We start from the raw sequence: 56791 nt of genomic DNA, 5'->3' as shown, positions 1-56791 counted from the left end.
TGAGGTCGGCCGGGGCGGTGGTGTGCAGGTCGAGGGAGGAGAGGTGGGGGTGGCCCGCGAGCGGCGTGAGGTCGCCTCCGTGGAGAGTTACGCGCAGTGACTCGACCGGCAGGTCCCGCGCAGGCGTCAGATCGGCCGTCGCGGAGCGGTTGAGGTGCAGGCGGCGCAGGCGGGGTGCGGCGGTGAGCGGTGCCAGGTCGACCGGTGCGGTGGCGTCGTTGATGTGGATGGCCTGAAGGCTCGCCGGGACCTTGTCAGGTATCCGGCCGATGATCTGCCGGCCGCCCGAGTCCTCGCCGTCCCGGATGAGGGAGATGTGGTCGTCGTACGTCTCGTAGCTGCCCTGCTCCAGCAGTTCCAGTTGCTTCTGGAGCAGGGAGGTGAGGGAGTCCGCGACGTGGGCGGGGCCTTCGTCGTAGTCGCGGCCCGTGGCGATGACCTGGCCGGGGCGCCCGTCCCGGGCGGGATCCATGTCCACGGCGAGGTAGTTGCCGTCCTCGGAGGTGGCGAAACGGATCCAGTCGGGGTGGCCTCCGCAGCGGCGGACGGTGTCGGGAGGGGTCGCGTCGAAGACGACCGCGTTCCATTCGTTGTCCCAGCCGTACCAGGGGCGGTTCTGCCACTCCTGTTCTTCGGTGTACTCGGCGACCAGGCTCTCCAGTGACAGCCAGGCGTTGTTCTCGATCAGCCCGCAGTGCCGGTATCCGATACCGTCCCCGTCCGCCGTCAGATACAGCGCCCGCAGATCGGCGGGGAGCGGACGGCCGATGCGGCGCTCGGCGTCGTCGAGTTGGGCGACGGTGACGGGCGGCGGCAGTTCCTCCTGGTGCCCGAGGACGGTGGCCCGCCGCTCCAGGTACGTACGGAGCGTTGCGACGGCCAGGTCCGGGTCGCCGGCCGGGGGCGCCGTGCCCGGCTCCTGGTTCATGCCGGCCTGGGGCAGCCGGTAACCGGGGTCCAGTTCGATCTGGTAACCGCCGGCGGGCTCGAAGATGCGGCCGACCCTCTCCGTGAAGGTCACGAGGGTGTAGGTGCCGGTGTTCCGGCAGTCCATCTCCCATCTGATCCGATCCCAGCCGCGCTCGCCGCGTACGGCTTCCGCAAGTCGCGTCAGCACGGGGTGCAGAGCGGGAAGTCCTGGTGAGCAGCGCTTGCCGGGGACCGTGTAGCCGCCGGTCATTCCGCTGCCGCCACCGCCCGCGTGACCCGAGAGCAACGCCCTGGTCCAGCCGTCCGGCGCATGCGCCGTGATCTCCTCGGCCATGTGGCGGGCTGCCTGCTCAACCATGTCCTGGTGCTCCCTCGGTGTCGGCGACGAGGGTCATCCTGGCAGCAGCCACTGACACGGACGCGAACACCCGCGCCCCGGGGAGGAGCCGGCGTCACCGATCAGTAGAACTGGGTGATGCAGAATTCGTTCTCCTCGGGGTCGGCCATCACCAGGACAACTCCCTCGTCGTACTCGTGGCGTTCGCCGGTGAACCGGCCGCCGAGGGCGATGACTTGAGCCGTTCCCTGCTCGGCGTCGTCGACCACGACGTCCAGGTGCAGCCGCACCTTGCCCTGCTTCGCTTCGGGCACGGGCTGGAAGACCAGACGAGGCTGCGGGTCGCCCAGCTCGCCGAGATACACCCAGCCCGGCATCGACGGGCCCTTCGGCCGGTCCAGCAGCGCGCTCCAGAAGCGCGACACGCGTTCCACGTCGATGCAGTCGACCGTCACTCCGGCCCAGCGGTTCGCCACGATGCCCCCTCGTCCTGTGGGCAGGCGGCGGGACCGACGCCGCCCGTCATTCATGAGCCCGGCCGTCCCGGGCCGTGCCGCCCCGAAATTACTCACGGAAACAGCACCGCGCTACCCCCAGCCCGGAGAGATAAGTTAGGTTAGGCATACCTAAGCAATCGCCATGAGGTCTCCCCACCCCGCTCCCCTGGAGAACTTGGATGCGTCCTTTCAACTCCCGCGCCACGCTGCCGACTCCGGCCGAACGAGTGCTGTCCGTCCTGATGGCGGCCCACTCCATGACGGTCGTCAGTGACGGGCTCGACCCCATCGAGATCCACCGCCTCGACGGCACCGGCGCGATGGGCCACATCCACCTGCACGAACCCCAGGAGTCCGGCCAAACCCACGCCGGCCCCCGCATCCCGGTCCGGCTGGAGTTCACCGACATCGCCCCCACGCCCGTGCGGGACCGCATGCGCGCCCGTGTCACCGTCACCGGGCTGCTCGCGACCTGGTACAGCACGGAGACGACCCAGAGCACCTGCATGGAGTTCGGCCAGGCCGTTCTCGAGGACCACACGGGACGGACGTTCGTCACGCTGGACGGGTTGCAGGAGACCGAGCCGGACCCGATCGCCACCAGCGAGGCGGGGATGCTGACCCATCTCGTGGACGAGCACGGCGAACTCGTCCCGCTGCTTCTCCGCCTCGTGCAGCCGCTGCCGGAGAAAGGCGTCGTGCGCGTCGTGCGCGTCCTGCCGCTGGCCATGGACCGCTACGGAGTGACGCTGCGCCTCGAATACCCCGGCACCCACCGCGACGCACGCCTGCCATTCGCGAAGGCCGTGTCCCGCATCGACCAGGCAGGGCCCCAGATCCACGCCTTGCTGGCGGCCGCACGTCGCGCCTCCCACCGCAATCAGCTGCTGGCCTGATCGTCCGCCCGGCGGACCGGGAAGCGGCCGTCCGCACATGGCGGTGACTTCAGACCATCAGCCGCGAAGACGATCGGCTCCGGGGCCCGGCCGCTCAGTGGCGGTTGCACCCCGGCCCGGACTTCTTCATGTGGCTCTGAGCGTTCGACGACGAGTACTGCGACGAAGGGCCGGTCGCGACGTCCGCGCGTTGGTCGAGTTCTTCGCCTCGGTCATCGACCGGTGCAACGACCTGGTCTCGTGCCACAAGGGGCACCTGCGCAGTCATGAGGTTCGCCCGGTGGTGGACCCGGGTGAAGGACGGGGATGTGCCGGACCGACCGTGGCCGTTCTCAGGGCAGGAAGTCGTAGTACGGTCCGTCCGGCGCGAAGTTCCGGGAACACAACGTCACGTCGTTGCCCGCGAGATAGGCCAGCAGCCACTGGCCGAACGTCATCTCGTGGCAGGTCCAGGCCGGACTGTCGAACTCCTGGACCACGACCCGCCAGGGCGACGAGTCGGTCTCGGGAACGCGGAGGAAGACCGCCTCACCCGTCGTGGCTGTCGCCACCGGTATCAGTTCCCCGGGGTTCGACCCCACCGGACTCGGCAGGAACTCCGCCATGTCCTCCTCGCGCCACAGTTCGAGATTCTCCCTGATGAATCTCCCCAGGTCGTGCAGCAGGTGACTGGCGGGATGCTTCAGATACAGCTGCTTGTTGATCTCGATCGAGCCGTAGGCGTCGACGATCTCACGGAAGTCCGCCGGGAACTCCACACCGAACTCCCGCTGGAGTTCGGTCCACGGAGCCGGGTCCGGCCAGTTGAACCGAGGCTCGCCCAGCAGGGCCTGCACCTCCGGAAGCGTTGCCATCACGTGTTCCTTCCATGACGTCGAGCCGATGCCTGGCCGGGCCGGCCGCGGCACCTGAGTCAGTCTGCTCGGTGCACGGTTCCGCACGTGACCGACGCACACGGCCGGGCGCCTCCGCCGGACCGCGAGAGCTTCCTCGTCAGGGTCCGAGGAACGCGTCCGGGGGGCGGCGCATGCCACCCCCCGATGCGTCGGCGTGTCCTCAGGACTGCGGACGGCTGCCGTGGTTCGCGCCGTTCTTGCGGCGGGCCCTCTTCTTACGACGTCGCTTCGAGGACATCGATCCCTCCTCATCTGTTGCATTTTACGATCTATACACCGGATTGTCGGCTCCGGCGGCCACCGTGCCCCTTACCCATCAGCGGGGCGGCAAACACCCGGCGCCGACCCGTATGGGTGGTACACATCACAGTGCGTGACCACCCACGCGCGGATCGCGCGGGAGGACCATGCCGCACACGGTGCCTGCTGAAGCCACGCAGCGGTGCCTACGCGCCTGTCCGCAGCCTTGACCGAGTCGGTTCGCAACTGCCACCCGTTCGCAGGTACGGGCCGGGGCCGCTTGTCACCGTCCCCGGCCTGGCACTAGTGTCACCACGCCTTGGTGAACGGGAAATCGGTGTGATGCCGGTGCGGCCCTCGCCACTGTGATCGGGAAGTCCGGCTCCAGCCCTCACGGGCAGCCACTGGGTCCTCGGACCCGGGAAGGCGGAGCACGGGCGGTGTCACCCGTAAGCCAGGAGACCGGCCAAGGCATTTCAACCATCCACGAGGTGCTGGAGAGGGTCTGCTGAGCCATGCACATAGCCGAGGGTTTCCTCCCCCCGGCGCACGCGATCGCCTGGGGTGTCGCGTCCGCGCCGTTCGTCGTCCACGGAGTCCGCTCACTCACGCGTGAAGTCCGGGAACACCCCGAGAGCACGCTGCTCCTCGGCGCCGCCGGGGCCTTCACGTTCGTCCTGTCCGCCCTGAAACTGCCTTCGGTGACGGGCAGTTGCTCGCATCCCACCGGCACGGGGCTGGGTGCCATCCTGTTCCGCCCACCGATCATGGCGGTGCTCGGCACCATCACCCTGCTGTTCCAGGCCCTGTTGCTGGCCCACGGCGGCCTGACCACGCTCGGCGCCAACGTCTTCTCGATGGCGGTCGTCGGCCCCTGGGCCGGGTACGCGCTCTACAGGCTGCTGCGCCGCTTCGGCGTCCAGCTGATGGTCGCGGTGTTCTTCGCCGCGTTCGTCGCGGACCTGTCCACCTACTGCGTCACCAGCGTGCAGCTGGCGCTCGCCTTCCCCGACCCGGGCAGCGGATTCGTGGGCGCGCTCGGCAAGTTCGGTTCCATCTTCGCGATCACCCAGCTGCCGCTGGCGGTCAGCGAGGGGCTGCTCACCGTGCTGGTGATGCGTCTTCTGGTGCAGTCCAGCAAGGGCGAGCTGACCAGGCTCGGCATCTTCCTCACCGGCAAGGGTGACAAGGCCCGCAGGACCGAGACCGAGGCGGTGGCGTGATGACCAGGAACACGAAGATCAACGCTCTGCTGCTGCTCGTCGTGGCCGCGCTGGCGGTCCTGCCTCTGGCCCTCGGCCTCGGCGACGACGAGAAGGAGCCGTTCACGGGTGCCGACGCCCAGGCCGAGACGGCGATCACCGAGATCGACCCCGGCTACGAACCCTGGTTCTCCCCGCTCTACGAACCGCCGTCCGGTGAGATCGAGTCCGCGCTGTTCGCCCTCCAGGCCGCTCTGGGGGCCGGAGTCCTCGCCTACTACTTCGGTCTGCGGCGCGGCCGAAGGCAGGGCGAACTGCGCACCAGGGCAGAGCTCGACACGGCCCACGGCGCGAGCGGTGCCGGAGAGTCCACGGCCCGGGGGGCCTGAGGACACGTGCTGCCGATCGACGCGGCGGCGCACAGCAGTCGCTGGCGCCGCCGCCATCCCCTGGACAAGGCCGTGCTCGGTCTCGGACTCACCGTGCTGGCCGTATCGCTGCCGCCCTGGCCCGGCGCCGCGCTCGTCCTCGTGACCGCGCTCACCGCGCTCCTGGGCCCGGCAGGGGTGCCCGCCCGCCGGCTGTGGCGGGCGTACCGGGTGCCCCTGGGCTTCTGTGTCACCGGGGCGGCCACGCTCCTCGTGCAGGTCGGGGGCCCCGAGGGGTTCGTCTCACCGGCCGCCGGAGGGCCTGCCCGCGCCGGGGAGTTGCTGCTGCGGACCTCGGCCGCCTCTCTCGGCGTCCTGCTGTTCGCCTTCACCACACCGATGTCCGACCTGTTGCCCCGCCTCGTCCGGGCGGGCGTGCCCGCGCCCGTGGTGGACGTCGCCCTGGTGACGTACCGCATGAGTTTCCTGCTCCTCGACGCGGTGCGCCGGATACGGGAGGCCCAGGCGGCGCGGCTCGGGCACACCACCAGGGCCGCGGCCTGGCGGTCCCTGGCGGGGCTCGGGGCGACCGCGTTCGTCCGGGCCTTCGACCGCGCGGCGAAACTCCAGGCAGGGCTGGCCGGACGCGGATACGACGGCACCCTGCGTGTCCTGGTGCCCGAGGCTCGCGTCTCCCCCCGCTTCGTGGCCGTGAGTGTCGCCGTCCTCGCGGCGCTCTCCGTCCTGACCCTCGCACTGGAAAGGCCACTCTCATGAGCGATTCGGCACTGCTCGCCCTGAGGGGTGCGTCCTTCGCGTACGAGGACGGCCCGCCCGTGCTCAGCGGCCTCGACTTCGAGGCGCGCGAAGGCCGTGCGCTCGCCCTGCTCGGCCGCAACGGCAGCGGCAAGACCACCCTGATGCGGCTCCTCAGCGGCGGACTGCGCCCGCGCGAGGGCGGGTTGACGGTCGAGGGCCACCCGGTGACGTACGACCGCAAAGGGCTGACCCGGCTGCGCACGACGGTGCAGCTGGTGGTGCAGGACCCGGACGACCAGTTGTTCGCCGCTTCCGTGTCCCAGGACGTGTCGTTCGGGCCGCTGAACCTGGGCCTGCCGGACAGGCAGGTGCGGGACAGGGTGGCCGAGGCGCTCGCCGCCCTCGACATCACCGCCCTGGCCGACCGGCCCACCCATCTCCTCTCCTACGGACAGCGCAAGAGGACCGCCATCGCGGGGGCGGTGGCGATGCGGCCCCGCGTGCTGATCCTCGACGAGCCGACCGCCGGGCTCGACCCCGACGGCCAGGAACGGCTGCTCGCCACGCTCGGCACCCTCCGCGAGAGCGGCACCACCGTGGTGATGGCGACCCACGACGTCGATCTCGCACTGCGCTGGGCCGACGACTGCGCGGTCCTCACCTCGGCCGGTGTCCGCTCCGGGCCCGCGCCCACGGTGCTGGGTCGCGCGGATCTGCTGCGGGAGGCGGGCCTGCGGCTGCCATGGGGCATCGCCACCGCTCAGCTGCTGCGCTCCCACGGGCTGCTGGACGCCACGGCGCCCGGCCCCCGGACCCCGGAGGAGCTCGCCGCGGCCTACGTCTCCCCCGCCGCCGTCGAGCGGACGCCGGCTGACGGGTGACGGGTGACCGCTGTCGGGTGGCGGGCGGTGGCTGGCAGGCGGCGGGTGGCGGGCGGCGGGTGACCGCCACGTCGGCCGCTCGCGAGCGACGGCTGATGTCTGACCCTCACCGGTGACGGCTGACGGCTGACGGCTGACGGCTGACGGCTGACGGCTGACGGGCGAGGCATGACAGACGTCGTCGCCGGATCACGCGCGCGGCTTGTGCCGGGCGGCGCGACCGCCCGATACGGGTTGTAATTGCGGGTGGGGAAGCCGGCCCTCCGGCAGCGCAGCACACGGAAGAACCTCCGGCAGACGACGTGAGGAGAACCCATGGCCGCCCGTCACCACCTCGTCCCGCCGTGCGGGCGCCGTCCCACCGGCCGAGGGGAGGCGCCGTGCCCGACGCCGTGGTGATCGGAAGCGGCCCCAACGGTCTGGTCGCGGCCAATGTGCTCGCCGATGCCGGATGGACCGTGGAGGTCCTGGAAGCACAGGACGAACCGGGCGGCGCGGTGCGCAGCGACCGCGGGGTCCATCCCGAGTACGTCAACGACCTGTTCAGCTCGTTCTATCCGCTGGCCGCGGCGTCTCCGGTGCTGTCCGGGCTGGATCTGCACCGGGAGGGGCTCCGCTGGAGCCACGCTCCCCATGTGCTCGCGCACCCGTTGCCCGACGGCCGCTGTGCCGTGCTGGACCGTGCCCGGGGGGTGACCGCCGAAGGACTCGACGGCTTCGCGCCCGGCGACGGGGAGAACTGGCTCGAGCTCTGCCGCATCTGGGACAGGCTGGGGGACGACATCGTCCGCGCCCTGTTCTCGCCTTTTCCGCCGGTCCTCGCGGGAGGCAAGCTGGCGGCGCGGCTGAGGGCGGCGGGCGGACTGAGGCTCGCCCGCAGTCTGATCCTCCCGGTGCGCAGGTTCGGCGAGGAGGAGTTCACCGGGGAGGGAGGGCGGCTGCTGCTGGCCGGCAACGCCCTGCACGCCGACCTGGCTCCCGAGGCCGCCGGCAGCGGTGGCTACGGCTGGCTGATGTCCATGCTCGGCCAGGCTCACGGTTTTCCCGTACCGGCCGGCGGGGCAGGGGCCCTCACCTCGGCTCTCGTACGGCGGCTGCGGGGACGCGGGGGGACCGTACGGTGCGGGCAGCCGGTGACGGAGGTCGTCGTACGGCGGGGCCGTGCCGTGGGTGTCCGCACGGGGCCCGGGGACGCGGTGCCCGCGCGCAGAGCGGTGCTGGCCGACGTGTCGGCCCCCTGCCTGTACGGGTCGCTGGTCGCGCCCGAACATCTGCCGCCCGGGCTCATCGACGACATGCGGCGTTTCCAGTGGGACTTCGCCACGTTCAAGGTCGACTGGGCGCTGAACGGGCCGGTCCCGTGGAACGCGCGGGCGGCCGCCTCCGCCGGCACCGTTCATCTGGCCGACGGGGTGGACGACCTGACACGTTTCGCCGCGCAGATCGCCCGGGGACTGATCCCCGACCGGCCGTTCCTCCTGGTGGGGCAGATGACCACCTCGGACCCGACGCGCTCACCGCTGGGCACGGAGTCGGCGTGGGCCTACACGCACGTGCCGCACCGGGTGAAGGGCGATGCAGGTCCGGACGGTCTGTCGGGCGGGTGGGACGCCGGGGAGTGCGAGACGATGGCGGACCGGGTGGAAGAGCTGGTGGAGCGTTACGCACCGGGCTTCCGCAGCCGTGTCCGCGCCCGGCGCATCCTGGCGCCGCCCGCGCTGGAGGCGGCGGACGGCAACCTTCGTAACGGTGCGATCAACGGGGGCACTGCCTCGCTGCACCAGCAGCTGGTGTTCCGGCCGGTGCCCGGCACGGGCCGTCCCGAGACCCCGCTGAAAGGGCTGTATCTGGCCTCCGCCTCGGCGCATCCGGGCGGTGGCGTGCACGGTGCGCCCGGCGCCAACGCGGCCCGTGCGGCGATCCGGTCCACGCGCGGCACCACTGCGGCGCTGACCGGCGCCCAGCGGCTGCTCAACCGTCGGGGCCGCGGCGGTTCGAGCGCCTCGGGCACATGAGGTCCGCCCGGGACGCACCGGGCGCCGGTCACCCGAGCGCCCCGCCCCGCAGGCGCAGGACCCGACGGGCCGGAAACATGTGCGCCGACGGGGGTCCGGCACGGGTTCCGGTCGTTCCTGCCTCTGACCGATCCGACGACTTCCCAGGGAGTTCCGGTGGGCGCTGACAAGCACGTTCTGCGAGACCGCACCGTCGTGGTGACCGGCGCCGCCCGAGGGGTGGGGGCAGCGGTCGCCGGACGGCTGGCCGAGCGTGGTGCCCGCGTCGCACTGCTCGGGCTGGAGGAGGAGGCGCTCGCCGAGGTGGCCGCCGGCCTTCCGACCGAGGCGCATTACTGGCACGTGGACGTGACGGACGACGCGGCGATGCGGGACGTCGCGTCGGCGGTACGCCGCCGGCTCGGCCCCGCCTCGGTCGTGGTGGCCAACGCGGGGGTGGCCGACGGCGGTCCCTTCGCCGACTCCGACCCGGCCATCTGGCGCCGCGTGATCGAGGTCAACCTGATCGGCAGCGCCGTGACCGCGCGGACGTTCCTTCCCCATCTGCTCGACACCCATGGCTACTACCTGCAGATCGCTTCTCTGGCCTCGATCGGTGCGGCGCCGATGATGAGTGCGTACTGCGCGTCCAAGGCCGGGGTGGAGTTCTTCGCGCACTCCCTGCGCGCCGAGCTGGCCCCCAGTGGGGTGGGTGTGGGAACGGCGTACCTGAACTGGACCGACACGGACATGATCCGCGACGCCGATCGCTACGCGGTACTGCGTGAGCTGCGGGCCCACATGCCCCCGCCGGCACGGAAGGTGTATCCCGTGGGGCAGGTGGCCGACGTGCTGGTCGGCGCTGTCGAGCGACGCGCGCCCACCGTGTACGTCCCCGGATGGCTGCGCGGGGTGCAGGCCGTACGGGCTCTCCTGCCGGGCCTGGTCGCCCGGGTGTCCCGGCAGGAGCTGATGCGCTCGGAGTTCACCTCGACCGGCCTCCTGGGCGCGGGCGGTCGGGCGGCCGCGGCCTCGGGCCGGGACACCTGAGCGGGCGACGCCGCCGCGCCGGGCGTCCGGGCGGCCCGTCGGCCCGCCCTGCCCGTCGCCCCGCCCGGTCCGTGCCGGGCGGGGCGACGGGAGCCGTCGGGTTCCCGGAGGTCGGAGCGACGTCCCCGGAGGTCAGAGCGACGTCATGACGTGCTTGATCCGGGTGTAGTCCTCGAAGCCGTACGCGGAGAGGTCCTTGCCGTAGCCGGACTTCTTGAACCCGCCGTGCGGCATCTCGGCGACCAGGGCCATGTGGGTGTTGATCCACACACAGCCGAAGTCCAGGTCCCTGGACATCCGCATCGCGCGTGCGTGGTCCTTGGTCCACACCGAGGAGGCCAGGGCGTACTCCACGCCGTTGGCGTACTCCACGGCCTGGGCCTCGTCGGTGAACGACTGGACGGTCATGACCGGTCCGAAGACCTCGTTCTGGACGATCTCGTCGTCCTGGCGCAGGCCGGAGACGACGGTCGGGGCGTAGAAGTAGCCCTCCTCGCCGACCCGGTGGCCGCCCGCCTCGATTCTGGCGTGCTCCGGCAGACGCTCGACGAAGCCGCTGACCTGCGCGAGCTGGCCGGCGTTGTTGAGCGGGCCGTACAGCGCGTCCTCGTCGTCCGGCAGGCCGGTCTTCGTGTCCGCCGCCGCCTTCGCGAGCGCGGCGACGAACTCGTCGTGGACCGACTCCTGGACGAGGACGCGGGTCGCGGCCGTGCAGTCCTGACCGGCGTTGAAGAAGCCGCCGACCACCAGGTCCTCGACCGCCTTCGTGAGGTCGGCGTCCTCGAAGATCACCGCGGGCGCCTTGCCGCCGAGTTCCAGGTGGACCCGCTTGACGTCCTTGGAGGCGCTCTGGGCGACCTGGATGCCGGCGCGTACGGAGCCGGTGATGGAGGCCATGGCCGGGGTCGGGTGCTCGACCATCAGGCGGCCGGTGTCACGGTCGCCGCAGACCACGTTGAAGATGCCCCGGGGCAGCTCCAGCTCCGCGAGGACACCGCCGATGATCTCCGCGATCAGCACGGTGGAGGCCGGGGTGGTGTCCGAGGGCTTGAGGACGACCGCGTTGCCCGCCGCGAGCGCCGGAGCGAACTTCCACACCGCCATCAGCAGGGGGTAGTTCCAGGGCGCGACCTGGGCACACACGCCGACCGGCTCGCGCCGGACGATCGACGTGAGGCCCTCCGTGTACTCGCCGGCCGAGCGGCCTTCGAGCATCCTGGCCGCGCCCGCGAAGAAGCGCACCTGGTCGACGGCCGGGGTGAGTTCCTCGCTGAGGGTGAGGTGGAGCGGCTTGCCGGTGTCCCGGCTCTCCGCGGCGACCAGCTCGTCCGCGCGGGCCTCCATCGCGTCGGCGATCTTCAGCAGCGCGCGCTGGCGGACGGACGGCGTGGTGTCGCGCCAGACCGGGAAGGCGGCAGCGGCGGCGGCCATGGCCGCGTCGACGTCCGCCGCGCCCGAGAGCGGGGAAGTCGCGTAGACGGCACCGGTGGTGGGGTCCACCACGTCGAGGGTGCGGCCGTCCGAGGCGTCGACGAACGCACCGTCGATGTAGTTGCGGAACGTGGTGCTCATGGAACGTCTCTCCAGGTCAGGCGGTGGTGCGGGCGGAAAGGTGCTCGTGGACGGCGGTCCAGCCGCCGTCCTCGGCGCGGGCGAAGACGATGGTCTCCCGCTCGTGGACCGTCTCCTCGCCCGCGTTCGTCGCGACCCGTGTCTCCACGTCGTGACTGAAGACGGCCGTGTCGCCGTAGGGCTGGATCAGCTGCGCGGACGAGGTGCAGCCGAGGACGCGGAAGCCGTCCTGGTCCACCCACCGCTGCCAGAGGGCGCGGTACTCCTGCGTGGAGCCGAGGCGCTCGGGGGTGGTGTGGAAGACGAAGGTGGCGTCCGGGGCGAAGGCGCCGAAGTAGTCGTCGAGGCGGCCTTCGGAGAAGGCGGCGACGAGGGCGCCCGCGGCGGCCCGGACCTCCTGGACGGTGGTGGTGCTCATGATCAGCTCCTGGACAGGGACGGTCCGGCGTCCGGCGCCGGGCCGCCCCGTGTCGCGGTCGGGGGTGGGCGCGGCTCAGTGGGCCGCGGCGGGCTCGGTGGCGCTTTCCTCGGTGCCGCCGGTGATCGGAGGCACCGGCGAGTCCGAGGCCCGGACGAAGCGGGGTCCGTCCGGGCCGTAGACGGCGCGCGGCTCGGGGAACACGGCGAGCAGGGTCAGGTAGAGGACGGCCGCGAGGGCGAGGCCGACGGGCAGCGAGATGTCCGCACCGTCGGCGAGGTCACCGAGCGGGCCGACGAACTGGCCCGGCAGGTTGGTGAAGAGGAGTGCCACGGAGGCCGAGACGAGCCAGGTGGTCATGCCACGCCAGTTCCAGCCGTGCGTGAACCAGTAGCGGCCACCGCGCTGGCGCCGGTTGAAGACCTGGAGCGCCTCGGCGTCGTACCAGCCGCGCCGAGTGACGTAGCCCAGGGCCATCACGATCATCCACGGCGCGGTGCAGGTGATGATCAGCGTCGCGAAGGTGGAGATGGACTGCGCGAGGTTGAGCGCGAAGCGGCCGACGAAGATGAACGCGATGGAGAGTACGCCGATGAAGAAGGTGGCCTGGACCCGGCTGAAGCGGGTGAAGACGCTGGAGAAGTCGAGGCCCGTGCCGTACAGCGCCGTGGTGCCGGTGGAGAGGCCCCCGATCAGGGCGATCAGGCAGAGCGGCAGGAAGTACCAGCCGGGCGAGATGGCCAGCAGCCCGCCCACGTAGTTCGGGGCGGCCGGGTCGACGTACTTCGCGGCCTGGGACGCGATGACCGACGCGGTGCAGAGGCCGAAGAGGAACGGCAGCAGGGTGGCGATCTGGGCGAGGAAGGCTGCCCCCATCACCCTGCGGCGCGGGGACCCGGCGGGGATGTAGCGGGACCAGTCGCCGAGGAAGGCCCCGAAGGAGACCGGGTTGGAGAGCACGATCAGTGCCGCGCCGATGAACGAGGGCCAGAACAGCGGATCGTCCGTCGAGGCGAAGGCTCCCGCGTATCCCGGGTCGAAGTCGCCGGCGAAGGCGAACGCGCCGAGCACGAAGAGGGCGGACGCCGCGAGCACCGCGATCTTGTTGACCAGCAGCATGAAGCGGAAACCGTAGATGCAGACGATCAGTACGAGGACGGCGAAGACCGCGTACGCGATGCCGTAGCTGAGATCCGACTCCGGAACGTCCACGAGCCGGTGCGCGCCGCCTACGAGGGCGTCGCCCGAGGACCACACCGAGATCGAGAAGAACGCGATGGCGGTGAGCAGGGAGAGGAAGGAACCGACCACCCGGCCGTGCACACCCAGGTGCGCGGAGGAGGAGACGGCGTTGTTGGTGCCGTTGGCCGGTCCGAACAGCGCCATCGGCGCCAGCAGCAGCGCACCCGCCACGAGCCCGAGGAGGGTGGCCGCGAGGCCCTGCCAGAAGGAGAGCCCGAAGAGGATCGGGAACGCGCCCAGCACACAGGTCGCGAAGGTGTTGGCACCGCCGAAGGCGAGCCGGAACAGATCGATCGGGCGGGCCGTGCGGTCCTCGTCCGGGATCCGCTCGACACCATGTGTCTCGATTTCGGTGATCGAGGTCGTCACGGACGCTCCACCTTCCGTTCATGCGTTGGGGCGTTCCAGCAGTCTGTGGCCCCCGGATGATCAGCGACAACTGTGTCCACCACAAAGATGTAGGCTCCGCCATGTGGCTGGAAACAAACTGACCGTCGAGGATCTCCTCTCCTTCCCGGCCCTCCAGCTCTCGGTGAAGGCCGGCAGCCGCGGCCTGGGCCGGTCCGTGTCCTGGGCGCACGCCAGCGAACTGGCCGATCCCACACCCTGGCTGCTGGGTGCCGAGGTGATCATGACGACGGGTCTGGCGGTGCCTCGTGGTGCTGCCGGACAGCGCTCCTACCTGGAGCGGCTGGACGACGCGGGCGTCTCCGCTCTCGCACTGTCGGCTCAGCTGCACATGCCGCCGCTGCACGACGCGTTCTTCGAGGCCGCCGAGGAACGGGGCTTCCCGGTCCTCGAGGTACCGCTCGCCGTGCCGTTCATCGCGGTCTCGCAGGAGGTGGCCGCCTCCGTCCAGGAGGACGCCCGCCACCGGCTCGGCGCGCAGCTCCAGGTCTTCGGATCCCTGCGCTGGCTGGTCGCCGAGGATCTCGACACCCCGGCACTGCTGCGCAGGCTCGAAGGCCTGTCGGGCTACGACGTCCACCTCTGCACACCGCAGGGCCGCCCGCTCCTGCCGGGCGTACCCACCCCGGACCCCGGCGTCCTGCCCGCTTCGGTCGACGCCCCACCGACGGTGCCGGGCGGCTTCGTTCTCCCGGTGCCCGCGCCCGGCGGACCGGCGGGATTCCTCGTGGCGTACGAACGTCAGGGCGCCCAGCCCGCCGGACTCGCCGTCGTCCAGCACATCGCCACCGTGGCGGCGCTGCGGCTGGCGATGGTGCGCAACGAGCGGGAGGTGCTGCGCCGCGAGGGCGCGGAGACGCTGGCCGAGCTGCTCCAGGAGGTGCTCGACCCGGAGGCGGCCCGCCGCCGTCTCGCCCGGCACGCGATCGCGGACGACGCCGCGCTCCTCGTCGTCCGCAACACCACGGACGAGGCGCTGCTGAGCTGCCTGGAGGACCATCCCCATCTGCTGCTCACCCGGGGCGAGGACCGCTATGTCCTGGGGGCCCCGGAGCTGGCGACGGCCGTCGGTGAGGTGCCGGGGGTGGCGGCCGGGATGAGCCGCCCCTTCTCGCCGGGCGTCGCACTGAAGATCGCCGAGCGGGAGGCGCTCTGGGCCGTCTCGAAGGCGGTGGAGTCGGGCCGGGCCCTCGTCCGGTACGGCGACGACGCGACGGGCCGGTGGCTGCCCGACGACCCGGCGGTCCTGACCGCACTGGTCGAGCACGTCCTCGGCGAGGTCCTGCGGTACGACGAGGCCCACGACTCCCGCCTGCTGGTCTCCGCCCGCACCTGGATGGAGCGCGACCGCCGCACGGAGACGGCCGCAGCCGCGCTCCACATCCACCCGAACACCCTCGCCTACCGGCTGCGCCGCTTCGGCACCCTCGCCGACCGCGACCTGACGTCGACGAGCGCCCTTGCCGAGGTCTGGCTGGCGATCCAGGCGGCGGGCGCACTGGGGCTCACGGACTGACCTGGGCTCCCCCGGACGCCGGGGCAGGGGCGGGGCGACCCGGCCGCGTGGAGCCGGGGCGACGTGGGACCGGGGCCGCGTGAAGCAGGCTCCCGGGGTGAATCCGGGGCCCCGTGCGGCCAGGTCACGCGCGACCGGCTCCCGGGATGGCACCACTGCGTGACCATCGCGAACCAGGGTGCTTCGGGGGGCGCTTCGCGGGCGCTCAGGACGGCTCTGATCGCGAAGGACGAGCTCACCCACCGCTGAATCCAGCCGCTACCGGGACAAACATCAGGCGGACGCGATCATCGTATCGAGTTAATGTCGGCAACTTTCCTTGGTGCGGGGGCGGAAGGGGCCATTAGTGTTCACCTGGATCTGGACGGGTTCCCCTCCAGATGCCCCCTATCCCTCCCTTTGCCCGAGGGTGCCCATGTTCGCGTGTCACCGCCCTGACCAAGGAGAGCGTGCCCGATGACTGTTGGCTCGACCCCGGAAGTGCGACCGGAGCCGCCCCGCCAATCCAGCCTGAGCACGACGGCTGCCCGCAAGCTCGCCCACACGGCCAAGTCCGCCCCGCAGATGCAGGAGATCACCTCCCGCTGGCTGCTGCGCATGCTCCCCTGGGTGGAGACCCAGGGCGGGGCCTACCGGGTGAACCGTCGGCTGACCTACACCGTCGGCGACGGGACCGTCGACTTCGTCCAGGACGGCGCCCATGTCCGGGTGATCCCCCGTGAGCTCGGTGAACTGGCCCTGCTGCGCGGCTTCGACGACGTGGAGGTGCTGACCGCACTCGCCGACCGGTGCGTGCAACGCGACTTCCGCGCCGGGGAGACACTGGTCGAGCGCGGGGCGTCCGCGGACAAGCTCCACCTGATCGCCCATGGACGCATCAGCCGTACCTCCGTGGGGAGTTACGGTGACGAGGTCGCCCTGGACGTGATCGCCGACGGGGACCGGTTCGGGGAGAACGCCCTGCTGGACGAGGACGCCCGGTGGGACCACACCGCCACCGCCGAGACCTCGGGCACACTGCTCACCCTGTCACGGCCCGACTTCGTGGCCGTGCTCTCCACGGCTCCGACCCTCCGGGCCCACGTCGACGAGTTCTCCTCGCTCTCCCAGCAGCGGCAGAACCACCGCGGCGAGGCGGAGATCGCGATGTCCGCCGGCCACCTGGGCGAGCACCAACTGCCGGGCGCCTTCGTCGACTACGAACTGAAGCCGCGGGAGTACGAACTCTCCGTCGCCCAGACCATTCTGCGGGTGCACACGCGGGTCGCCGACCTCTACAACGGGCCGATGGACCAGACCAAGGAGCAGCTCAGGCTCACGATCGAGGCGCTGCGCGAGCGCCAGGAGCACGAGCTGATCAACAACCGGGAGTTCGGCCTGCTCCACAACGCCGACTTCAAGCAGCGCATCCAGACGCACTCCGGTCCGCCGACGCCGGACGACATGGACGAACTGCTCTGCCGGCGCCGCGGCACCAAGTTCTTCCTCGCGCATCCCCGGACGATCGCGGCGATCGGACGTGGCTTCAACGCGCGCGGGGTCTACCCGGACCATGTCGACCTGGGCGGCCAGCAGGTCCCGGCCTGGCGCGGGGTCCCGATCCTCCCCTGCAGCAAGATCCCCGTCACGAAGGAGAAGACCAGCTCGATCCTCGCCATGCGTACGGGCGAGGAGAACCAGGGCGTCATCGGTCTGCGCCAGACCGGGCTGCCGGACGAGTACGAACCGGGGCTGTCCGTCCGTTTCATGGGCCTGGACGAGAAGGCGATCACGTCTTACCTCGTCAGCACCTACTACTCCGCCGCCATCCTCGTGCCGGACGCGGTCGGCGTGCTGGAGAACGTACAGATCGCCCACTGGCCCAGGTAACGGGCCCGGCCCGAAGGACCCGATGCGACACCCCGAAGCCTTCCGGGGCGGTCGCGCACGCCCCGGAAGGGCTTCGGGACAGTCGCCACCCCACCAAGGAGTCATGGATGCCCGAGCCTGAGCTGCCGCCGCCACAGTCGAGCCTGCCGGAGGCCGTCTCGCACGTACTGGCTTCCGCCGCGGCCCGCGCCCTCGATCTCGGGGCCGCCACCGGCGGCCTGCCCCGCACGCCTTCCTTGCCGGCCCCGCCCGCGCAGTCCGCACCCGCCCCGCCTCCCCTCGCCGTTCCGGCAGTCGAGGCGGCAGCGCCGGGCCCCGGCCTGGAACGGATCCTGCGTGGCCCCAGCGGCCTGGGCACGGCGGGCCTGCGCCTGATCCTGCGGGAGGAGCCTTCGGCGTCTCCGGCCCCGTCGGCGGACCCTGCGGGAGGCCGGCCGGTTCCGGGGCTGTACCACCACCCCGTGCCCGAGCCCGACCCGGTGCGGGTCGAGGAGGTCAGCCGAAGGATCAAGGCCTGGGCGCTGGACGAGGTGTCCCTGTACCCCGAGGACTGGGAGGAGCAGTTCGACGGCTTCTCCGTGGGCCGGTACATGGTCGCCTGTCATCCTGACGCGCCCACCGTCGACCACCTGATGCTCGCCACACGCCTCATGGTCGCCGAGAACGCGGTGGACGACTGTTACTGCGAGGACCACGGGGGCTCACCCGTCGGCCTGGGCGAACGCCTTCTGCTGGCGCACACCGCCCTCGACCCCCTGCACACCACGGAGGAGTACCAGCCCGCATGGGCGAAGTCCCTCCACGCGGACGCGCCCCGGCGCGCCTACCGCTCCGCCATGGAGTACTTCGTCGGGGCCGCCGGCCCATCCCAGGCGGACCGGCTCCGGCACGACATGGCCCGGCTGCACATGGGGTATCTCGCCGAAGCGGCCTGGGCGCAGCTGGACCACGTCCCTGAGGTGTGGGAGTACCTGGCGATGCGCCAGTTCAACAACTTCCGCCCCTGCCCGACCATCACCGACACGGTCGGCGGCTACGAGCTGCCGGCGGACCTGCACGCCCGGCCGGCCATGCAGGAGGTCATCGCCCTCGCGGGAAACGCGACGACGATCGTCAACGACCTGTACTCGTACACCAAGGAACTCGACTCGCCCGGGCAGCACCTGAACCTGCCCGTGGTGATCGCGGAACGGGAGGGCCTCTCCGACCGGGAGGCCTACCTGAAGTCGGTCGAGGTCCACAACGACCTCATGCACGCGTTCGAAAGGAAAGCCTCCGCCTTGGCCGAGGCGTGCCCCGTCCCGAGTGTGCAGCGCTTCCTCAGGGGCGTGACCGCGTGGGTCGACGGCAACCACCACTGGCACCGGTCCAACACCTATCGCTACAGCCTTCCCGATTTCTGGTAAGAGAATGGATTCATCTGTGACGCACACCGAACTCGCCACCGCCGCCGCCACCTCTCCCTCGGTGCGCATCCCCGGGCCTTCGACGCCTTACCAGGGGGACATCGCCCGCTACTGGGACGGGGAGGCCAGGCCGGTGAACCTGCGTCTCGGCGATGTCGACGGGCTCTACCACCATCACTACGGAATCGGTGAGGTCGACCGTTCCGCCCTCGGAGACCCCGAGGACAGCACGAGCGAGAAGAAGCTGATCGCCGAACTGCACCGTCTGGAGTCGGCTCAGGCGGACTACCTCCTGGGCCACCTCGGTGACATCGGGCGTGACGACACCCTGGTGGACGCCGGCTGTGGGCGCGGCGGCTCGATGGTGATGGCGCATCAGCGCTTCGGCTGCAAGGTCGAGGGGGTCACGCTGTCCGCCAAGCAGGCCGACTTCGCGAACGGCCGGGCCCGCGAACTGCGCGTCCAGGACCACGTCCGCGCCCGTGTCTGCAACATGCTCGCGACGCCCTTCGAGACCGGGTCGGTCGCGGGCTCGTGGAACAACGAGTCGAGCATGTACGTCGACCTCCAGGACCTCTTCGCCGAGCACTCCCGCATCCTCTCGGTCGGCGGCCGCTACGTGACCGTCACCGGCTGCTGGAACCCCCGGTACGGCCAGCCCTCCAAGTGGGTCTCCCAGATCAACGCGCACTTCGAGTGCAACATCCACTCGCGCCGGGAGTACCTGCGTGCCATGGCCGACAACCGCCTCGTGCCGCAGACCGTCATCGACCTCACCCCCGACACCCTGCCCTACTGGGAACTGCGGGCCACGTCGTCGCTGGTGACGGGGATCGAGGACGCGTTCATCAACTCCTACAAGGACGGGTCCTTCCAGTACCTCCTGATCGCGGCGGACCGCGTCTGACCCGTTGACCGGGACGGCCCGCCCCGCCGGGGCGGGCCGTCCCCGTGACCACGCGGCGTCGAGGAGGACGCCGGACCTTCACGCGCGGCACCGTGAACACCGCGACCTCAGCTCAACCGGAACACCGGGCCCCGTGGGGTGAACGGCAGTCCGGCGCCCTGCGGGATCAGGAAGGCGTGCTCGCGCCGGATCCGCAGCGTGTCGCACCGGCCGTCGGTGATGACGAGCACCGGGGCCGCCGGGGGGAAGTCGTCGGCCCTGTGCAACAGGTCGATTCCCGGCTGCAGTTCGGTACCGCCTCGGCCGCGCACCCGTACCCGGCCCGCGATCTCGGCCGGGTGCAGGTACCCCGCGTCGTAGGGCGCGGCGTCGCAGAACACCACCCGCACCGCCGGTACGTCGCGTGCCTCCGCGTACGAGGCGATCGCCCCGAGGGCCTTGCCGAGCAGGGTGCTGTTCATCGAGCCGGAGGTGTCGAGTACGACTCCGAACGTACAGCGGGCCGTCTCCTCGGGCGGGAAGTACCTGCCCGCCCGCGGGATGCCGGGGGTCGACGCCTGCCGACGGGCGGGGCGGGCGTAGGAGCGGACGGGCTCGGGCCGCGGCACGTACTCGTCGAACCAGCGGGCGAGCCGGGCGTCCCACGGCACGGGCGGGTGGGCCAGCGCCCGGATCTCCTGGATCAGCCCGGCGGGCAGCAGGCCTCGATCGCCGTACTGGTGGAGGTCGAAACCCTGGAGCAGGCCACGCCGGTAGAAGCCGTCGAGGTCCGTGTACGGGCGGGCACCGGCGTGCGGCACCGGCTCGCCGAGGATGTCCCCGGTCCCCTTGCCCCGCAGGGTCGCGAGCCTGCGCCGGCGGCGCAGGTCACCGGCGATCCGGTCGTACACCTCCTCCGCCGACAGATCCCGCAGCTCCGGGTCGTACAGCACCCCTTCGGGCATGTCGCCGACACGCATCTGGACGAGCCAGTCGTTGACGACGTAGTCGGCGGCGACGTTGAAGAGGAACGGGTCGCGGCCACCGCGGCGTTCGCCGTGGCGCAGGGCGGCGTGCAGCATCTCGTGCGCGAGGACGAAGCGCCACTGTTCGTCGGTGAGCGGGCGCAGCGGGTTGACGTAGATCTCGCCGGCGGCGGAACTCACCGCCGCGATCGCGATGCCCTGCGCACGGGCCAGTTCCTCGTCGGCCACCACGGAGAGCCCCGCGGCGAGTCCGCCCAGCAGCGGGTAGGAGGACACGAACCAGTTCAGGGCACGGTCCCACGGCTGCTGCGGAGCACGTTCCCCCGTCTCCCGGTCGCGGCGGCCTCCCGCCGTGTCCATGGCGGCGGAGACACTGCGGGTGAGCGCGCGGGCGAAAGCGGTCTCCCAGTCGGGGACGGCGGAGTTCCACGCGCCGAAGGTCGTGAGGATCTGGTCCGGATGCCCGCCCGCCGTGCCGCACTGCTCGTAGGCGGCGGGGATGCCGTCGCGGCGCCAGCGGGCCGCGAGCTGCTCCTCGTCACCGGCCGGGTAGGCCGTCGGCAGGTGGTCGGGGGGACGGCCCATCGGGAAGGTGAGCAGGAAGCGGTTGACGACCGTGCAGCGGGCCGCGAGCGCGTACCGGTCGGGCTGTACCCGCGGATCGTCCTTGGAGGCGGGCACATGGCCGAAGCCCAGATGCAGCACGCAGTGGGCGAGGACCCAGGCCCATTCGGCCGGCTCCGCGCGCTTCGTGGGGTGCACGTGGACGATGCCGCCGGAGGTGACCGCGGCCAGTCCCCCGGCCGGTGTCAGTGCGCATCCCGTCTTCCGGCAGACGGAGAACGTCACCGCACCGAAGGCCGGGTTCCGGTTGAGGAGCACGAGGCCCGCCGCGAACGCCTCGGCGGCCGGATCGGGCTGGTCGCCCTTGCCCTTCCCGCCCTTGCCCTTCCCGCGCTTGCCCGCCGTGGTCCTCACCGCCGCGCCTCGACGAGACGGGGCATGTCGCGGGCCGCCTCGACGAGGAACCAGGCCGGCAGCACGGGCCGCCCGTCGGCGTCGTCCGCGATCACGGTCTGGGCGACCTCGACGGAGATCTCGGCGAGGCGCACGAGCAGCGACTTGGCCCGGTAGGCGGTCTGCCGCATCGACTCGGACACGTGTTCCTTCTGCCGGGGGAGCTCCTTCACCAGCCGTCCGCGGAACGCCTCGGCCAGGTAGTACAGGAGGTCGCGGTCCTCGAGCCGGGTGGGCCAGGAGGCCTCGCCCTTGAGGATCGCCTCGATGCCGAAGGTGTGGCGCACGATCTTCGCGTAGCCGCAGAAGGAGACCGCGTGCGCGGGCGTCAGCGTGCCGTGCACGACGACCTTGAGCGTGTCCTCGTCGATGTCCGGGCCGAAGGAGTGCAGGGCGTCGGACAGCATGTGCCAGGAACGGGGCGTGGAGAACGGCTCCTCGGTCTTGGGCGGCTGCGACCACAGGTGGTCGGGACGGTCGGTGACGTAGTCCGTCACCCAAGGGTGGATGCCGTTCTCCCCCGCCCAGACCAACCAGTCCTCGGCGGAGGCCCGCAGGTGGACGTGGGTCAGGCGGTTGATCAGGGCGGAGGCGACGGGCCTCGCGAGTGCGTTGTCCGTCGCGCGGTTGCCGGCCCCGATGACGATCGAGCCGGCGGGGAGCTCGTACGATCCGATCCGCCGGTCGAGGATCAGCGAGTAGAAGGCCTTCTGGACATCGGGGGTGGCGGCGTTCAGCTCGTCGAGGAAGAGGCAGTACGGCTCGTCGCGCGCGATGCTCTCCGGCGGGCAGAACACCGACCGCCCGTCACGGATCTGAGGTACGCCGATCAGGTCCTCCGGGGCCAGCTGCGTCCCGAGGAGACTGACGCACTCCAGGCCCAGCGACTCGGCGAAGCCGCGTACGAGCGAGGACTTGCCGATCCCGGGCGCTCCCCAGAGGAACACGGGCCGCACAGTGGCCAGTCCGAGCAGCAGGTGGGGAATCCGGGCGGGGGTGACGGTGACAGCAGCCTGCACGCGGAGGTGTTCCTTCGGGACGCGGGGGATCGAACCCGCTCAGTATGGGAGGCCTCCACCGGCCGTCGCAGCTGAATTAGCGGCCGTGGCGCGGGGCCGGTGACCGGTGGGCATGCGTCCTGTCGGCCCGCACCCGACGACACCTCCCGGCGCCACTGCGGCACCACTCGGTCCACGGCCCCCGCCCGTCCGCCCGTCCGCCCTCCCGTCCGCCCGCGGTCGCCGGGGGACGCGGCGCGACGCCCGTCCGCGCGGACTTCTAGCCCGGCTGCTTGATGCTCTCGATGATGCGGGCGAATCCCTCCTCCCCGTGCCCGGCGTCGATCTGGCGCTGGACGAGCCGCTGGACCATACCGACCACCTCGGTGCTGATGCCCTGGCCGGAACTGGCGGCCAGCAGGTGACCGAGGTCGGAGAAGTGGAGGCTCTGCTGACCTTCCACGGTGTAGTCCCCACCGTCGATGACCGCTGCGAACTCCTCGAAGGCACCGGTCATGGCGGTCAGCCACGGAGTGGCCCTGGCGGCGAACTCGCCCGCCGTCACTCCGGCCGGGGCGACCATCGCGGCACCGTGCATGAATCCCGCGAACATGACGTACATGCCGGCGAGCAGTGCGAGGTCGTACAGGGACGCGAGCCCGGCGTCCTCACCGAAGTAGCTGCTGTCCCCCCACAGGTCGAACAGCGGCTTGTACCGGTCGAAGACATCGGGTGATCCGCTGTAGAGGACCGATGCCCCGGCCTGGCCGATCATGTGCGGTACGGCCATGATGCCGCCGTCCAGATACGCGGCTCCCGCGCGGGCGGCCCAGTCGGCCAGCTCCCTCGACTGGGCGGGCGACGTCGTCGTCACGTTGACCAGGGTTCGTCCGGCCAGTTCGCCGGAGAGCGGGTCGAGCACCTCATGGACCGAGGCGTGGTCCAGCAGGCACACGATCACCAGTTGGCCGGCCCGGACCGCGTCGCGGGCCGTGTCGGCGGCCCGGGCGCCCTGCGCGACGAGATCGTCCGCCTTCCCCGGCGAGCGGTTCCAGCATGTGGTCGCGTGACCGGCCTTCAGCAGGGCGCCCGCGAGGGCGCTGCCCATCGCACCCAGCCCGAGAACACTCACCTGGACGCTGTTGTCGGTTGTCATATCCGGCTCTTCTCCCTCGTGTTCGCCCTTCGGATCGATCCTCTCCGCAGCCGGCAGAGCTGACCAGTACCGACTAATTGGTCAGGTACTCACCTGTGGGTAAGTCATGGGCTCGTGCACCGCGAGGTGCCGCGAGAGCCGGCAGGCGGGTGCGCCGGATCGTGGGCCGGCCTTCCGGCGATCGCCGGGTCTCGCGGCTCCTCGGTCGTCGGGCCGTGGGCCGTCCCACACCTGGGCGCTCCCCCACGCCTTTCGCCGCGAGCTCTTGATCTCCTCCCATGAGCAGCGATTCGGGCAGTCTGGCGGAGCGGCTGAGGTGGGCGCGGGAACGTGCCTTCGTGGGACGTCGTGAGGAGCTCGCGTGTTCCGCGACGCCCTCTCAGGAGCCGCGGGCGCTCCCGCCGTTCTGCATGTGCACGGCCCCGGTCCACGCCGCCGCACTCGGCGACGCGTTCGCCAGGACCGGGCTGCCGGACACCGTCGAACTGGCGCTGCACTTCGACGAGGTGGCCCAGCAGACGCTTGCCCCCGTCTACAGGCGGCTGCGTGAGTGGGACCGGCACCGGCTGGCCGAGATCGACGCCGCCATCGCCGGACGCTGCTGCGACGGACGACCTGGGCTGGAACCTCACCAACGCCCTGGACGGGGTGAAGCTCTCCGACCCGGACGTCCTGCGGGCCATGACGGAGGTGGCGTGCATGCTGGGCACCCCGGAGAACGCCTTCGCAGCACCCGGCCTGGTCGAACGGGCTCTCGCCCTGAACGGCGGGCCCGACTGGACGTGGCCGGGCCCCTCCCGCGCAGAGGTACCGGCCGCGGTGGAGGCCGGGTAGCGCGATCACGCCCCCGTGGCCACCCGGGATCGCGCTCACGCCCCCGCGCCCCCGCCGCGGAGCACATGTCTGGGGGTCTTCGCCGGGGTCCTGCCGTCGAACGCGGTGGGCGGACCCGTCGGCGCCGTACACATCACGCATCCGAGGCGTACGCATGCCAAGCATGCCCGCCCGTCGAAAGGACATCATGACCCGCCCGATCGGCAGGTCTCACGGCAGACGCTTCTCCATCTCCTCCACCGGCAGTGACGGGTTGGCCGCAGCGGCCTCCACCACCTCCTGGTCGTCGTCGGCGAGGAGCCCGACGATCGACCGTACGGGCAGACGGGGGTGACGGGCGGCCACGACGCGGGCCCGCCGGTCGCCGAGGCAGGCTTCCAGTGCCCCGGCCGGTGCCGCGGGATGCTGCGCGATGACACGCAGCGCCTTCCGGCCACGGGGAAGTCGCGTGGCGAGGTCCGCCAGCAGCCCGGGCGGGGCGCCGGGGTTGGCTGCCACCTGGGCCGTGACCCGCTCACCGTGCTGTTCCACCAGTGTGCGCAGCTGGGTCCCGGTCAGGCCGGGGTGCGGGGCGATGTTCTTGAGCACTTTGGCGTCGGGGTCGCCCGCCAGCATGTCGCGTACGCCGGCCGGGAGGTCACGGCGTGCCGCGACAAGCATCCTGATCGCCGGATCCGGGGAGGCGGCCAGCCGTGCGACGTCCTGGACCGAGGCACGGGCGATGCACGGGAGCAGCGCGGTGCCCGCTTTGATGCGGCCCGCCAGTGCGCCGAGCAACGCCGTCGGCAGGTGGGGATGGTGCGCGAGTTCCCGGCGTACGGAGGGGTCGGTGTCGGCTGCGAGCGTACGCATGACCTCCTCGTCGATCGAAGGGTTTCCGGCGAGGGCCGAGCGGACGCCGGGGGCCGGGTCCTCGGCCAGGAGCCGGCAGACCTCCGGGGGAAGCCCCGGCCGCTCGGCGACATGTGCGCGTATCCACCACACCGGATCACCGGCGAACCGTGCGGCCGCGTCCACCGGTACGGCCGGATTCCGCAGTGCCCTCTCCCGCATCCGGAACACCGTCGACCCATGGGACCCGTCGCACGCCGCGCCCGGCGGCAGTTCGCAGTCGGTACGCGCGCATGCGGGCGGGTGGACGAACGGGATCGGCTCCCGGTCGCAGACCGAGCAGTGCAGCGCCGGTGGCAGTCCCTGTCCGGTGAGCAGTGCCTCCAGGACCTCCGCGGGCGTCGCATCGTTGTTCGCCACGGCGGAGCGGACGTCGGCGTGCGGATGCCGGGCCAGCCGGACCGTCACGTCGGCGGGAGCCCACAGGGCGAGTTCCACGACGACTTCGACGTCCGGGTCCTCGACGAGTGTCTCCACCACGTCGGGCGGCAGCCCGGGGCGAGCCGCCAGCCTCACCCGGCGCCGCACGTCCGTGTCCCCGGCGAACCGCCGCGCCCACTCCCCCGGCCCCGCACCTGTGTCGAGGAGGGCCAGCGCCGCCTCCGGCAGCAGAGCCGGATCGACCTGTTCCGCGGTCAGCATCCCCTCGTGGGCCAGGAGGACGGCTGTCTCGGGAAACCGCGTGACCAGTGCGGACACCTGCGCCGCGGCGAGGTCGGAGCGGTGCGCGAGCTTCCAGGCGATCTCCTCGTCGGCCGCTTCCGTCAGCCGGTCGAGGAGTTCCGGCGGAAGGGACGGGTTGGCGGCGAGGCCGGCCTGCACTGCGTTCACGCCCTCACCCTGCCGCAGCCCCGGCCGGCAGCGCCAGTATGTTTCGACCGTAGCTCCGGCACCGGCGACCCGGGCCCGCTTCCCGTCTCCGTGAGAACGCCGGACAGGGCAGGGACGGACCTCCCGACAGGCGGGCCGCCGCTCCGTACGGTCCGGGTGCGGGGTCAGCCGGACGGCGCGGCCGGGGCCAGCACGCCGAACCACTGCTCGGCGCCGTACTCCTCGAACCGCTCCACCTCGGTGAACCCCAACCGCTCCGCGAGACGCATCGCGCGGCGGTTGGCGGTCCGGGTGCGGAGCACGACCGGCTCGCCGGGGAACTCCTGGGCGAACCAGTCGAGTACCGCCACGCATGCCTCGGCGGCGTACCCACGTCCCCACGCCTCCGGCAGGATCATGTAACCGAGCTCGGCCGCCCCGGCGCCGGAAGGGGCGTGCCCCGGAGGCACGGCATCGCTCCGGTCGATCGAGACGGTACCGATCATCGCTCCGCCGGCATCGATGACGAAGACACCGGGACGGCACCCAGGTACGTCGGGCATCGCGCGTTCGAGCTCGTCGCGCGGCCGGGGGCCGCCCAGGTGGGTGTGCACCTCCGGCGACGCGAACAGCTCGACGAACGCCGGGCGGTCGTGGGCCTCGGACGGGCGGAGCACGAGCCGCTCGGTCCGGATCGGGGCGGGTGGCCAGGCCACGGGTGCGAGTCCGGTCATGATGTCGGCGGCTTCCGTGTGTCGAAGGCGAACAGCGTGTTCTCGGCCGCGGCCACGACCAGGGCACGCCCCGCGACGGTCACGCGCGGGCCGGCTCCCTGCTCACCCGTCAGCCCGTCGGCCTGCGGGTCCGTGGTCCACAGGGTCGTGCCGTCCTTCGGTGACAGCGCGACCACCCGGCCCGAGGCCGAACTGAAGTACAGCGCGTCCGCTCCCGCGACGGGACCCGAGGCGCCCTCGACGCTCGTCTGACGCGACCACTTCTTCCTGCCCGTGACGGGGTCGAGCGCCGTGACGAGGCCGGTCTGCCCGCTCACGTAGACGGTGCCGTCCGCCATGCCCGGCGTCCCCGCGTAGGTGTCGGTGAGCCGGGAGTAGGTGACCTTCCGCGAGGAGGGGTCGACCCGCACCACTCCGTCGTAACCGGCGAGCGCCGGTCCCTCCCTGTACTCCTGGAGGAGTACGAGCCTGCCGTCGGCGACGCCCATCGGCACGGCGGGGCCGTCGACCGCGATGGGCCTGCCCAGGGCGCCCGAGGTGCTGTCGATCATGTACAGGCTGGGGCCGGCCACCTCCAGGGCATCGATCTCCGAGTCCGTCGCGCACATCGCGGCGAGCCGATCGTCCACCGGCACGGGCGCGCATCGCGTACCCGCGGGGAACGACGCCGTCCAGACGACGTCGCCGCTGTGCGCGTCCCGTGCCTCGAAGCGGGAGTTGGACGCGTCGACCGTCACGACGGAGGAGCCGGCCACCACGGCGTCCCGGGTCCGGCCCGTGACGGCCGTCGACTGGGCGCCGGACGGCACGGACCACAGCTCCCGTCCGGTGTCCGCGTCGAGCGCCACCACCTCGCTGGGCGGGTCCTGCGGGGCGTCCTCCGCGGCGAAGCGGTAACCGAGCACCGTGTCGTCGGTGGCGCCCACCATGTGCATGCCCTGGACGGGGACGCCGGGGCTCTTGGCCGTCCACACCCGCGATCCGTCCTCGGCCCTGATGCGTGCCGCGACGACACCTCCGCCCCCGCAGAACAGCGCGTCCCCGTGTGTGACGCAGCGCAGTTCGTCGGGGATGTCCTCGCGCCCGCCTGCCACGGTCGTGCGCCACGGCCGGAACCCGTCCGGGAGCGCCGCGCCCGGCGTCGTCGCGACGCTCTCACCCTTGTCGCCACCGCTTTCACCCCCGAAGCCACCCGCCTGCAGCGCGGTGACTCCTCCGCCGATCGCAGCCACCGCGACCGCGGCCGCGAGCACAGGACGCCATCGGCGGCGCAGACGACGGCCGATGGGGGTGCGCGCATTCCCCGCCTCGGCACCGGCAGGTTCGCCGGGCGCGAGGGTGGCCGGCCTCGCGGGATCGTGCTGGGTGGCCGTGTCGCGGGTGCGGACGGCGGCTCGGTCCGCACCGGGCCCACCGAGGTCGGCCGGCAGGTCCCGCAGCAGCACGAGGAGCTCGTCCGCCGAAGGGCGCCCCTCGGGCTCCTTGTCCAGGCATGCCTCCACGACCTCGCGCAATGCCATCGGCACGGCACCCAAGGACGGTTCCTCGTGCACGACCTGATAGGCGGTCATGTAGGGGCTGTCCGCGTCGAACGGCCCGTGGCCCGTCGCCGAGTACACCAGCAGTGTCCCCAGCGAGAAGACGTCGGAGCGCGGGCCGACGCCGCGGGGCGCCTGCAGCTGCTCCGGTGACATGAAGGGTGGCGTGCCGATGACCCGTCCCGTCATGGTCAGGGTCTGCTGGTCCACGGCGCGCGAGATGCCGAAGTCGATGACACGCGGTCCCTCGGGCGAGAGCACGACGTTGGAGGGCTTCAGGTCACGGTGGACGACCCCGACGCGGTGGATGTCGCGCAGGGCCTCCGCGAGCCCGATGGCGAGCTTCCGCAACTCCGCCCCGTCCAGCGGTCCCTGCGCGGCGATGCGCTGGCTGAGCGTGGGCCCTTCGATGTAGGCCGTGGCCATCCAGGGCTGCTCCGCCTCAGGGGCGGCATCGACCACGGCGGCGGTGAACGCGCCACTCACCCGCCTCGCCGCCGCCACCTCCTGCCGGAAGCGGATGCGGAACTCGTCGTCCCCCGCGAAGTGCTGGTGGATCAGCTTGACCGCGACAGGCCGCCCCGAACTCGTACGGGCCAGAAAGACCGTGCCCATGCCACCCGAGCCGAGCCGCGCCTCGAGCGGATAGCCGCCGATCTCGGCTGGATCACCTGCGCGCAGCGACACTCTTTCCGACCTTCCGTTCCCCGGGCACCTCTGCCGCCACGGGCTTGCATACCAGTCCTGCACACAAACTAGTCGCAGGGCGGTGCGGCAGAGCAAAGCGGGTGACGACCGGGGACTTCCGGGGCCGCTCTTCGTGCCGAGCGGGCCGGAGCCCGCCACACCTCCGCCACCCTTCCGTAACTCAAGGCTGTCATGACCCTGGCGGACCGTGCGCTCTACCCGCACAATGCGGATGGGAGCGCTCCCATCCGCACTGGGGCGTGGCTCTCCCATGTCCCTCGCTCCCCTCGTTCCTTGCCTCTGTCGACGAAAGGCCTCTCGGTGAACGCCTCACCACTTTCCGCACGGCCCGTGCGCATCCGCCCCCGGTACGGGCAACGCGTCTTCGGGATGTCCGCCGCAGCCTTACTGTTCGCGGCGGCGCTGGCGGTGCCCGGGACGGCCGGTGCGCTGGAAGCCGAACCCGGCCCCGAGCAGATCACCAACGGCGACTTCGCCGCCGGCACCGCCCCCTGGTGGTGGACGGCGAACGCGCCTGCGGCAGTGTCGGACGGCCGGCTGTGTGCGGAGGTGCCCGCGGGTACGGCGAACGCCTGGGACGTCATCATCGGCCAGAACGACGTCCCGATCGTCGCGGGCGAGAGCTACGAGCTGTCCTACACGGCCACTTCCGCCGTCCCCCTGACCGTCCAGACCCGGGTCCAGCAGGCGGCCGAGCCGTACACGACGGTGCTCGCCACCGCCGACCCCGTGGGCACGGAGGTCACCGAGGTGACGCGTACCTTCACGGCCTCGGTCGACCTGCCGGCCGCGTCGGTGCAGCTGCAGATAGGCGGCGGTGAGCGGGCGACGACCTTCTGCCTGGACGACGTGTCGCTGCGGGGCGGGGCCGAACCGCCCGTGTACGTGCCCGACACCGGCTCACCCGTGCGCGTCAACCAGGTCGGCTACCTGCCCCACGGCCCCAAGAGCGGCACCGTGGTCACCGAAGCCGACGAACCGCTGACATGGGCGGTGAAGGCCGAGGACGGTTCGACGGCCGCCACCGGCAGGACGGTTCCGCGGGGCGAGGACCCGAGCTCACGTCAGCGGGTCCACACCTTCGACTTCGGCGGTCTCACCACGGCGGGCGACGGATACACCGTGGAGGTGGACGGCGAGACCAGCGAGCCGTTCTCGATCGGCGGTGACCTGTACGACGGGCTGCGCTCCGACGCGCTGGCGTACTTCTACCACAACCGCAGCGGCACCCCCATCGAGGCGGACCTCGTCGGTGAGGAGTACGCGCGCCCGGCCGGCCACATCGGTGTGGCGCCCAACAAGGGCGACACGGACGTCCCCTGCCAGCCCGGGGTGTGCGACTACCGGCTGGACGTGTCGGGCGGCTGGTACGACGCGGGCGACCACGGCAAGTACGTGGTCAACGGCGGTATCTCGGTGGCTCAGCTGATGTCCACGTACGAGCGCACCCTGACCGCCCCGGACGCCGAGTCGGCGGAGCTCGGCGACGGCGCGCTGCGGGTGCCCGAACGGGACAACGGAGTGCCGGACATCCTGGACGAGGCGCGCTGGGAGATGGACTTCCTGATCAAGATGCAGGTCCCCTCCGGCGAACCGCTGGCCGGCATGGCGCACCACAAGATGCACGACGCCGAGTGGACCGGGCTGCCGATGAAGCCTCATCTCGACCCGCAGCAGCGCGAGTTGCACCCGCCGTCGACGGCCGCCACGCTGAATCTCGCCGCCTCGGCGGCCCAGTGCGCCCGGCTCTACGCCCCCTTCGACGAGGACTTCGCGGACCGTTGCCTGCGGGCCGCCGAGACCGCGTGGGCCGCGGCGAAGCAGCACCCGGACGTGCTCGCCGATCCGAACGACGGCACCGGCGGTGGCGCCTACAGCGACACCGATGTCTCGGACGAGTTCTACTGGGCGGCTGCCGAGCTGTTCACCACGACGGGCAAGGACACCTACCGCCAGGCGGTGCTCTCGTCCGGCCTGCACGGTGACACGGACGCGGTGTTCCCGGCGGGTGGCGGAATCTCGTGGGGGTCCACCGGTGGACTCGGGGTCCTCACGCTGGCCACCGTGCCGAACGGCCTGACCGCGGCCCAGCTCGGTGAGGTCCGCTCCGTCGTCACCACGGCCGCCGACCGCTACGCCGCGCAGTCCCGCACCCAGGCGTACGGGCTGCCGTACGCCCCCGTGGGCGAGGACTACGTCTGGGGATCCAACAGCCAGGTCCTCAACAACATGATCGTGCTGGCCACGGCCCACGACCTGACCGGCAAGGCCGCCTACCAGGACGCGGTGCTGCGGGGAGCCGACTACCTGCTCGGCCGCAACCCCCTCAACCAGTCGTACGTCACCGGCTACGGCGAGCGGGACTCCCACAACCAGCACCACCGCTTCTGGGCGCACCAGAACGATCCCGCACTGCCGAACCCGGCCCCCGGTTCGGTGGCCGGCGGGCCCAACCTCACCGCGATCGCGTCCGGCGACCCGGCGGCGGCCGAGAAGCTGAGCGGCTGCGCACCGGCGATGTGCTACCTCGACGACATCGGCTCCTGGTCGACCAACGAGATCACCATCAACTGGAACGCGCCGCTGGCCTTCATCGCCTCCTACCTGGACGACGCGGGCGAAGGAGGCCCGTCCGGCGCGGCCCGTACGTGCGAGGTCACCTACTCCTCGCACCCGTGGAACAGCGGCTCGACGGTGACGGTCCGGGTCGAGAACACCGGCTCGGAGCCGGTGTCCCCGTGGGCGCTGACCTGGCTGCTCTCCGGCGACCAGCGACTGAGCCACACCTGGAGCGCGGAGTTCACCCAGTCCGGCCGCACGGTCAGCGCCCGGCCGCTGTCGTGGAACCGGACGCTGGCCCCCGGGGCGGCGGTCGACTTCGGCTTCAACACCTCGGCCGCGGAGGCGGCACCGGATCCAGGGGCGTTCAAGCTGAACGGCCGGGCCTGCGCGTCGGGATGACCCGACCGTAGGTGTCGTACGGGCCCGGGTGCGGCGGCCCTTCACGGGGCGCCCGCCCGGGCACGTGACGGGCGGTCCGCCGTGCGCCTTCGCGCCCGGGCCCGTACGTCCCTGGCACGCTCACCTCCGGGCCGGCAGGTCCACGCGGCCGGTAGAGTCGGCCCGAGGAGCATGCTGATCGGGGGGAATCATGACGGCAGCGGGCGCACCGCCCATCGTCCTCGTACACGGGACACGGTTCAGCGCGGCCCAGTGGAGCCCTCAGCTCGCCGCCCTCCAGGAGGACTTCCGGGTGGCCGCCGTCGAACTGCCGGGCCACGGCGCCCGCTCCGCTCAGCCCTGGAGCCTGGACGCGGCGACGGAGGTCATCGCTTCCGCCGTGGACTCGCTCGACGGCGGGCCGGCTCTCGTCGTCGGCCACTCCCTCGGCGGATACGCCTCGCTGGAGTTCGCCCGGCGGCACCCGGCGCGGTTGCGAGGGCTGGTCCTCGCCGGAGCCAGTGCCTCGACGCGGGGCCGCTGGGCAGCGCCGTACCGGTGGGTCGCCGGGCTCGTCCCCCGAATCCCGGCGGACAGACTGACGCGCTGGAACGACCGGTTGCTGCGCCGGCTCCATCCTCCCGAGGTGGTGGAGGCGACCATCCTCGCCGGCTACGCCTTCCACACCCTGCCGGCCGCCTGGGGCGAGGTACTGGGCCGCTTCGACGCGAGCGCGATGCGTCATGTGACCGCTCCCGTGCTCATCCTGAACGGCGAGAAGGACACCGTCTTCCGCTCCGGCGAGGCGGACTTCGCCCGTGCGCACCCGCGGACCCGCGTCGAGCTGATCCCCCGAGCCGGGCACCTGGCGAACTTCGATGCTCCCGATGCCTTCACCGACGCCGTCCGCCGCTTCGCCCGGGAACTGCCCGCGCTGCCCGCTCGCGACTGACCGCGTCCCGTGCGGGCGGGGGCACGACGAGGGGCGTACCGCCCGCCAGGTGAGTCGCCCGTAGACCAGTGGAATGACCCTGGAGGCCGAACGAAGCGCGGCCTCCGCCCGGTGGACGGCGCCCCGGCCTAGCGTGAGGAGCCCCTTTCCGAGCGATCCGACGGAGCACCACATGGCCACGCCTGCCCTCGCCGATCTGACCGGCACGTACCTGCTGGATCCCGCGCACACCCGGATCGGATTCGTGGCCCGGCACGCGATGATCACCAAGGTCCGGGGGGCGTTCCACGAATTCGAGGGCACCTTGCTCCTGGACGGTTCCGACCCGTCCAGGTCGAGCGCGTCCGTCTCCATCAAGGCGGACAGCATCGATACGGGTAACGCGGATCGCGACGGCCACCTGCGGACGAACGACTTCCTGGACGCGCCCACGTACCCCACGATCACCTTCACCTCCACCAGGTCGGAGCGACTGGACGACAGTCACTTCCGGCTGACCGGAGATCTGACGATCAAGGACACCACCAAGCCGATCAGTATCGACTTCGAATTCACCGGCTCCGCCCGGGACCCGTTCGACAACCAGCGGGTGGGCTTCGAGGGTGCCATCACGGTCAGCCGCAAGGACTACGGCCTGACGTGGAACGCCGCTCTCGAAGGAGGCGGAGTCCTGGTCGGGGACAAGGTGGTGCTGGAGTTCGACATCTCCGCGATCAAACAGGCCTGACCGGAGGACCTCGTCCGAACCCAGGACATGGCCCGTACCCGGGGCCCGGTCACCGTGGGCCGACACACCGGAGGCCCCCGGTGACCGGCCCCCCGTCTCGCGACGGACCGCGGCTGCGGTGTCGGTGTGCTGACGTATCCTTCCGGCCACCGCACACCGACTCGGAGGGCCAGAAGAGTTGTCTGACCTGTCTGCTTTCCCGCTGCCTTTTCACGCGTCCCGTTCCATAGCGTTCGCGCCACCCCGAACGCTGCGGGAACTGCAGATGATGCGCTGCAGCGCTCACATCCGGGCGAAGCCCGGGTGGTTCGACAAGATGAACGACGCCGAGATCATCGCCAGATGGACACGGGAAGCCGTCGCCCAAGGACTCACCGAGGCGCAGGTCGGTCATGTGCTCGCCGAACTCGTGCATTACGCGACACTGCGGGACGCCCGGACGGGCATCGAGGTGTCCGCCGTCGACGGTGTGTGGCAGTCGGACACGCTGATCGACGACAAGCTCAGGTCCCGGCTGCGTGAAGCGGTTCAGGTGCTGGAGCAGGTCCCCGAAGCCGAACAGGACTGGCACCCCGGATCCGGCGGCCAGGTGCTGGATCTGGTACACCCCTCGCTGTTCTGCCTGGTGAGAGAGGTGAGCGGGGGGCCCGAGCGGGCCTGGCAGAGCCGGACGGACCGCTACTCGGCCTACGAGTTCTCGGACATGTTCCAGTGGCTCCCCACGAACGTCGACGTCAGTGCCGAGGGCGATGTCGCCTTCCGGTCGTACGTCAACAACGTCCACCCCGACGACCATCGTGAACTGGCCGCGGTCCTGCCGGACTTGTTCGCCCGCATGCGCCCCGTGCTGGAGAACGTGCTCACCGATCTGCGCCATCCGCGGCCCTTGCGGATCGAAGCCGATCCTTACGGGTGGTACGACTCGGAGCCGGAGCATCCGGACCGGTCCGCCTACGGTGACGACCAGGCCTACGCGGAAGCGGTGAGCGCGTGGGAGGAGGCGCAGGACGACTGGTGGGAGAACCGTCGCCCCGTGATCCCCGACGCCCCCGCCTTCACCCCGCCGGAGTTGCCCGGTGAATCCTCCCGGGTCGATCTGCGCGGCCGCGGCCTCCAGGTCATCGTCAAGCTCGCCACCATCCAGCTCACACCGGAGAAGCCCGAGTACCCCGGCGGTTCCTGGCACGTCGAGGGGATGCTGAACGAGCGGATCGTCTCGACCGGCATCTACTACTGGGACAGCGAGAACATCACGGAGAGCCGGCTGAGCTTCCGGGCGGCACTCGACGACCCGGACTACGAGCAGAACGACGACAACGGTCTGCGCGACGTCTACGGCCTGGAGGACGAGGACGCGCTGAACCAGACGCTGGGATCGGCATCGACCCCGGCCGGCCGCTGCCTGGCGTTCCCGAACATCCTGCAGCACCGCGTCGGCTCGTTCCGTCTCGCGGATCCCGCCCGCCCGGGCTGTCGCAAGATTCTGGCGTTCTTCCTGGTCGACCCCTCGGAACGCGTCGTCTCGACATCCGATGTGCCTCCGCAACAACCGTGGTCCGAGACCTCGACGATGACGCGTGAGCAGGCCGAGGGCTATCGCGAACAACTCATGCGGGAACGCAAGTTCTTCGTGGACGAGCACAACGAGCAGCTCTACGAGCGCGCGTTCTCCCTCTGCGAGCACTGACCCTGCTGCGTCCTGCGCACGCACCGGCCACCTTCCGCCGGCCGCAGGGTCGGTCGGGAACGGCCTCCCGTTCCTCATGGTTGCGCGCGGCCGGCGGAAACGCCGCCCTGCACCTCGGGGAGCCGCTGTTGCTCGTACGAACGACGGCGGCCTCTCCGGGAGTCCATGAACGCCACGCTCGTCGTCACGGGCCCGGAACGCCGTGGACGCACGGCCCGGCACCTCGTCCTGGGCCCGGCTCCGTCGGCTGCCAGCTGCGATCCTGGGTGTCGTACACGGCCGCGGCCACGGGTTCCGGGCGTGTCCCAGCCGCACGACAGCAGGACAGAACCCCAGGAGGGGAAGCGTGACCGAGACCAGCGACCCACGATCCGCCAGCGGCGGAGCGGCAGAGGCGCCACCGAGCGGACTGCAACGCCTGATGCGCTACCTCCCGCTGATCGCCCCCCTCCTGCTGTGGGCCGTGCCGTGCCTGGTCCTCCTGCACACCGGCCAGCAGTGGCCTCTTCCCGTCTCGCTGGCCGGCACCGCCCTCTTCTGCCTCGGCTTGCTCGGGATGCCGCTCGCGATGGTGCGCGGCCACGGCCGACGCCAGCAGGACAGGTGGGCGATCGTCGGTGACACGCTCCTGGGCGGCATCTGGGTCCTGTTCACCTGGTCCGTGCTGCTCGGTGTCCTGCTGCGGCTCGCCCTGGCCGTGGCCGGCGTCGGTGACGGACAGGGCCGGGCGCGCATCGTCACCTGTGCCGTGCTGGGCGTGGCCGCCGTGCTGCTCGCCTGGGGGTACGCCGAGGCCCGGCGCGTGCCACGCGTGCGCCGACTCGACGTACCGCTCCCACGCCTGGGCGCCGGGCTGGACGGCACCCGAGTCGTCCTGATCACGGACACCCACTACGGTCCGCTCGACCGCGCCCGCTGGTCGGCGCGGGTCTGCGAGACGGTGAACACGCTGGAGGCCGACCTGGTCTGCCACACCGGCGACATCGCGGACGGCACGGCCGAACGCCGCCGCGCCCAGGCAGCCCCCCTGGGCACCGTGCGGGCGACGCGGGCCCGGGTCTACGTCACCGGCAACCACGAGTACTACAGCGAGGCCCAGGGCTGGGTGGACCTGATGGACGAGCTGGGCTGGGAGCCGCTGCGCAACAGCCATCTGCTGCTCGAACGCGGCGGTGACACGCTCGTGGTCGCCGGTGTCGACGACGTCACCGCCGAGTCCTCCGGGCTGGCGGGCCACCGCGCCCATCTCGCCGGAGCCCTCCACGGCGCCGACCCCGGCCTTCCCGTCCTCCTCCTCGCCCACCAGCCCAAGTTCATCGACCGCGCGGCAGCCCAGGGCATCGACCTCCAGCTCTCCGGCCACACCCACGGCGGCCAGATCTGGCCCTTCCATCATCTGGTCCGGCTCGACCAGCCGGCCCTCGCCGGCCTCAGCCGCCACGGCACGCGCACCCTCCTCTACACGAGCCGCGGCACCGGCTTCTGGGGGCCGCCGTTCCGTGTCTTCGCGCCCAGCGAGATCACCCTGCTCGTACTCCGCTCCCCGCAGCCGCCCCTCTCTCGCTGAGGAGTGTTCCGTCCTGGGAGGATGCAGGTCACGAAGAGAGCCGCGCCCGTGGATGACGGCGCGGCTCTCCTGGGTGTGACGGAACGTCGATCTGTTCCGGACCACGAGCTCGCCCGGAACCCGGCCGGACGCGGGGTCAGCGCAGTCCGGCGAAGAGGTCGGTCTCCGGCAGGGCAGCGCCGGTGGCGTCCTTGACGCGCAGGAAGGTCTCCATACCCATCAGCTCACCGAACTTCTCCTTGCCCATCTTGAGGAAGAAGATGTTCTCGCCCTGACTGGCGTGTGCGGCGAGCGCGTCGAACTTCTGCCCGCTGAACGCGGTGGTGTCCACCCATGTGGTGATCTCATCGTCGGGGAGGCCGATCTCGGCCATCGCGGCGGCTTCCGCGGGATCCGGCTCCGGCATGTCCTCCTGGAACTCGCTCATCGTCTCGCCGAACCGCTGCATCATCGAGCGGGGCATCGTCGTCCAGTACACCTTCGGGGTCAGCCCGGTCAGCTCCAGTGCCGCCGTCGTGATGCGGTTGGCCTGGATGTGGTCGGGGTGACCGTAGAAGCCGTTCTCGTCATAGGTGACGACCACGTCGGGCCGGTAGTGCCTCATGAGTTCCGCGAGCCGGGCAGCACCTTCCGCCACGGGGGTCCGCCAGAAGGATCCGGGCGCGTCGTTGCTGGGCCAGCCCATCATTCCGGAGTCGGCATAGTCCAGCATCTCCAGGTCACTGATCTTCAGAACGGCGCAGCTGTCCTCGAGCTCCTGGCGGCGCATCGAGGCGACGGCCGCCGGATCGTGCCCGGGGTCGCCCGGCTTGACACCCCCCGGCCCGTCGCCGCAACCGCCGTCGGTACATGTCACGAGGACGGTGCGGATTCCTTCCGCCGCGTACCGCGCGAGGACCCCTCCGGTTCCTGTGGCCTCGTCGTCGGGGTGTGCGTGCACCGCCATGAGCGTCAACGGCCGCTCGGTCATGAACCATCCTCCTGCATGCAAACGTCCTGGTCCGGGTGCGCGGCTGGAACACCGCGATCCCGGAGCCGGGTCCTGGTGAGGCGACCGGCCCGGGAATCCAGGTCTTCTCCACCCGAGCGGCGCCGGTATCTCGACCGATGCAACCATGCGGGCCCGGCCGGCTGTTCCCGGCGCAGCGGATCGGTTCAGGAGGCGCCGGCGTTCCGGCTCGCTCTGCAACGGACGTCCGGCTCTGACGCCGGTCCGGCCCGGAAGAGGGCCGGACCGGCGTCACTCACCGCCCCTCTCCCGGTGCGGCACGGGGCAGAGGCGGCCGCGGGAGTCCTGAAGGACGGCCTCAGTCCTTGAGGACGGCCTTGGGCCGCAGGACCTCGCCGATGGATTCCTTGCGCCACTGCTCGAGCAGTTCGTGGAACGCGAAGGCGCCGTGGGGATAGGCACTCGCGGTGTTCGGGCGGCCGAGCCCTTCGCGGTTGTAGTAGCCGGGGGTGCACTCGGCGTGGAACCACGCGTGGTCCGCGGCATCCTCGGCCAGAACGGCCAGCCAGGCGTCCTCGGCCTCGGGGGACGGTTCGATGAGGGCGCGACCGGATTCGGCCGCTGCCACGAGAGCGGCGGCGTGGACGGCCTGCTCGTCGAGTACGTGCGTGAAGTTGACGCTGCTCGCGTTGTGCAGGGTCCCCATGTGGATCAGGTTCGGGAAGCCGTTGCCGGTGAAGCCGTGCAGCGTCCGCGGGCCCCGCTGCGCCCAGGTGTGCAGGAGCTGGGTGCCGCCCCGGCCGTGGACGGGGAGCTTGCCGGAGAGGATGCCGGACACCCCGACGGAGAATCCCGTGGCGAAGATCAGGCAGTCGAGTTCGTAGGTGTCGTCACCGACGACGGCCCCGTTCTCGGTGACACGCTCGATGCCGTGCGTGTCGGCGGTGTCGACCAGGGTGACGTTGCTGCGGTTGAACGCCGCGTAGTACTTGTCGGAGAAGGTGGGGCGCTTGCAGGCGTACCGGTACCAGGGCTTGAGCTTCTCCGCGGTGCCGGGGTCGGTGACCGTCCGCTCGACACGGGCGCGCAGTTCGTTCATCTTCGCGGCGTCGGCGAGTTCGTAGGCGGCTTCGAAGGACTGCCCCTGCTCGTCGCGACGGAAGCTGGGCAGGAGCTTTTCGAGGAGAGCCGCCGAGGCGGTCCAGCCGTCGGCCACGAGGTCCTGGCCGGCCGGCTCGCCGGAGACGATGCGCAGGAAGTTCTGACGACGCTCGAGCGCCCAGCCCTCACGGCCGGCACCGACGTCCTCGGCGGTGGTGCGGCGGTTGGCGCGCACGTCGACGCTGGAGGGGGTGCGCTGGAAGACGTAGACGTGCCCGGCGTCCTCGGCCAGCATCGGGACGGCCTGGACACCGGTGGCTCCGGTGCCCACGATGCCCACCCGCTTGCCGGCGAGGCCGGTCATGCCGCCCTCCGGAGTGCCGCCGGTGTAGGAGTAGTCCCAGCGTGACGTGTGGAAGGTGTGGCCCCGGAAGGTCTCGATGCCCGGTATGCCGGGCAGTTTGGGCTCGGACATGGTGCCGGTGGACGTGACGACGTACGTGGCGTGGAAGGCGTCGCCGCGGTCGGTGGCGACGATCCACGTCTCGGACGCGTCGTCCCAGGTGAGCGAGGTGACCGCGGTGGAGAACAGGGCGTCAGCGTAGAGGTCGTACTTCTCCGCGATGCGCACCGCGTGGCGGCGGATCTCCTCGCCCGGGGCGTATTTCCACTCCGGCACATAGCCGGTCTCGTCGAGCATCGGCAGGTAGACGTGCGACTCGATGTCGCAGTGGATGCCCGGGTAGCGGTTCCAGTACCAGGTGCCGCCGAAGTCGCCCCCCTTCTCGACGATCCGCACGCGTTCCACGCCCTGCTGCCGCAGCCTCGCCCCGGCGAGGATGCCGCCGAACCCGCCGCCGACGACGGCGACGTCCACGGTGTCCAGCAGCGGCTCACGTCCGGCCACGTCCCCCGCGTAGGGGTCGGCGGCGTAGTAGCCGAACTCGGCTTCCGCGTGGCGGTATTGGCGGGCGCCGTCGGGCCGTACCCGCCGTTCACGTTCGAGGCTGTAGCGCTGCCTGAGTGCGCCCAGGTCGTTGGGGTCCGTCGCCTGAGTGGTCGTCATGTGGGGGTCTCATTCCGATCGGTCGGCCGCGTCGGATCGGGCGGCATCCGTTACGGTAGCAACTACCGGACAACACTGTCCGGTTGTGGCGCGGGTGAACCATGACGCGCGTGCAGGACGCCTCCGCTCCCCGTCCTGACCACGCGAACGGCGTGGCCCGACGGCACGTCCGCAGACAGGAAGAGTGATCCCCCCATGCGACGACTCCCGGTCCGGTCCCTCGCGGCACTCGCCACCGTCGGCACGCTGACCCTCACCGGATGCGGCACGCAGACCGGCGGCTCCGCCGTCGGCGCGCCGGCCGCCGGCGCGGACGGAACCATCCGCGCCCACCGGGTCATGCAGCTGACCGAGGTGCACGAGGAGACCGGGATGACCCTGCTCGAGGGCCCGGCCTTCGACGAGAACGGCGCACTGCTCGTCGTCGACGTCACCGCACCGGCGGGAGAGCCGAAGGTGATGCGGGTCGACGTGAGGAGGAAGACGTCGCAGGCCGTCCACTCGGACGGCCGAGGGGCCTACACCTCGGCGCAGTTCAGCCCGTACGACGGACGGCTGTACCTGACCGACTACGCCCACGGCGAGGTGGTCAGCCTGGCCCCGGACGGAAGTGACCCGCGGACCTTCTTCTCCGGGGAGGTCGACGGAGCGCGGATGAACCCCGACGACATCGCCTTCGACGAGGAGGGCAACCTGTACGTCAGCGACTCACGCGGCCTTTCCGCGGGCGACGCCCAGGGGCGTGTGGTGCGGATCGAGCGGGACGGCAGGAAGTCCGCCGTCCTCGCCGGCGGGCTCGCCGCGACGAACGGGATCTCCTTCGACGCGGACTACCAGGGGCTGTGGGTCAGTGAACTCACGCAGAACCGGATCTCCTACCTCCGCCTCGACGGAGAGGGAGACGTGACCTCACGGCACACCGCGATCCGCGTGGACGGCGGGATCGCCCAGACCGATTCGATCGCCGTGGACGCGGAGGGCAACCTCTACCAGGCACTCCACGGCCGAGCCGCGATGGCCGTGTACAGCAAGCACGGCGAACGCCTGGCGACGGTCGAGATCCCCGACCGCACCGAAGGGCTCGAGTCCGCGACGAACGTGGCGATCACACCTGGCGGGACCAAGGCGTACATGACCGTCAGCGGACCGGCCGGCGGTTACCTGTACACCTTCGACGCACTCGGCAAGGGCACCCGGCAGTCCAACGGCGGCTGACGCCCCCGGCTCTCATCCTTCGAAAGGCTGGACCGGCCCCACTTCGACACCGAGGAGCCGCCACGCGGCCTTCGCCCGGCGTTCCCGCACTTCGCGTGTGGGACCGCTGGTGGCGCCGGACACCATGGCGACGGCCAGCATGAGGTCGTTCGCCGCGCCCAGGCGGTGCCTCCTGGGCAGGTGCTGCCGCAGGGCGGACTCGACCCGGCCCGAGAGGACCAGGGCGTGCGCGAGCGCCTCCGAGTGGCCGGTGGCCCCGTTGCTGTGCAACAGGCCCAGGAACGCGGCCGACTCCGTCAGGTGCCAGGTCAGAACGCCGAGGACATCGGAGAGGAGCGCGCCCTCGGCCGCGGCGGCCTGTTCGACCTGCCGCACGTTCTCCTCGAGGACCGCGATCGCCACGGCCGCCCTGTCGGGGAAGTGCCGGTACAGGACGCCTTGCCCGACCCCGGCCCGACGCGCGATCGCGGAGAGCGGAGCGTCCAGCCCGTCGGACGCGAAGATCTCCCGCGCGGCAGCGATCAGAGCGTCCCGATTGCGGGCAGCCACCTTCGGCCCGTGATTCGCGGGCCGCCGCTCGACGGGCGCAAGGGGCTGGGTCATCCCGAAAGGGTACCGGCCGGCCGGCGGACCGAGCCGCCGCGGGCGCACCCGCGGCCCGCCACCGTCTCCCGGCCGAGCGCCGTGGTCGCGAGACGGAGTTCAGCCCACTGCGGTGACCGCCGCCGGCCGGCGGCGGGGCGCGCACCGGCGGCGCTTGTCGGGAAGCACCTGGGTGATGCCCTGGCCGTCGCAGTGCTCCAGCAGGGGGACGGTGACGCGTCGGGTGGTGTCCAGGGCGCGGCTCGCCTCCCCCACGGTGAACGGCTGGGCGAGTCGGCTCAGCCGGTCGGCGGCCAGACGGGGAGCATCCGGCAGCAGCACCACGTGCTCCGCGAGCCGCAGTACCGCCCCGTGATGGACCGCCGTGGCGAGTTCACGGCGACCGAAGCCGAGTTCCGCGAGTCTCCGGGCGGGGGGCGCGGCGAAGGGCCGCCCGTCGAGTTCGGCGGTGAGCCGGCGCACCGCGTCCGTCACGGGGACAGGCGGTTCCCCGGTTCCGGCGGTCACGCGCCCGCGGCTCAGCCGCAGGGGTGGCGTGACCAGTGCCTCCACGAGAGAGACGGCCGGCAGTCCCAGGCGGTACCGAGCGGCCTCCACCGGTACGCCGTCGTCCGCCGGCCGCTCGCAGAGGTACGCCGCCACCAGCTCGGCCAGCCGGACACGCAGGGCGGCCCAGTGGGCGGGGTCGGCGAGCCAGTCGCCCGCCACCGGTGCGGTGTGGACGGCCACCCCCATCGCGGTCAGCTCCCCGCGTCGGACCAGCAGTCGGCGGCGCAGCTCGGAGGTCTCGCACGGGACACCGTCGGCGGCGCCCAGCTCGGCTGCCCGCCGTGCCGCGGCGCCCCGGCGCCGCAGTTCGGGTGGCTGGGGGTCGAGCACCGTCAGACCGGCGAGCACCCGCCGCAGGCCCGGATCGCGCAGCACCGCGCGGTCGCCGATGCGCAGCGGCAGGGGTGCCGGGAGGGTCAGCCGGGCGGTCTCCTGGCCGAGTGCCCTCACGCGGACGGGCACGGCCGCCGAGCCGATGTGGGCGACAGCGGTACGGGGCAGTTCCGCGGCAGGCGCTCCGCCGTGCACCCGTACGTCGCAGCGCAGGCAGGGGAGGAAGCTGTCGGGGGTGAGCAGGGCGTCACCGCGGCCCGTCGACTCCTTGTCGAGGCCGCGGAGGTTGACGGCGACCCGGGCGGTGGCCCGTACCAGGCCGGTCTCCTCGCCCAGCGTGTGCAGCGCCCTGACGCGCACGGACCGGCCGGAGCGGGCGGTCACCAGGACGTCGCCCCTGCGGATCCGCCCCGCCCCGAGGGTGCCGGTGACCACCAGCCCACTGCCGCGCACGGTGAAGGCCCGGTCGATCCACAGCCGTACCGGGGAGTCGGCGTCGCCGTCCGGCAGCCGCTCGGCGAGCCGGCCGAGGGCGGCACGCAGCTCGGCGAGGCCCTCGCCGGTGCGGGCGCTGACCGCAACGGCCTCGACACCGCCGAGGGTGCTGGACCCGATCCGGGCGAGGGCCTGCGCGGTGGCGGGGCCGGGGTCGGCCAGGTCGCAGCGGGTGACGACGAGCAGTCCGTGCCGTACGCCCAGGGCGTCCACGGCGGCGAGGTGCTCGGCGGACTGCGCCTTCCAGCCCTCGTCGGCGGCGACGACGAACAGCACGGCGGGCACGGGCCCCACACCGGCCAGCATGGTGGGCACGAACCTCTCGTGCCCCGGTACGTCGACGAACGCCAGCCGTTCGCCCGACGGCAGGTCCGTCCACGCGAAGCCGAGGTCGATGGTCAGCCCACGGCGGCGCTCCTCGGCCAGGCGGTCGGGGTGGGTGCCGGTCAGGGCCTGGATCAGCGTGCTCTTTCCGTGGTCGACATGCCCCGCTGTCGCGATGACCCGCATGATCACCGGCCGGCCGCGCGCAACACCGCCGCGAGGATGTCGGTGTCACACGCCTCCGGTACGCACCGGAGGTCCAGCAGCAGCCGGCCGCGCAACAGCCGTCCGAGGACGGCCGGTTCACCGCTGCGCAGCGGTTCCGCCAGGTCGGCGGGGAGGCTGAGCGCACACGACGGCAGAGCGGTCCCGGGCGCACCGCCTCCTCCGACCACCGCCTCATGAGGTACGACGCGCGCGTCGAGCCCTCGGCGCACGACGTCCTCGGCCAGCCGCAGGGTGCGGATGCGCAGGTGCGGCAGCGGCATGTGCACGGCCGTGTGCACGGGTGGCTCGGGACCGCGCAGGGTCGCTTCCAGCGCGGCCAGGGTGAACTTGTCCACGCGCAGGGCGCGGGCCAGCGGGTGGCGGCGCATCCGTTCCACGACGGCGGCGCTGCCGAGGACCAGCCCCGCCTGCGGCCCGCCGAGCAGCTTGTCCCCGCTGGCGGTGACGAGGGTGGCTCCGGCGCGCAGGGCCGTGGCCGCGTCGGGCTCGTCCGGCAGCAGCGGGTCGGGAGCGAGGAGGCCGGAGCCGATGTCGACGACGACGGGCAGAACCAGGGAGGCCAGCTCCTCGGCCTCCACTCCCCCGGTGAAGCCGCTCACCGTGAAGTTCGAGGGGTGGACCTTGAGGATGAAGCCGGTGTCCGGGCCCGCCGCGTCCGCGTAGTCGCCGAGCCGGGTCCGGTTGGTGGTGCCGACCTCCCGTATCCGGGCGCCGCAGGAGACCAGCAGTTCGGGAATCCGGAAGCCGTCGCCGATCTCCACGAACTCGCCCCGGCTGAGCAGGATCTCGCGCCCCTGGGCCAGTGTCACGGCCGCCAGGGCCAGGGCGGCGGCCCCGTTGTTGACCACGTGCACGGCTTCCGCGGCCGGCACCGCCGCACGCAGGGCCGCCATGGCACTGCGGCCGCGCGGCGCCCGTCTGCCGGTCGGGAGATCGAGCTCGACGTCCGTGTATCCGGCGGCCGCCGCCATCGCCTCCAGCGCCGGCTGCGACAGCGGCGCCCGTCCCAGATTGGTGTGCAGCACCACGCCGGTCGCGTTGTGCACGGGCGTCAGTCCCGCCGTGTGCGCGGGCAGCGCGGCGAGAGCGGCCCCGACCGCGTCGCCGGGGGCGATCCGGCCGTCGCGTACGAGCTGCTGGGCGGCGCCTACCGCTGCCTTGACGACGGGCCTGCCCAGCCGCGCGGATGCCTCGCTCAGCCGGGGGTCGCCGAGGAGCACCGTGGTGCTCGGCACCTTCCTCCGGATGTCCGCGGGCGGCTCGCCCGTCCGGTCCGTCACCCGCGCCACCCCGATCGAAGTCTGCGGAGGCGGACGGGAATCGAACCCGCCTGGCCCGGATACCGGACCACACCGATGTTGAAGATCGGGAGGGGCACCAGCCCGCCCAACGCCTCCGGAGCAAGATTGTGGTCCCCGCACACTGCCGGGGCAAGAGGTGAAATGATCGCCGTATGACGACAGTTGGCGCCATCGACGGGCCTGCCGCGCCCCTGCGGCTGACCCGGTTCGCGCACGGCGGGGGTTGCGCCTGCAAGATCCCTCCGGGGGAACTGGAGGCCATGGTCGCGGGCCTGCTGCCGCAGCGGATCCCCGGGCAGACCGGTGGCAGCGACGAGGACCGGCTGCTGGTCGGACTGGACGACGGCGACGATGCCGCGGTGGTGCTCACCGGCGACGGCAAGGCCCTGGTGTCGACGGCCGACTTCTTCACCCCCGTCGTCGACGACGCCCGCGACTGGGGACGGATCGCCGCGGCCAACGCCCTGTCCGACGTATACGCGATGGGCGGACGGCCCGTCGTCGGGCTCAATCTGCTGGGCTGGCCCCGTGACGTACTGCCCGCCGAGCTGGCCCGGGAGGTCCTGGCGGGTGCGCTCGAAGTCGCCGGCCGCGCCGGTTGTCTCGTCGGCGGCGGCCACAGCATCGACAGCCCGGAACCGCTCTACGGAATGGCGGTGACCGGTCTGGTGGATCCGGACCGGCTGCTGCGCAACGACGCAGGACGGCCGGGCGTGCCGCTGACCCTGACCAAACCGCTGGGCGTCGGGATACTCAACAACCGCCACAAGCGGACCGGGGAGGTCTTCGCGCACGCCGTCGCGTCCATGACGGCGCTGAACGACAAGGCCGCTGCGGCTGCCCTGGAGGCCGGGGCGGTGTGCGCCACCGACGTGACCGGATTCGGGCTGCTCGGACATCTGCACAAACTGGCGCGGGCCAGCGGTGTCACGGCCGTGGTGGACGCCGCCGCGGTCCCCGTGCTCGACGGTGTCCGGGAGTCCCTGCGGGCCGGGTACGTCAGCGGCGGCACCCAGCGCAATCTCGAATGGGTGCGCCCGCACCTCGACGCGGGACGGACGAGCGAGGACCGGCTGCGGCTGCTCGCGGACGCGCAGACCTCCGGCGGCCTGCTGGTCGCCGGAGAGCTGCCCGGGCATCCGGTCATCGGGGAGCTGGTTCCCGCCGTGGCCGGCACCACGCTGGTGATCCGCTGAGCCCGGAGTACGGCCGCGGGCCCGCGGCCGGGGCCGGGTCCCGCGGCCGATTCGCTACCGGTAGCGGATGTGCAGGTGGTTGTCGTGGTTCGCGTAGCTCGTGGTCAGCCCTTCCGAGATCAGCTGCGGGTCGTTGAAGAAGATCAGCTGGACGTGGCCGGGGGCCTTCGCCCGGATCTCCTGTACGAGCCTGCGGGTGGCCGCGCGGTCGTAGGTGCTCGACTGCCAGGTGATGCGTCCCGCGGTGCACTGCGCCGAGTCGGTGCGGGCGGGCCACACGTCGATGTCCATACCGACTTCGTGGCTGCCGTGGCCGGGGATGTCGCCGCCGTGCTCGAAGCCCGCGTCGCCGATGGGCAGTCTGCCGTTCCCGGTGGCGGCGAAGGTGGCGGCGGCGGCCTCCAGCTGGCCCACGGCTCCGGCTGTCGCCCAGTGGGCGCCCGCGTTGCCGTCGGGACTCTGCGCGCACATCGTGCTGCCGCCGAAGTCGATGTTCTCGTAGTGCCACAGCAGGTTCTGCCAGGTGGCCGGCCCGACGACGCCGTCCGCGCCGATCCCCGCGTGGGACTGGAAGGTGCGGACGGCGGTGCCGGTGGCGGGCCCGAAGGCCCCGTCGGCCGAGAGGCCGGCGCCCCGCTTGGCGTTGAGCAGCGACTGGAGGGCCGTCACCGCCGGTCCGTTGTCGCCCTGCCGGACGGTGACCACGAGCGCGCCCCAGGTGGCGGGGCCGGCGATGCCGTCCGCGGTCAGGCCCTTGGACTGCTGGAAGCCCACCACGGCGCTCCGCGTTCCGGAGCCGAAGACGCCGTCCACCGCCACGGAACGGCCGTGCGCGGCCAGCAGGTGCTGCAGCGCGACGACGTCGGAGCCTCGGTTTCCGTCGCTGGTCAGCGGGAACGCCGCCTGCGGGAAGGCCTGCGCCGGGACACCGAGTCCGAGGAGCAGCCCCGCCAACGCGGTGAACAGCGTGATGATGCGTGCGAGTCGTCTCACGGTTCCTGCCTCACTTCCCTGTTCGTCCGCCTGCTCACTTTCCGGCCTGGAGGGCGCCCCAGGTGGCGGGGCCGACGATGCCGTCGGCGCTCAGACCGCGCGAGGACTGGTAGTCGCGTGCGGCCTGGGCGGTGCCCGAGCCGAAGGCACCGTCGACGGAGACCGTCCGGCCGAGCGCGGCGGTCAGGGCGCGCTGGAGCCGGGTCACGGCTTCTCCCGTAGAGCCGCTCTGGACGGTCGGGGTGGATCCGCGCGAGAGCAGGGCTGTCCAGGTCTTCGCGCCGACCACCCCGTCCGCGGTGAGCCCCTTGCCGGCCTGGAAGTTCCGGGCGGCGGCGGTCGTGGCGGGGCCGAAGATCCCGTCGGGGGTGCCCGGGTCGAAGCCTGCGGCCTTGAGCAGGCACTGGGCGGCCTTGACGCGGTCGCCGGTCGAGCCGCTCTGCACGGTGGTGTACGAGGTGAAGTCGAGGTTCGCCCCGGTGCAGGTGGGCGTGGGCGTGGAGCCGTTGCCGACGTCCAGGTAGTCGCGGTCGATGTTGATCGAGTAGCCGCCGTAGGACTCGGTGACCTCGCCCGCGTACTGGTGGATCCGCTGGTGGCCGGACCAGTAGGAGGACGGCACGTACGTACCGGTGTCGGTGTCTGCGGCGCCGTTCCACCAGGCGTAGAAGAGGTGGTCGACCCGTGTGTAGGCGCTGTTGTCGTACTCGGCGGCGGCGTCCTTGATGCCGGAGGCGGCACTGGAGTAGAAGCCCGACAGGTAGCCGCTGCTGTGCAGCCGTTCGGTCCAGCCGGACAGGTACGACAGCACGGACGCCTTGCAGGAGGCCGTGGAGGTGTACGCCTCGATGTCGCTGTAGATGGCGCTGCCCGCGGGGATGCCGAGACCCGACGCGGCGGTGACGGCACCTGCCGCGGCGGTGACGCCCTGGGACTTGGCCGTGGCCGGATCGGTGGACATCTTCAGCGAGTAATTGGTGCACGGTGCCTGGCGGCCTACGTCGATGGGGAACAGGCGCCATCCGGCGGCGGTCTGGCTGGTCACCCAGCTCGCCGTCAGATTCGGCTGGGCGCAGCCGCGGAAGGATCCGCTGATGTAGACACCGACCGCGCTGTACGGCGAGCTCGCCTGCCAGGCGTTCATGGCGGCCTGCGAGGGCGCGGTGCAGGCGTCGAAACCCTTGCCCAGGTAGCTGCCGGGCTGTGGTCCGGCCGCGGCCAGCGGGGCGGGGCCCGGCTGCGGGTCCGGGCCGGCCGGCGCGGTGCGCTCGGCGCCCTCGGCGAGCTCGGCGGAGGCGAGGACTCCGCGTACGAGGCTTTCGGTGTCCGGCGTGTGGGCGGCGGTCACGAGGACTCCGGCGTCCTCGACCGCGATCTGGATGGTGTCGTTGCTGGAGGCGGCGGACGGGGCCACGGCCGTGCCGCGCCGGGGCCGCGCGGTCGCCGCTGTCACCTGCCCGGCGGAGCGGGCGGTGATGGGCTGCACCACGATGCCGGCGGAACGGCCGACGACTCGGGCGGGGCAGTCGTTCTGCTCGCCGGGCTCGCCCAGGTAGACGGCGGGTCTGTCGAACCGGAGGCACGCACGCGGATTCTCGGACAGGTCGACGACCCGCCATTCGGCCGGCACCTCGATGCGGTAGCCGTGGTAGGTGACGTTCCGCGGGCTCGTGGGCGGGGAATCCGCCAGTGCGGGGGCGGGGGCGGCGAGCGCGCCGATACCGGCGAGCACCGCCAGCAGGGCCGTTCCGGCGCGGGCGCGCCAGGGGATCCAGGACGACATCGGTTTCACTCCTGCTCGGATGCGGGGGGAGGTGCGGGAGCGGCGTGGCGCTTCTCGTCGGTCCGCCACGCGCGGCGCGGCCCGTTGCCGGAACCTGCTCGGCCACGGACCGTGCGGGCCCGCGCTCACGGGCCGGAGGCCGGATCCCGGGAGCGCGGGCTGCTGTGCCGGTGAGTGGACTGTCAGACGCCGCAGTTGGGCGCGGACCAGGAGCGGCTGGTGCGGCCGTCGACGTGGGTGTGGTCGTTGTGGTCGGGGTAGCCGGGGCCGTAGATGCCGCCGAAGCCGTGCGAGCGGGCCCGCTGGGCGAGCGCGCAGAACGACGGGCTGCCGACCAGGTCGGCGGCGTCACCGTACAGGTGCCGGCTGTTCGAGGCGCCGCCCGCCGCGTTGTTGCAGGCCGTCGACCGGAATCCGCTGGACACGACGATGGGCACGTCACCCATGGCGTGCCGCAAGGCCTCCAGCTTCCACATCGTGCGCAGACCGTTGGACTTGGCCGTGGCGGCGCTGACCGCACCACCGGACCAGTCGGAGTTGCAGTTGTTCAGCTCGGCGTAGGTGAAGTGGATCGGGGTGCAGTCCGGGTCCTGCAGTGCGTAGATCTTGGTGAACGTCTGGGAACCCGCGATGCCGTCCGCTCCGAGGCCGTACGCCTGCTGGAACTTGATGACCGCGGCCTTGGTCCGCGGCCCGAAGTTGCCGTCGACGGAGAGGATCTCGCCGTAGTCGACATGCCCGGCCACCCGGATCTGCAGCTGGGTCACGTCGGCGCCCGACATGCCTTCGGACAGGGTGCGGCCCCAGGTGTAGCACTCGTCCGCCTGGGCCGGGGCGGCCGTGGCCAGCACTCCCCCCACCGCAGTCGCCATGATCATGACAAATGCCAGAGCGAGTTGGATCGTACGCCTCAACATGGCGCCTCCGTTGTGAGTCCTTCCCGAATCCCCGCTAGAGGGCTGAGGCGAGTCTGACGCCCACTTCCTCGGCGTGTCCACACCGGCACCATCTGCCACAGGACCAGACCTCCGGCACAACTTCCCTGTGGGCAGCGGACGTTGACTCGCCTGCTGCGATTCGGTACCGGAGGTCACTCGGAGAGGCGGGGGCCCCGCTACCGGACCCCGCAGGCGGCAGCGGCGATCAGCACGGAGCACACGAGGGTCACGCCGCGCAGCCGACCCGCGAGCAGGTCGTCCCAGCGCTCACCGTTCCCGGAGAGCCTGCGCAGCGCAGGGGTGAGTGCCCGGCCCGCACCGAAGCCGAGCCCGGCGGCCAGGGCGGGCGCGTAGGAGCCCCCGGACAGCAGCACCGCCACCGCCATCGCGTACGGAGCGCTCGCCGAGACGTAGGTGCGCACGCCCGTACCGAGCTCGAATCCGAACTGCATTGCTCCGCGCACCAGATGACGGCGCAGGACGTCCTGCGGTATCTGCCGGGCGTTCTGCGGCAGCCTCAGCGACAGCGTGCCCGCGTCACGCAGCACGGCGAGCAGCGCGACGGCGACGATCAGCCCTTGCCGCACGCCGGCGGGGAGCGGCGTGAAGAGACCGGACAGGAGCCACAGCACCCCGGCCGTCAGCACCCCACCGGCAAGCAGACCGCAGGTGAACACGCCGAGGACCAGCGCCTGTCTGTACGTTGCCCGCCAACCTGGCGAGGCCAGCGCGAATGCGCTGTTACGCGTTCAAACGGATCCGGAGAGCGAGTAACCGGCCAGACCGCCGGTGATCGCCCACGTCAGCACCGGCGCGTGGAGGACGGCCGCGATCACCGCGGCCCCCAGGGCCGCCACGGGCAGAACGGGATCGGTGAGCAGCGCCCGCACGGCACGGGCGCCGCTCGGCCGGTCCGCGGGACGGACGGGCTCGCCCACCTAGACCGTCCCGGTCAGTGTCAGCCAGGTGTTCGGGCCGACCACTCCGTCGGCGGTCAGGCCGTGCAGGGACTGGAACGCGATGACGGCCTGCCGCGTGAGCGAACCGAAGTTGCCGTCGACGGTCAGCGCGTAGCCGTGCTTGTTCAGCTGCCGCTGCGCGCCCCGCACGGCGTCGTTCACGCCTCCTTGGCGCACGGTGACGACCAGGACGGGCCAGGTGGCCGCGCTGACGCTGCCCGTGGTGCCGAGTCCGTTCGCCGACTGGAAAGCCTCGACCTGAGCCTCGGTGTCAGGCCCGAAGATGCCGTCGGCGTCCGTGGGATGACCGTGGTGGGTGAGCAGATGCTGGATCGTGTGGACATCGGGTCCCGTGGCGCCGTTCGTGACGGTCGGCCAGCTGACGGAACCAGGGCAGTCGCAGTCGGTGGTCCACCGGCAGATCGACTTCACCCAGCCCGAACCCGTGTTGCGGTAGCCGTCGTGGCAGCGCCGCTCGATTCCGCAGCCGCAGCTGCCGCAGGCCGCGCTGTAACGCCACAGCCAGCCGTCGTAGGTACCGGCGTAGCACTGGTTGGGACGCAGGGTCCAGGTGACTCCGTCCGTCCGGTGGAAGCCGGTGTTCGTCCCCGATGTCACGCACGCGTCGGCGTAGACGGTGCTGGGCCCGCAGCCCGGGGAGCAGTTGTGGTCCTCGGCGTAACTCGGGCACGCGCCGGTCCAGATGTCGTATCCGTCGGCGTACGCCTCCCTGGCGGCGGAGAAGACCCCCAGCGCGGCGAAGCCCAAGGCGGTCGCCGACTGCAGCACGGTGCGCCTGGACGGCGCGAAGGAGGAGAGCGCCCCGCGCCCGGCCCCGGATCGGCGGCCACCGGTACCGGAGCGGCGCAGCGTGGGAACGTCGTCGAGCGAGATCATGGACGGCTCCTCGGCGTTGCGGGTGCGATGTCGTCGAGCAGCCGCAGCAGGGCGGTGGGGGAACCGAGCGGCTCGGAACGCACGATCCGGCGTTCCGGATCGATGACCACCGCGTAGGGGGTGGCGGGGATGTCGTAGGCCGCGAACAGCTCCGGACGGTGGTCCCTGACCGGGACGGCACCCTCGTCCGCACTCGGCCCGGCGTCCGCGTCGGCCCTCGGCCCTGCGTCCGCGTAGAGCCCGAGCACCTGCGGGGTGGCCGCGTCGCCCTGGCGGGTCGTCCAGGCGCCGGCCTCGGCGAGCACCTGGCCGCAGGTCCGGCAGTCCGCGTCGAGGAAGAGCAGCAGCGCGGCGCGGCCCGGTGTCAGGAGGTCGTCGAGTCCTGGCGGATCGTGCCGGGACGCGTCGAGGCCGGGAGCCCGCGCGCCAGGGGTGAGGCCCACTCGCCCGGGGCGGTGCGGCTGTGTCCGGGACAACTGGTGCACCTGCCTGATCAGTCCTGAGACGACCAGCGCGAGGAGCGCGATCGCGGCCCACGAGGCGATCAGGGCGCTGGTGGTGAAGTCCATCGCGTCGGCACTCCTTCGGCAGTCCGGTGGACGGTCTCGGCTCGGTCGTGGGCAGGCGCCCTGACCGGCAGGCGGGCGGCGGGGGCTGGGGCCGGCTCGTGCATGGCGGCGGGCAGGGACCACAGCAGCGCCGTGCAGGCGGAAGCGGCGAGCAGCAGCGTGACCAGCTCCACCGTGGAGAGCCGTACGGGTCCGGCCCCGGCGACGACGGCGCCCGCCGTCGCCAGCACCGCGAGGGCCACCGCCCGCCGGGTGACCCAACGGCTCAGGGGCAGATCGCGGCCGGAACAGCCGCACGGTCCCCCGTGGCCGAGGGCGAGAACGTGCCGCGTGTAGCCGGCGAAGAGCCCGAAGAGCGCGGCCCCGGCGGCCAGTACGGCCTGAAGCGCCCTCTGGTGGCCCGTCAGGAGCGCCGCCGCGCCGATCACCCCCAGGGCACCCTCGGCGACCGGCACCACGACGGCGGCCGGCCGGCGGAGGCGGGGGCCCAGTACGCCGTGCGCCCACAGCGCATCGCCCAGCGCAGCCGGACTGGCGGCATGGGAGCCCGCGCCGAGGAGCAGGGTCAGGATGACGACGGAGGCTGTCAGCCCCCCGTAGAAGCCGGTCACCGGCGGCTCACCCGGCGCACCGCAGGGTGAGCCGCCCCACGAGTTCGGGCACCCGCTCGACAGGAGTCGACGCGAGTGGCACCAGCGTGGCCCAGACCTCGGTGGAGGAGAGCACGAAGAACGGGCTGCCGTCGGAGAGCGTGTCGCGGAACAGCTCGCCGGACGCGACCGCCACTCCCTTCCAGGGCGGGAGCTGGGCGGTGTGTTCCTTCGTGCGCCGGGACAGTTCCAGCAGCCCGAGGCCGGGCACCTCCTTGATCACCGTCGCCGGCCGCGCGAAGGCACTTCCGGCCGAGGGATCCGGCCGCAGGGTGAGCCCGTGCTCGCTCTCCGCGACACGGACCGACCGGAGCAGCCCGAGCACCGCGGCCACGTCCAGGCCGTACAGCCGGGTCACGAGCGAGTGGCGCTCGCCGCGCCACACGACGAGCGACGGCCGCTCCACGAGCCCGGACCGCGGCTCGCGTTCGACCGACCGGAAGACGCGCAGGGTGCCCTTCTGGAAGGTGAGCTCGGATTCGGGTGACCCGACACCCAGGGAGGCGGCGACGTCGTCCCCCAGAGAGGCCGGCCCGGCGGTGAATTCGACCAGCCTGCCACCGGCCACCACCTCGACGGCCGACGTGCACGGGGCCTGGAGGTCGATGCCGCCCTCCAGGTGGTACGTCCCTCCGTCGAGCGCGCGATGGGTGACGAACGATGCGGCCATGTGCATCCTCCCGGGGCGGGGGTCCGGTGCGACACCGCAGCCGCTGAGGAAACTAGGCAAAAGCCATGCCCCTGTCAATAACGCGAGTCGTCCGCAGCCGGATCGGCGCAGGGGCATTGCGGGTAGCGTGATCGACTGCCTCATGGAATGTCCATGTGTCCGGCCTGCCTGTGCGGGATTCCGGTGGCGAACGAGGGGACCGTGATGAACGAACCGACGAAGCCCGCAATCGAGGTTCCGGAGGGGGACGCGCCCACCGAGCTGACGATCCGGGACCTCGTGGTCGGGGACGGGCCCGAGGCGCAGCCGGGCAGGGTCGTCCAGGTCCACTACGTGGGGGTCACGTTCGCGTCCGGGCGGGAGTTCGACTCCTCCTGGGAGCGGGACCGGCCGTACAAGTTCGCCGTGGGCGGCGGCAAGGTCATCAAGGGCTGGGACCGGGGGGTGAGGGGGATGAAGGCCGGCGGCCGGCGCGAGATCATCGTGCCCCCGCGCCTCGGTTACGGCAAACAGTCACCCTCGTCGCTGATCCCGCCGGGCTCGACGCTGATCTTCGTCGTGGACCTGCTCACGGTGGTGGGCGGGCCCGCCGGCACGGGGCCGGGCCCGAGCGGGCGGGCCTGAACCCGGCGCGCTCCCCTGGTGGCCGGGAACGTGCGCGCAACGTCAGGGTCTGCGGTCGCCGTCCTTCCGCTGCCCGGCCGCGGACCACTGCTCGGCTGCCTCGGCATCTGCCCAGCGGTGACAGTCCCGGAGTCGTCGTCAGTCCGCCGCCAGACGTTGCCGTGCGGCCAGGCCTGCCCCTCGGTTCTCTCGTCGAGCGGACCGACCGCGGCCCAGCCCGGTGTTCTGGCCTGCTGCATGTTCCCTCCTCTTGTCAGCCTGGACGGCACCCGGAGGCTCCCGCCACAGGTCCGTACGGCAGCGCGGGCCCCCCGGACCCCGATGGGCCCGGCCGGGCGGCGTTCCGTCTGTGCCGTCAACGATGGCGGGGCCACCGGCCCCGGGGGAAGGCCGTCGGCTGGCACGAGGCTGCAGGGCTGCCCGCAGGATGGTGCAGGCAAGGTGCTGCCGGGGCAGGGCCGGTTCGGAGAGAGCGGGAACGGCGCATGAGCAGTCGACGAACAGATCGCGTACGGGGCTGCACCAAGGTCATCTCAAGAGGTGAGGGACGTCGTGAGCTTGGTCCGGAGAAATTGTCGATACGTGTGGATGAGGAATGGTCGGCCGCCTGCAGGCGAAAGAACTTGAGTCTCCCGTAAGGGGAGACGCAAAGGTGGGGGCATGGACGGCGACACGCTTTACTCGATCGGTGAGCTCGCTCGGCGGACCGGTCTGACGGTCAAGACCATTCGGTTCTACTCCGATCGCGGAGTCGTGGCGCCGGCAGACCGCAGCCCGGCCGGCTACCGCCTCTACAACATCGACGCCGTAGCACGCCTGGACCTCGTGCGGACCCTGCGCGAACTGGGACTGGACCTTCCCACGATCCGCAAGGTCGTCGACCGCGAACTCTCGCTTCCCGGGGTCGCCGCGACGCACGCCGAAGCACTGGCAGTGCAGATCCGCGCCCTGCGCCTACGGCGCGCGGTGCTGAGGGCGGTGGCCGAGCGCGGGTCCACACCTGAGGAGACGAAACTCATGCACCAGCTGGCCCAGCTGTCCGAAGCCGAACGCCGACGTCTGATCGGTGATTTCCTCGACGCCGTCTTCGGCCGTCTTGACGCAGTCCCGGCATTCACGGGGGTCATGCGCTCGATGACCCCTGAGCTACCCGACAACCCGGAGGCGGAGCAGGTCCAGGCGTGGGTGGAGTTGGCCGAATTGTCCCTGGACCCGGATTTCCGCGCCCTGATGCGGCGGATGGCCGAGGACCAGGCAGCCGAGCACGCCCGAAGCGGCGTGAAGGGCCCGCGCCGCGACATTGCCGCAGTCGTCCTCGACCAGGCCGGCCCAGCCCTGACCGCCGGCATCGACCCGGCCTCGCCCCAGGCCGTTCCGATCGTCGCGGCGTTCACGGCGCACTGCGCGCGCCTCCTCGGCCGCAGCAACGACGGTGAGCTTCGCCGCCGACTCGCGACTTGGCTGGAGAGCGTGCGCGACCCCCGAAGGGAGCGGTACCTCCAGCTGCTCGCAGTGGTCAACGGCTGGTCGGCCCCGGAAAGTCTGGGGCCGGTGTTCGACTGGTCCATCGAGGCTCTGAGCGTCCGGACGCGGCAATGACGGGTGGTCGCGTGGCGACATGGGGCGGACGCGGCCGTCGTCGGGTGAAAACGCGGCCCCAGAGGCTGGGTTGACGAGTGCCCCGGTCGTGCTCAGGCGGCCGCGGCGTCCTCTACCTGGGGCACGGCGCCCCCTACGCGATCGGCGCCCTGTCGGTCATCCTCCTGATCACCATCAGGTACGAGATCAACGCGTTGATCACCGGCCTCGTCGGCGTGCCCCTGATCGGCTGATCGTTCTGGTCCTCCGTGCGCCGCGACAGAACCCTCGCCACAGCCGGAGGGGCAGATGTCGCCCACGAGGTGGAAGAAGTGCATTCCCCGGCCTGACGTGGCGCCACCGGCCGGCCTCCTCGGCTCGGTGCTCATGCCTTCGGGCCGGCCAGCTCGAAGTCGCCTTCGTCAGTTCGGCGCGCAGCGGCTCCTCGGCGATGTCGACGGGGTGGCGGCAGGACCCCTTGGAGCGATCCTTGGCAGCCCTGGAAGCACAGACGATCTGACGGTTGTCAGGGTGAACACTGGTGTCCACCGACGTCAGCCCGGGCGACCGTCAAGTCAGCCTCCGAACGTTCCGGGCAGGCGGACACCGGCGCAAGGCGCGCGACGCATGGGGACGGGTCACTCGTACTCCAGTCGAGGTTCGCTTCCGCCCGGAACTCAGCTGATGTCCCCGTCATGACCGGGCTTCGGAGCACCGGGCGGTACGAAGCACGCGGTGACGGTCTTGCCCGACGCCTGCGGATGCGTGGCCCAGCCGTCGGAGAGCGCGTCGACGATGGCCATTCCGCGCCCGCCGGTCGTCGTGAGGTCCTCGGGCTTCTTGGCGGGGGGCAAGGGG

Annotated in this window: 49 protein-coding genes, 1 tRNA gene, 1 pseudogene and 1 riboswitch (2 of these 52 cut by a window edge); of the genes and pseudogenes, 22 read left to right on the top strand and 29 right to left on the bottom strand. The window is 71.7% G+C overall.

What is annotated here, in order from left to right; all coding sequences use genetic code 11:
* Together ACFYQ6_RS21660 and ACFYQ6_RS21655 are read right to left on the bottom strand one after the other, a co-directional pair.
* Nucleotides 1-1288: the 5' portion of an SMI1/KNR4 family protein gene (locus tag ACFYQ6_RS21660; RefSeq protein ID WP_388764353.1), read on the bottom strand. It extends 272 nt beyond the left edge of the window; 1288 of the gene's 1560 nt are visible here — the first part of the coding sequence; it begins with the start codon at nt 1286-1288; the stop codon falls past the left edge of the window.
* A 101-nt stretch (nt 1289-1389) separates the two neighbouring features.
* Nucleotides 1390-1743 carry a VOC family protein gene (locus ACFYQ6_RS21655; RefSeq protein ID WP_388764351.1) on the bottom strand — a complete coding sequence of 118 codons (354 nt, stop codon included), beginning with the start codon at nt 1741-1743 and terminating at the stop codon, nt 1390-1392.
* A gap of 200 nt (nt 1744-1943) precedes the next feature.
* Between ACFYQ6_RS21655 and ACFYQ6_RS21650 the strand changes: the two genes are divergently transcribed.
* Nucleotides 1944-2660: a DUF2470 domain-containing protein gene (locus tag ACFYQ6_RS21650; protein WP_388764350.1), complete on the top strand. Its 717-nt coding sequence runs from the start codon at nt 1944-1946 to the stop codon at nt 2658-2660.
* A gap of 332 nt (nt 2661-2992) precedes the next feature.
* Here ACFYQ6_RS21650 and ACFYQ6_RS21645 read toward each other — a convergent pair whose 3' ends face one another.
* Nucleotides 2993-3514, bottom strand: coding sequence for an SMI1/KNR4 family protein (locus tag ACFYQ6_RS21645; RefSeq protein ID WP_361580501.1), 522 nt, complete (start codon nt 3512-3514; stop codon nt 2993-2995).
* 202 nt (nt 3515-3716) lie between these two features.
* Complete coding sequence (locus ACFYQ6_RS21640; protein WP_374104540.1) at nt 3717-3794, bottom strand: 50S ribosomal protein bL37; 78 nt, start codon at nt 3792-3794, stop codon at nt 3717-3719.
* A 283-nt stretch (nt 3795-4077) separates the two neighbouring features.
* Nucleotides 4078-4282, top strand: a riboswitch (cobalamin riboswitch).
* Between the two features lie 29 nt (nt 4283-4311).
* On the opposite strand from ACFYQ6_RS21640, the gene ACFYQ6_RS21635 reads away from it, so the two are divergent.
* From ACFYQ6_RS21635 to ACFYQ6_RS21610, 6 genes are all read left to right on the top strand, one after another.
* Entirely contained in the window at nt 4312-5019 is a 708-nt protein-coding gene (locus ACFYQ6_RS21635) for an energy-coupling factor ABC transporter permease (RefSeq protein ID WP_361580503.1), read from the top strand.
* Nucleotides 5019-5387, top strand: coding sequence for an energy-coupling factor ABC transporter substrate-binding protein (locus ACFYQ6_RS21630; protein WP_361580505.1), 369 nt, complete (start codon nt 5019-5021; stop codon nt 5385-5387). The genes ACFYQ6_RS21635 and ACFYQ6_RS21630 overlap by 1 nt, the downstream gene beginning before the upstream one ends.
* A 6-nt stretch (nt 5388-5393) precedes the next feature.
* Entirely contained in the window at nt 5394-6143 is a 750-nt protein-coding gene (gene cbiQ / locus ACFYQ6_RS21625) for a cobalt ECF transporter T component CbiQ (protein ID WP_361580507.1), read from the top strand.
* Entirely contained in the window at nt 6140-7006 is an 867-nt protein-coding gene (locus ACFYQ6_RS21620; protein WP_388764347.1) for an energy-coupling factor ABC transporter ATP-binding protein, read from the top strand. The genes cbiQ and ACFYQ6_RS21620 overlap by 4 nt, the downstream gene beginning before the upstream one ends.
* A 380-nt stretch (nt 7007-7386) precedes the next feature.
* A complete protein-coding gene (locus ACFYQ6_RS21615; RefSeq protein WP_388764345.1) occupies nt 7387-9021 on the top strand; it encodes a phytoene desaturase family protein in 1635 nt (544 codons plus the stop codon).
* Nucleotides 9022-9177: 156 nt separating this feature from the next.
* Entirely contained in the window at nt 9178-10050 is an 873-nt protein-coding gene (locus tag ACFYQ6_RS21610) for an SDR family oxidoreductase (protein ID WP_361580513.1), read from the top strand.
* 132 nt (nt 10051-10182) lie between these two features.
* Here ACFYQ6_RS21610 and ACFYQ6_RS21605 read toward each other — a convergent pair whose 3' ends face one another.
* The 3 genes from ACFYQ6_RS21605 to ACFYQ6_RS21595 all read right to left on the bottom strand — a co-directional run bounded on the left by ACFYQ6_RS21605 (nt 10183) and on the right by ACFYQ6_RS21595 (nt 13651).
* Nucleotides 10183-11622, bottom strand: a complete 1440-nt coding sequence (locus ACFYQ6_RS21605; RefSeq protein WP_388764343.1) for a gamma-aminobutyraldehyde dehydrogenase — start codon at nt 11620-11622, stop codon at nt 10183-10185.
* A 16-nt stretch (nt 11623-11638) separates the two neighbouring features.
* Complete coding sequence (locus ACFYQ6_RS21600; RefSeq protein WP_361580517.1) at nt 11639-12040, bottom strand: nuclear transport factor 2 family protein; 402 nt, start codon at nt 12038-12040, stop codon at nt 11639-11641.
* A gap of 75 nt (nt 12041-12115) precedes the next feature.
* Complete coding sequence (locus ACFYQ6_RS21595; protein WP_361580519.1) at nt 12116-13651, bottom strand: cytosine permease; 1536 nt, start codon at nt 13649-13651, stop codon at nt 12116-12118.
* A gap of 103 nt (nt 13652-13754) precedes the next feature.
* Between ACFYQ6_RS21595 and ACFYQ6_RS21590 the strand changes: the two genes are divergently transcribed.
* From ACFYQ6_RS21590 to ACFYQ6_RS21575, 4 genes are all read left to right on the top strand, one after another.
* Nucleotides 13755-15206, top strand: a complete 1452-nt coding sequence (locus tag ACFYQ6_RS21590) for a PucR family transcriptional regulator ligand-binding domain-containing protein (RefSeq protein ID WP_361580521.1) — start codon at nt 13755-13757, stop codon at nt 15204-15206.
* Between the two features lie 456 nt (nt 15207-15662).
* Nucleotides 15663-17075, top strand: coding sequence for a family 2B encapsulin nanocompartment shell protein (locus ACFYQ6_RS21585; protein WP_388764340.1), 1413 nt, complete (start codon nt 15663-15665; stop codon nt 17073-17075).
* 107 nt (nt 17076-17182) lie between these two features.
* Nucleotides 17183-18481: a family 2 encapsulin nanocompartment cargo protein terpene cyclase gene (locus ACFYQ6_RS21580; protein WP_388764339.1), complete on the top strand. Its 1299-nt coding sequence runs from the start codon at nt 17183-17185 to the stop codon at nt 18479-18481.
* A 16-nt stretch (nt 18482-18497) separates the two neighbouring features.
* Nucleotides 18498-19388, top strand: a complete 891-nt coding sequence (locus tag ACFYQ6_RS21575; RefSeq protein WP_361580527.1) for a geranyl diphosphate 2-C-methyltransferase — start codon at nt 18498-18500, stop codon at nt 19386-19388.
* 107 nt (nt 19389-19495) lie between these two features.
* Here the strand turns inward: ACFYQ6_RS21575 and ACFYQ6_RS21570 are convergent, their stop codons facing one another.
* The 3 genes from ACFYQ6_RS21570 to ACFYQ6_RS21560 all read right to left on the bottom strand — a co-directional run bounded on the left by ACFYQ6_RS21570 (nt 19496) and on the right by ACFYQ6_RS21560 (nt 23524).
* Nucleotides 19496-21331: a VWA-like domain-containing protein gene (locus ACFYQ6_RS21570; RefSeq protein WP_361580529.1), complete on the bottom strand. Its 1836-nt coding sequence runs from the start codon at nt 21329-21331 to the stop codon at nt 19496-19498.
* Nucleotides 21328-22389, bottom strand: a complete 1062-nt coding sequence (locus ACFYQ6_RS21565) for a MoxR family ATPase (RefSeq protein WP_361580531.1) — start codon at nt 22387-22389, stop codon at nt 21328-21330. The genes ACFYQ6_RS21570 and ACFYQ6_RS21565 overlap by 4 nt, the downstream gene beginning before the upstream one ends.
* Before the next feature lie 259 nt (nt 22390-22648).
* Nucleotides 22649-23524: an NAD(P)-binding domain-containing protein gene (locus tag ACFYQ6_RS21560; RefSeq protein ID WP_361580533.1), complete on the bottom strand. Its 876-nt coding sequence runs from the start codon at nt 23522-23524 to the stop codon at nt 22649-22651.
* A gap of 546 nt (nt 23525-24070) precedes the next feature.
* On the opposite strand from ACFYQ6_RS21560, the gene ACFYQ6_RS21555 reads away from it, so the two are divergent.
* Entirely contained in the window at nt 24071-24358 is a 288-nt protein-coding gene (locus ACFYQ6_RS21555; RefSeq protein WP_361580535.1) for a hypothetical protein, read from the top strand.
* 210 nt (nt 24359-24568) lie between these two features.
* Here the strand turns inward: ACFYQ6_RS21555 and ACFYQ6_RS21550 are convergent, their stop codons facing one another.
* From ACFYQ6_RS21550 to ACFYQ6_RS21540, 3 genes are all read right to left on the bottom strand, one after another.
* Nucleotides 24569-26080, bottom strand: a complete 1512-nt coding sequence (locus ACFYQ6_RS21550) for a hypothetical protein (protein ID WP_388764336.1) — start codon at nt 26078-26080, stop codon at nt 24569-24571.
* 164 nt (nt 26081-26244) lie between these two features.
* Nucleotides 26245-26793, bottom strand: coding sequence for a GNAT family N-acetyltransferase (locus ACFYQ6_RS21545; RefSeq protein ID WP_361580539.1), 549 nt, complete (start codon nt 26791-26793; stop codon nt 26245-26247).
* A complete protein-coding gene (locus ACFYQ6_RS21540) occupies nt 26790-29018 on the bottom strand; it encodes a protein kinase (protein WP_361580541.1) in 2229 nt (742 codons plus the stop codon). Before ACFYQ6_RS21540 ends, ACFYQ6_RS21545 begins: the two co-directional genes overlap by 4 nt.
* Before the next feature lie 390 nt (nt 29019-29408).
* Here ACFYQ6_RS21540 and ACFYQ6_RS21535 point away from each other — a divergent pair, with 390 nt between their 5' ends.
* The 5 genes from ACFYQ6_RS21535 to ACFYQ6_RS21515 all read left to right on the top strand — a co-directional run bounded on the left by ACFYQ6_RS21535 (nt 29409) and on the right by ACFYQ6_RS21515 (nt 36912).
* On the top strand, nt 29409-32000 hold the full coding sequence (locus ACFYQ6_RS21535; RefSeq protein WP_388764333.1) for a glycoside hydrolase family 9 protein: 2592 nt from the start codon (nt 29409-29411) through the stop codon (nt 31998-32000).
* A gap of 190 nt (nt 32001-32190) precedes the next feature.
* Nucleotides 32191-32931, top strand: a complete 741-nt coding sequence (locus tag ACFYQ6_RS21530; RefSeq protein WP_388764331.1) for an alpha/beta fold hydrolase — start codon at nt 32191-32193, stop codon at nt 32929-32931.
* A 172-nt stretch (nt 32932-33103) separates the two neighbouring features.
* Nucleotides 33104-33658, top strand: a complete 555-nt coding sequence (locus ACFYQ6_RS21525; RefSeq protein ID WP_361580550.1) for a YceI family protein — start codon at nt 33104-33106, stop codon at nt 33656-33658.
* Nucleotides 33659-33836: 178 nt separating this feature from the next.
* A complete protein-coding gene (locus tag ACFYQ6_RS21520) occupies nt 33837-35345 on the top strand; it encodes a DUF4246 domain-containing protein (protein WP_388764329.1) in 1509 nt (502 codons plus the stop codon).
* Between the two features lie 346 nt (nt 35346-35691).
* Nucleotides 35692-36912, top strand: coding sequence for a metallophosphoesterase (locus ACFYQ6_RS21515; protein WP_361580555.1), 1221 nt, complete (start codon nt 35692-35694; stop codon nt 36910-36912).
* A gap of 136 nt (nt 36913-37048) precedes the next feature.
* Here ACFYQ6_RS21515 and ACFYQ6_RS21510 read toward each other — a convergent pair whose 3' ends face one another.
* Together ACFYQ6_RS21510 and ACFYQ6_RS21505 are read right to left on the bottom strand one after the other, a co-directional pair.
* Complete coding sequence (locus ACFYQ6_RS21510) at nt 37049-37882, bottom strand: PIG-L family deacetylase (protein ID WP_361580558.1); 834 nt, start codon at nt 37880-37882, stop codon at nt 37049-37051.
* 337 nt (nt 37883-38219) lie between these two features.
* On the bottom strand, nt 38220-40028 hold the full coding sequence (locus tag ACFYQ6_RS21505; RefSeq protein ID WP_361580561.1) for an NAD(P)/FAD-dependent oxidoreductase: 1809 nt from the start codon (nt 40026-40028) through the stop codon (nt 38220-38222).
* Between the two features lie 195 nt (nt 40029-40223).
* Here ACFYQ6_RS21505 and ACFYQ6_RS21500 point away from each other — a divergent pair, with 195 nt between their 5' ends.
* Nucleotides 40224-41243 (top strand): SMP-30/gluconolactonase/LRE family protein, encoded by a 1020-nt coding sequence (locus ACFYQ6_RS21500; RefSeq protein ID WP_361580563.1) that lies wholly within the window; start codon nt 40224-40226, stop codon nt 41241-41243.
* Between the two features lie 12 nt (nt 41244-41255).
* Here ACFYQ6_RS21500 and ACFYQ6_RS21495 read toward each other — a convergent pair whose 3' ends face one another.
* The 4 genes from ACFYQ6_RS21495 to ACFYQ6_RS21480 form a co-directional block, all read right to left on the bottom strand.
* Nucleotides 41256-41846, bottom strand: a complete 591-nt coding sequence (locus ACFYQ6_RS21495) for a helix-turn-helix domain-containing protein (protein ID WP_361580566.1) — start codon at nt 41844-41846, stop codon at nt 41256-41258.
* Nucleotides 41847-41945: 99 nt separating this feature from the next.
* Nucleotides 41946-43733, bottom strand: a complete 1788-nt coding sequence (selB, locus tag ACFYQ6_RS21490; RefSeq protein WP_388764326.1) for a selenocysteine-specific translation elongation factor — start codon at nt 43731-43733, stop codon at nt 41946-41948.
* A gap of 2 nt (nt 43734-43735) precedes the next feature.
* The gene (selA, locus tag ACFYQ6_RS21485) at nt 43736-45055 is read right to left on the bottom strand and encodes an L-seryl-tRNA(Sec) selenium transferase (RefSeq protein ID WP_388764324.1); all 1320 of its coding nucleotides are present in this window, start codon (nt 45053-45055) and stop codon (nt 43736-43738) included.
* 22 nt (nt 45056-45077) lie between these two features.
* A tRNA-Sec gene (locus ACFYQ6_RS21480) sits at nt 45078-45172 on the bottom strand.
* 56 nt (nt 45173-45228) lie between these two features.
* On the opposite strand from ACFYQ6_RS21480, the gene selD reads away from it, so the two are divergent.
* Nucleotides 45229-46272 (top strand): selenide, water dikinase SelD, encoded by a 1044-nt coding sequence (selD, locus tag ACFYQ6_RS21475; RefSeq protein ID WP_361580575.1) that lies wholly within the window; start codon nt 45229-45231, stop codon nt 46270-46272.
* Nucleotides 46273-46326: 54 nt separating this feature from the next.
* On the opposite strand, the gene ACFYQ6_RS21470 is transcribed toward selD, so the two are convergent.
* The 9 genes from ACFYQ6_RS21470 to ACFYQ6_RS21430 form a co-directional block, all read right to left on the bottom strand.
* Complete coding sequence (locus ACFYQ6_RS21470) at nt 46327-47265, bottom strand: penicillin-insensitive murein endopeptidase (RefSeq protein ID WP_361580578.1); 939 nt, start codon at nt 47263-47265, stop codon at nt 46327-46329.
* Between the two features lie 34 nt (nt 47266-47299).
* Nucleotides 47300-49048 carry a glycoside hydrolase domain-containing protein gene (locus tag ACFYQ6_RS21465; RefSeq protein WP_388764321.1) on the bottom strand — a complete coding sequence of 583 codons (1749 nt, stop codon included), beginning with the start codon at nt 49046-49048 and terminating at the stop codon, nt 47300-47302.
* Between the two features lie 182 nt (nt 49049-49230).
* Complete coding sequence (locus ACFYQ6_RS21460) at nt 49231-49965, bottom strand: D-Ala-D-Ala carboxypeptidase family metallohydrolase (protein ID WP_361580584.1); 735 nt, start codon at nt 49963-49965, stop codon at nt 49231-49233.
* Between the two features lie 197 nt (nt 49966-50162).
* Complete coding sequence (locus ACFYQ6_RS21455) at nt 50163-50663, bottom strand: hypothetical protein (RefSeq protein ID WP_361580586.1); 501 nt, start codon at nt 50661-50663, stop codon at nt 50163-50165.
* 72 nt (nt 50664-50735) lie between these two features.
* Complete coding sequence (locus ACFYQ6_RS21450) at nt 50736-50924, bottom strand: hypothetical protein (RefSeq protein WP_361580589.1); 189 nt, start codon at nt 50922-50924, stop codon at nt 50736-50738.
* Nucleotides 50925-51842 carry a peptidoglycan-binding protein gene (locus ACFYQ6_RS21445; RefSeq protein ID WP_361580591.1) on the bottom strand — a complete coding sequence of 306 codons (918 nt, stop codon included), beginning with the start codon at nt 51840-51842 and terminating at the stop codon, nt 50925-50927.
* The gene (locus tag ACFYQ6_RS21440; protein WP_388764319.1) at nt 51839-52411 is read right to left on the bottom strand and encodes a hypothetical protein; all 573 of its coding nucleotides are present in this window, start codon (nt 52409-52411) and stop codon (nt 51839-51841) included. The genes ACFYQ6_RS21445 and ACFYQ6_RS21440 overlap by 4 nt, the downstream gene beginning before the upstream one ends.
* Nucleotides 52387-53022: a MauE/DoxX family redox-associated membrane protein gene (locus tag ACFYQ6_RS21435; RefSeq protein WP_388764318.1), complete on the bottom strand. Its 636-nt coding sequence runs from the start codon at nt 53020-53022 to the stop codon at nt 52387-52389. Before ACFYQ6_RS21435 ends, ACFYQ6_RS21440 begins: the two co-directional genes overlap by 25 nt.
* Before the next feature lie 7 nt (nt 53023-53029).
* Entirely contained in the window at nt 53030-53731 is a 702-nt protein-coding gene (locus tag ACFYQ6_RS21430; protein ID WP_388764316.1) for a hypothetical protein, read from the bottom strand.
* Between the two features lie 204 nt (nt 53732-53935).
* Between ACFYQ6_RS21430 and ACFYQ6_RS21425 the strand changes: the two genes are divergently transcribed.
* From ACFYQ6_RS21425 to ACFYQ6_RS21415, 3 genes and pseudogenes are all read left to right on the top strand, one after another.
* Nucleotides 53936-54355, top strand: coding sequence for an FKBP-type peptidyl-prolyl cis-trans isomerase (locus tag ACFYQ6_RS21425; protein WP_361580601.1), 420 nt, complete (start codon nt 53936-53938; stop codon nt 54353-54355).
* A 660-nt stretch (nt 54356-55015) separates the two neighbouring features.
* Nucleotides 55016-55954 (top strand): MerR family transcriptional regulator, encoded by a 939-nt coding sequence (locus ACFYQ6_RS21420; protein ID WP_388764313.1) that lies wholly within the window; start codon nt 55016-55018, stop codon nt 55952-55954.
* A 110-nt stretch (nt 55955-56064) separates the two neighbouring features.
* Nucleotides 56065-56187: pseudogene (locus ACFYQ6_RS21415) on the top strand (DUF475 domain-containing protein); the annotation flags it as partial.
* Between the two features lie 423 nt (nt 56188-56610).
* Here ACFYQ6_RS21415 and ACFYQ6_RS21410 read toward each other — a convergent pair.
* A protein-coding gene (locus tag ACFYQ6_RS21410) for an ATP-binding protein (protein ID WP_388764311.1) crosses the window boundary here: on the bottom strand, nt 56611-56791 show its 3' end. It continues 260 nt past the right edge of the window; only the last 181 of its 441 coding nucleotides appear in the window; the start codon falls outside the window, past its right edge — the gene reads right to left on this strand; it ends in the stop codon at nt 56611-56613.

The sequence above is a fragment of the Streptomyces sp. NPDC005494 genome (assembly GCF_042872025.1).
Lineage (GTDB): Bacteria > Actinomycetota > Actinomycetes > Streptomycetales > Streptomycetaceae > Streptomyces.
This window is presented reverse-complemented; position numbering and strand designations above follow the sequence as displayed.

Bases quoted from the DNA above. Each gene is read 5' to 3' on its own strand.
- ACFYQ6_RS21650 (WP_388764350.1), top strand. From the start codon at position 1,944: ATGCGTCCTTTCAACTCCCGCGCCACGCTGCCGACTCCGGCCGAACGA.
- ACFYQ6_RS21645 (WP_361580501.1), bottom strand. From the start codon at position 3,514: ATGGCAACGCTTCCGGAGGTGCAGGCCCTGCTGGGCGAGCCTCGGTTC.
- ACFYQ6_RS21640 (WP_374104540.1), bottom strand. From the start codon at position 3,794: ATGTCCTCGAAGCGACGTCGTAAGAAGAGGGCCCGCCGCAAGAACGGC.
- ACFYQ6_RS21635 (WP_361580503.1), top strand. From the start codon at position 4,312: ATGCACATAGCCGAGGGTTTCCTCCCCCCGGCGCACGCGATCGCCTGG.
- ACFYQ6_RS21630 (WP_361580505.1), top strand. From the start codon at position 5,019: ATGACCAGGAACACGAAGATCAACGCTCTGCTGCTGCTCGTCGTGGCC.
- ACFYQ6_RS21620 (WP_388764347.1), top strand. From the start codon at position 6,140: ATGAGCGATTCGGCACTGCTCGCCCTGAGGGGTGCGTCCTTCGCGTAC.
- ACFYQ6_RS21605 (WP_388764343.1), bottom strand. From the start codon at position 11,622: ATGAGCACCACGTTCCGCAACTACATCGACGGTGCGTTCGTCGACGCC.
- ACFYQ6_RS21600 (WP_361580517.1), bottom strand. From the start codon at position 12,040: ATGAGCACCACCACCGTCCAGGAGGTCCGGGCCGCCGCGGGCGCCCTC.
- ACFYQ6_RS21585 (WP_388764340.1), top strand. From the start codon at position 15,663: ATGACTGTTGGCTCGACCCCGGAAGTGCGACCGGAGCCGCCCCGCCAA.
- ACFYQ6_RS21580 (WP_388764339.1), top strand. From the start codon at position 17,183: ATGCCCGAGCCTGAGCTGCCGCCGCCACAGTCGAGCCTGCCGGAGGCC.
- ACFYQ6_RS21560 (WP_361580533.1), bottom strand. From the start codon at position 23,524: ATGACAACCGACAACAGCGTCCAGGTGAGTGTTCTCGGGCTGGGTGCG.
- ACFYQ6_RS21545 (WP_361580539.1), bottom strand. From the start codon at position 26,793: ATGACCGGACTCGCACCCGTGGCCTGGCCACCCGCCCCGATCCGGACC.
- ACFYQ6_RS21535 (WP_388764333.1), top strand. From the start codon at position 29,409: ATGTCCGCCGCAGCCTTACTGTTCGCGGCGGCGCTGGCGGTGCCCGGG.
- ACFYQ6_RS21530 (WP_388764331.1), top strand. From the start codon at position 32,191: ATGACGGCAGCGGGCGCACCGCCCATCGTCCTCGTACACGGGACACGG.
- ACFYQ6_RS21525 (WP_361580550.1), top strand. From the start codon at position 33,104: ATGGCCACGCCTGCCCTCGCCGATCTGACCGGCACGTACCTGCTGGAT.
- ACFYQ6_RS21510 (WP_361580558.1), bottom strand. From the start codon at position 37,882: ATGACCGAGCGGCCGTTGACGCTCATGGCGGTGCACGCACACCCCGAC.
- ACFYQ6_RS21505 (WP_361580561.1), bottom strand. From the start codon at position 40,028: ATGACGACCACTCAGGCGACGGACCCCAACGACCTGGGCGCACTCAGG.
- ACFYQ6_RS21500 (WP_361580563.1), top strand. From the start codon at position 40,224: ATGCGACGACTCCCGGTCCGGTCCCTCGCGGCACTCGCCACCGTCGGC.
- ACFYQ6_RS21495 (WP_361580566.1), bottom strand. From the start codon at position 41,846: ATGACCCAGCCCCTTGCGCCCGTCGAGCGGCGGCCCGCGAATCACGGG.
- selB (WP_388764326.1), bottom strand. From the start codon at position 43,733: ATGCGGGTCATCGCGACAGCGGGGCATGTCGACCACGGAAAGAGCACG.
- selD (WP_361580575.1), top strand. From the start codon at position 45,229: ATGACGACAGTTGGCGCCATCGACGGGCCTGCCGCGCCCCTGCGGCTG.
- ACFYQ6_RS21465 (WP_388764321.1), bottom strand. From the start codon at position 49,048: ATGTCGTCCTGGATCCCCTGGCGCGCCCGCGCCGGAACGGCCCTGCTG.
- ACFYQ6_RS21460 (WP_361580584.1), bottom strand. From the start codon at position 49,965: ATGTTGAGGCGTACGATCCAACTCGCTCTGGCATTTGTCATGATCATG.
- ACFYQ6_RS21445 (WP_361580591.1), bottom strand. From the start codon at position 51,842: ATGATCTCGCTCGACGACGTTCCCACGCTGCGCCGCTCCGGTACCGGT.
- ACFYQ6_RS21440 (WP_388764319.1), bottom strand. From the start codon at position 52,411: ATGGACTTCACCACCAGCGCCCTGATCGCCTCGTGGGCCGCGATCGCG.
- ACFYQ6_RS21430 (WP_388764316.1), bottom strand. From the start codon at position 53,731: ATGGCCGCATCGTTCGTCACCCATCGCGCGCTCGACGGAGGGACGTAC.
- ACFYQ6_RS21425 (WP_361580601.1), top strand. From the start codon at position 53,936: ATGAACGAACCGACGAAGCCCGCAATCGAGGTTCCGGAGGGGGACGCG.
- ACFYQ6_RS21420 (WP_388764313.1), top strand. From the start codon at position 55,016: ATGGACGGCGACACGCTTTACTCGATCGGTGAGCTCGCTCGGCGGACC.